The sequence below is a fragment of the Streptomyces sp. NPDC054794 genome (assembly GCF_053611585.1).
In genome coordinates this window covers 54,001-100,806 of sequence record NZ_JBSHAQ010000011.1, presented here as the reverse complement: position 1 = coordinate 100,806, position 46,806 = coordinate 54,001, and the positions used below count along the sequence as shown (strand labels likewise).

42 protein-coding genes, 1 tRNA gene and 4 pseudogenes (1 of these 47 only partly in view) are annotated in these 46,806 nt (G+C 70.0%); 16 read left to right on the top strand and 31 right to left on the bottom strand.

Annotated features, from left to right (window positions below; all coding sequences use genetic code 11):
- Both fxsT and ACWGKT_RS14275 read right to left on the bottom strand, forming a co-directional pair.
- Positions 1-2,185 (bottom strand): FxSxx-COOH system tetratricopeptide repeat protein (fxsT, locus tag ACWGKT_RS14280; protein ID WP_453273808.1); only part of this gene is annotated, 2,185 nt, incomplete at its 3' end.
- Positions 2,186-2,394: 209 nt separating this feature from the next.
- On the bottom strand, positions 2,395-2,871 hold the full coding sequence (locus tag ACWGKT_RS14275) for a hypothetical protein (RefSeq protein WP_453273807.1): 477 nt from the start codon (positions 2,869-2,871) through the stop codon (positions 2,395-2,397).
- 669 nt (positions 2,872-3,540) lie between these two features.
- Between ACWGKT_RS14275 and ACWGKT_RS14270 the strand changes: the two are divergent.
- Both ACWGKT_RS14270 and ACWGKT_RS14265 read left to right on the top strand, forming a co-directional pair.
- A pseudogene (locus ACWGKT_RS14270) lies at positions 3,541-3,861 on the top strand (transposase family protein); the annotation flags it as partial.
- Positions 3,862-4,516: 655 nt separating this feature from the next.
- A pseudogene (locus ACWGKT_RS14265) lies at positions 4,517-6,033 on the top strand (LacI family DNA-binding transcriptional regulator).
- 119 nt (positions 6,034-6,152) lie between these two features.
- Here the strand turns inward: ACWGKT_RS14265 and ACWGKT_RS14260 are convergent.
- The 3 genes from ACWGKT_RS14260 to ACWGKT_RS14250 form a co-directional block, all read right to left on the bottom strand.
- Positions 6,153-6,226 (bottom strand) — tRNA-Pro (locus ACWGKT_RS14260).
- Positions 6,227-6,259: 33 nt separating this feature from the next.
- On the bottom strand, positions 6,260-7,051 hold the full coding sequence (locus ACWGKT_RS14255; RefSeq protein WP_453273806.1) for a Pr6Pr family membrane protein: 792 nt from the start codon (positions 7,049-7,051) through the stop codon (positions 6,260-6,262).
- 107 nt (positions 7,052-7,158) lie between these two features.
- Positions 7,159-8,085, bottom strand: a complete 927-nt coding sequence (locus tag ACWGKT_RS14250) for a metallophosphoesterase (protein ID WP_453273805.1) — start codon at positions 8,083-8,085, stop codon at positions 7,159-7,161.
- A 94-nt stretch (positions 8,086-8,179) separates the two neighbouring features.
- On the opposite strand from ACWGKT_RS14250, the gene ACWGKT_RS14245 reads away from it, so the two are divergent.
- Positions 8,180-8,647, top strand: a complete 468-nt coding sequence (locus ACWGKT_RS14245; protein WP_235457873.1) for a GatB/YqeY domain-containing protein — start codon at positions 8,180-8,182, stop codon at positions 8,645-8,647.
- A gap of 166 nt (positions 8,648-8,813) precedes the next feature.
- Here the strand turns inward: ACWGKT_RS14245 and ACWGKT_RS14240 are convergent, their stop codons facing one another.
- Positions 8,814-11,096 (bottom strand): transglycosylase domain-containing protein, encoded by a 2,283-nt coding sequence (locus ACWGKT_RS14240; protein ID WP_453273804.1) that lies wholly within the window; start codon positions 11,094-11,096, stop codon positions 8,814-8,816.
- A 440-nt stretch (positions 11,097-11,536) separates the two neighbouring features.
- On the opposite strand from ACWGKT_RS14240, the gene wblA reads away from it, so the two are divergent.
- On the top strand, positions 11,537-11,875 hold the full coding sequence (gene wblA, locus ACWGKT_RS14235) for a transcriptional regulator WblA (RefSeq protein ID WP_179851885.1): 339 nt from the start codon (positions 11,537-11,539) through the stop codon (positions 11,873-11,875).
- Between the two features lie 175 nt (positions 11,876-12,050).
- On the opposite strand, the gene ACWGKT_RS14230 is transcribed toward wblA, so the two are convergent.
- Positions 12,051-13,403 carry an ArsA family ATPase gene (locus tag ACWGKT_RS14230; protein WP_453273803.1) on the bottom strand — a complete coding sequence of 451 codons (1,353 nt, stop codon included), beginning with the start codon at positions 13,401-13,403 and terminating at the stop codon, positions 12,051-12,053.
- Positions 13,400-14,377 carry an ArsA family ATPase gene (locus tag ACWGKT_RS14225; RefSeq protein WP_235457876.1) on the bottom strand — a complete coding sequence of 326 codons (978 nt, stop codon included), beginning with the start codon at positions 14,375-14,377 and terminating at the stop codon, positions 13,400-13,402. The genes ACWGKT_RS14230 and ACWGKT_RS14225 overlap by 4 nt, the downstream gene beginning before the upstream one ends.
- A 72-nt stretch (positions 14,378-14,449) precedes the next feature.
- On the opposite strand from ACWGKT_RS14225, the gene ACWGKT_RS14220 reads away from it, so the two are divergent.
- Genes ACWGKT_RS14220 through ACWGKT_RS14205 form a run of 4 tightly spaced genes read left to right on the top strand, consistent with a single transcriptional unit; the run spans position 14,450 to position 16,833 of the window.
- The gene (locus ACWGKT_RS14220) at positions 14,450-14,611 is read left to right on the top strand and encodes a DUF4177 domain-containing protein (RefSeq protein WP_003975360.1); all 162 of its coding nucleotides are present in this window, start codon (positions 14,450-14,452) and stop codon (positions 14,609-14,611) included.
- Positions 14,608-15,072, top strand: a complete 465-nt coding sequence (locus ACWGKT_RS14215; protein ID WP_235457877.1) for a RidA family protein — start codon at positions 14,608-14,610, stop codon at positions 15,070-15,072. Before ACWGKT_RS14220 ends, ACWGKT_RS14215 begins: the two co-directional genes overlap by 4 nt.
- 55 nt (positions 15,073-15,127) lie before the next feature.
- Positions 15,128-16,006: an NUDIX hydrolase gene (locus ACWGKT_RS14210; RefSeq protein ID WP_453273802.1), complete on the top strand. Its 879-nt coding sequence runs from the start codon at positions 15,128-15,130 to the stop codon at positions 16,004-16,006.
- Positions 16,003-16,833, top strand: a complete 831-nt coding sequence (locus ACWGKT_RS14205) for an MBL fold metallo-hydrolase (RefSeq protein WP_356145770.1) — start codon at positions 16,003-16,005, stop codon at positions 16,831-16,833. Before ACWGKT_RS14210 ends, ACWGKT_RS14205 begins: the two co-directional genes overlap by 4 nt.
- Here the strand turns inward: ACWGKT_RS14205 and ACWGKT_RS14200 are convergent.
- Both ACWGKT_RS14200 and ACWGKT_RS14195 read right to left on the bottom strand, forming a co-directional pair.
- Positions 16,830-17,651 (bottom strand): nucleotidyltransferase domain-containing protein, encoded by an 822-nt coding sequence (locus tag ACWGKT_RS14200; RefSeq protein ID WP_453273801.1) that lies wholly within the window; start codon positions 17,649-17,651, stop codon positions 16,830-16,832. The genes ACWGKT_RS14205 and ACWGKT_RS14200 overlap by 4 nt on opposite strands.
- Positions 17,652-17,754: 103 nt before the next feature.
- Positions 17,755-18,429, bottom strand: coding sequence for a Crp/Fnr family transcriptional regulator (locus tag ACWGKT_RS14195; RefSeq protein WP_235457881.1), 675 nt, complete (start codon positions 18,427-18,429; stop codon positions 17,755-17,757).
- A gap of 310 nt (positions 18,430-18,739) precedes the next feature.
- Here ACWGKT_RS14195 and nth point away from each other — a divergent pair, with 310 nt between their 5' ends.
- The 3 genes from nth (at position 18,740) to ACWGKT_RS14180 (ending at position 21,708) form a co-directional block, all read left to right on the top strand.
- Positions 18,740-19,642, top strand: coding sequence for an endonuclease III (gene nth, locus ACWGKT_RS14190; protein WP_356145775.1), 903 nt, complete (start codon positions 18,740-18,742; stop codon positions 19,640-19,642).
- 157 nt (positions 19,643-19,799) lie between these two features.
- Positions 19,800-20,495 (top strand): NUDIX hydrolase, encoded by a 696-nt coding sequence (locus ACWGKT_RS14185; protein ID WP_235457883.1) that lies wholly within the window; start codon positions 19,800-19,802, stop codon positions 20,493-20,495.
- A gap of 13 nt (positions 20,496-20,508) precedes the next feature.
- A complete protein-coding gene (locus ACWGKT_RS14180) occupies positions 20,509-21,708 on the top strand; it encodes a MarP family serine protease (RefSeq protein WP_453273800.1) in 1,200 nt (399 codons plus the stop codon).
- A 43-nt stretch (positions 21,709-21,751) separates the two neighbouring features.
- Here the strand turns inward: ACWGKT_RS14180 and ACWGKT_RS14175 are convergent, their stop codons facing one another.
- The 8 genes from ACWGKT_RS14175 to ACWGKT_RS14140 form a co-directional block, all read right to left on the bottom strand.
- Positions 21,752-21,931 (bottom strand): hypothetical protein, encoded by a 180-nt coding sequence (locus ACWGKT_RS14175; protein WP_235457885.1) that lies wholly within the window; start codon positions 21,929-21,931, stop codon positions 21,752-21,754.
- Positions 21,932-22,058: 127 nt separating this feature from the next.
- Positions 22,059-22,982: an alpha/beta fold hydrolase gene (locus ACWGKT_RS14170; protein WP_453273799.1), complete on the bottom strand. Its 924-nt coding sequence runs from the start codon at positions 22,980-22,982 to the stop codon at positions 22,059-22,061.
- Positions 22,979-23,473, bottom strand: coding sequence for a phage holin family protein (locus ACWGKT_RS14165; RefSeq protein ID WP_235457887.1), 495 nt, complete (start codon positions 23,471-23,473; stop codon positions 22,979-22,981). The genes ACWGKT_RS14170 and ACWGKT_RS14165 overlap by 4 nt, the downstream gene beginning before the upstream one ends.
- A gap of 91 nt (positions 23,474-23,564) precedes the next feature.
- On the bottom strand, positions 23,565-25,001 hold the full coding sequence (nhaA, locus tag ACWGKT_RS14160) for a Na+/H+ antiporter NhaA (protein ID WP_453273798.1): 1,437 nt from the start codon (positions 24,999-25,001) through the stop codon (positions 23,565-23,567).
- A gap of 233 nt (positions 25,002-25,234) precedes the next feature.
- Entirely contained in the window at positions 25,235-27,190 is a 1,956-nt protein-coding gene (acs, locus tag ACWGKT_RS14155) for an acetate--CoA ligase (RefSeq protein WP_453273797.1), read from the bottom strand.
- A 52-nt stretch (positions 27,191-27,242) separates the two neighbouring features.
- Complete coding sequence (locus ACWGKT_RS14150) at positions 27,243-28,874, bottom strand: solute symporter family protein (RefSeq protein WP_453273796.1); 1,632 nt, start codon at positions 28,872-28,874, stop codon at positions 27,243-27,245.
- Between the two features lie 3 nt (positions 28,875-28,877).
- Complete coding sequence (locus ACWGKT_RS14145) at positions 28,878-29,306, bottom strand: DUF485 domain-containing protein (RefSeq protein WP_356153533.1); 429 nt, start codon at positions 29,304-29,306, stop codon at positions 28,878-28,880.
- 21 nt (positions 29,307-29,327) lie between these two features.
- Positions 29,328-29,648 (bottom strand): hypothetical protein, encoded by a 321-nt coding sequence (locus ACWGKT_RS14140; RefSeq protein WP_453273795.1) that lies wholly within the window; start codon positions 29,646-29,648, stop codon positions 29,328-29,330.
- Positions 29,649-30,040: 392 nt separating this feature from the next.
- On the opposite strand from ACWGKT_RS14140, the gene ACWGKT_RS14135 reads away from it, so the two are divergent.
- Positions 30,041-32,830: a LuxR C-terminal-related transcriptional regulator gene (locus ACWGKT_RS14135; protein ID WP_453273794.1), complete on the top strand. Its 2,790-nt coding sequence runs from the start codon at positions 30,041-30,043 to the stop codon at positions 32,828-32,830.
- 177 nt (positions 32,831-33,007) lie between these two features.
- Here the strand turns inward: ACWGKT_RS14135 and ACWGKT_RS14130 are convergent, their stop codons facing one another.
- The 6 genes from ACWGKT_RS14130 to ACWGKT_RS14105 all read right to left on the bottom strand — a co-directional run bounded on the left by ACWGKT_RS14130 (position 33,008) and on the right by ACWGKT_RS14105 (position 38,878).
- Positions 33,008-33,841, bottom strand: a complete 834-nt coding sequence (locus ACWGKT_RS14130; RefSeq protein WP_453273793.1) for an SGNH/GDSL hydrolase family protein — start codon at positions 33,839-33,841, stop codon at positions 33,008-33,010.
- Between the two features lie 283 nt (positions 33,842-34,124).
- Complete coding sequence (locus ACWGKT_RS14125) at positions 34,125-34,397, bottom strand: hypothetical protein (RefSeq protein ID WP_453273792.1); 273 nt, start codon at positions 34,395-34,397, stop codon at positions 34,125-34,127.
- 208 nt (positions 34,398-34,605) lie between these two features.
- Complete coding sequence (locus ACWGKT_RS14120) at positions 34,606-35,265, bottom strand: response regulator transcription factor (protein WP_356153520.1); 660 nt, start codon at positions 35,263-35,265, stop codon at positions 34,606-34,608.
- 212 nt (positions 35,266-35,477) lie between these two features.
- On the bottom strand, positions 35,478-35,888 hold the full coding sequence (locus tag ACWGKT_RS14115) for a hypothetical protein (protein ID WP_453273791.1): 411 nt from the start codon (positions 35,886-35,888) through the stop codon (positions 35,478-35,480).
- Between the two features lie 247 nt (positions 35,889-36,135).
- Entirely contained in the window at positions 36,136-37,224 is a 1,089-nt protein-coding gene (locus ACWGKT_RS14110; protein WP_453273790.1) for a polyprenyl synthetase family protein, read from the bottom strand.
- A gap of 721 nt (positions 37,225-37,945) precedes the next feature.
- A complete protein-coding gene (locus tag ACWGKT_RS14105) occupies positions 37,946-38,878 on the bottom strand; it encodes an aminoglycoside phosphotransferase family protein (protein WP_453273789.1) in 933 nt (310 codons plus the stop codon).
- A 576-nt stretch (positions 38,879-39,454) separates the two neighbouring features.
- Between ACWGKT_RS14105 and ACWGKT_RS14100 the strand changes: the two genes are divergently transcribed.
- Positions 39,455-40,489, top strand: a complete 1,035-nt coding sequence (locus tag ACWGKT_RS14100; RefSeq protein WP_453273788.1) for a sulfotransferase family protein — start codon at positions 39,455-39,457, stop codon at positions 40,487-40,489.
- Between the two features lie 584 nt (positions 40,490-41,073).
- On the opposite strand, the gene ACWGKT_RS14095 is transcribed toward ACWGKT_RS14100, so the two are convergent.
- Together ACWGKT_RS14095 and ACWGKT_RS14090 are read right to left on the bottom strand one after the other, a co-directional pair.
- Positions 41,074-41,490, bottom strand: coding sequence for an NUDIX domain-containing protein (locus tag ACWGKT_RS14095; protein WP_453273787.1), 417 nt, complete (start codon positions 41,488-41,490; stop codon positions 41,074-41,076).
- A gap of 134 nt (positions 41,491-41,624) precedes the next feature.
- Positions 41,625-41,774: pseudogene (locus ACWGKT_RS14090) on the bottom strand (alpha/beta hydrolase); the annotation flags it as partial.
- A 75-nt stretch (positions 41,775-41,849) separates the two neighbouring features.
- Between ACWGKT_RS14090 and ACWGKT_RS14085 the strand changes: the two are divergent.
- Positions 41,850-42,002, top strand: a complete 153-nt coding sequence (locus ACWGKT_RS14085; protein WP_453273786.1) for a hypothetical protein — start codon at positions 41,850-41,852, stop codon at positions 42,000-42,002.
- 79 nt (positions 42,003-42,081) lie between these two features.
- Here ACWGKT_RS14085 and ACWGKT_RS14080 read toward each other — a convergent pair whose 3' ends face one another.
- The 3 genes and pseudogenes from ACWGKT_RS14080 to ACWGKT_RS14070 form a co-directional block, all read right to left on the bottom strand.
- Positions 42,082-42,447, bottom strand: coding sequence for a hypothetical protein (locus tag ACWGKT_RS14080; RefSeq protein WP_356153502.1), 366 nt, complete (start codon positions 42,445-42,447; stop codon positions 42,082-42,084).
- A 229-nt stretch (positions 42,448-42,676) separates the two neighbouring features.
- Positions 42,677-42,850, bottom strand: a pseudogene (locus tag ACWGKT_RS14075) (SDR family oxidoreductase); the annotation flags it as partial.
- Between the two features lie 74 nt (positions 42,851-42,924).
- Positions 42,925-43,512 (bottom strand): ArsR/SmtB family transcription factor, encoded by a 588-nt coding sequence (locus ACWGKT_RS14070; protein WP_453273785.1) that lies wholly within the window; start codon positions 43,510-43,512, stop codon positions 42,925-42,927.
- Positions 43,513-43,632: 120 nt separating this feature from the next.
- Between ACWGKT_RS14070 and ACWGKT_RS14065 the strand changes: the two genes are divergently transcribed.
- Complete coding sequence (locus tag ACWGKT_RS14065) at positions 43,633-44,580, top strand: DUF2218 domain-containing protein (RefSeq protein WP_453273784.1); 948 nt, start codon at positions 43,633-43,635, stop codon at positions 44,578-44,580.
- A 243-nt stretch (positions 44,581-44,823) separates the two neighbouring features.
- Here ACWGKT_RS14065 and ACWGKT_RS14060 read toward each other — a convergent pair whose 3' ends face one another.
- Together ACWGKT_RS14060 and ACWGKT_RS14055 are read right to left on the bottom strand one after the other, a co-directional pair.
- Positions 44,824-45,090 carry a DUF6959 family protein gene (locus tag ACWGKT_RS14060; RefSeq protein WP_453273783.1) on the bottom strand — a complete coding sequence of 89 codons (267 nt, stop codon included), beginning with the start codon at positions 45,088-45,090 and terminating at the stop codon, positions 44,824-44,826.
- Positions 45,091-45,165: 75 nt separating this feature from the next.
- Positions 45,166-45,837: a TetR/AcrR family transcriptional regulator gene (locus ACWGKT_RS14055; protein ID WP_453273782.1), complete on the bottom strand. Its 672-nt coding sequence runs from the start codon at positions 45,835-45,837 to the stop codon at positions 45,166-45,168.
- Between the two features lie 59 nt (positions 45,838-45,896).
- Here ACWGKT_RS14055 and ACWGKT_RS14050 point away from each other — a divergent pair, with 59 nt between their 5' ends.
- Positions 45,897-46,806 carry the 5' portion of an FAD-binding oxidoreductase gene (locus ACWGKT_RS14050; protein WP_453273781.1) on the top strand. 713 nt of this gene lie beyond the right edge of the window, so only the first 910 of its 1,623 coding nucleotides appear in the window; the start codon lies at positions 45,897-45,899; its stop codon lies off the right edge, out of view.

The following is a 46,806-nucleotide window of genomic DNA, read 5'->3' as shown; positions in this document are numbered from 1 at the left end:
TGAGGGTGTCTGGGTGGGTGTCGCCGAGGGTGTCGCGCCGGTGGGCGAGGACGGCCTCGAACTCACTGCGAGCCCGGTCCACCTCCCCCAGTTCACGCAGAACCACGGCGAGGCTCTGCCGGGTGATGAGGGTGTCTGGGTGGGTGTCGCCGAGGGTGTCGCGCCGGTGGGCGAGGACGGCCTCCAACTCACCACGAGCCCGGTCCACCTCCCCCAGTTCACGCAGAACCACGGCGAGGCCGTGCCGGGTGATGAGGGTGTCTGGGTGGGTGTCGCCGAGGGTGTCGCGCCGGTGGGCGAGGACGGCCTCGAACTCACTGCGAGCCCGGTCCACCTCCCCCAGTTCACGCAGAACCCAGGCGAGGCTCTGCCGGGTGATGAGGGTGTTCGTGTGGGTGTCGCCGAGAGTGTCCCGCCGGTGGGCCAGGATGGCCTCCAACTCACTGCGAGCCTGGTCCACCTCCCCCAGTTCACGCAGAACCACGGCGAGTTCGTGCCGGGTGGCGAGGGTGTCTGGGTGGGTGTCGCCGAGGGTGTCGCGCCGGTGGGCGAGGACGGCCTCGAACTCACTGCGAGCCCGGTCCACCTCCCCCAGTCCACGCAGAACCCAGGCGAGGGTGTGCCGGGCGGTGAGGGTGTAGGGGTGGGTGTCGCCGAGGGTGTCGCGCCGGTGGGCGAGGACGGCCTCGAACTCACTGCGAGCCCGGTCCACCTCCCCCAGTCCACGCAGAACCACGGCGAGTTCGTGCCGGGTGGTGAGGGTGTTCGTGTGCGTGTCGCCGAGGGTGTCGCGCCGGTGGGCGAGGACGGCCTCCAACTCACTGCGAGCCTGGTCCAACTCCCCCAGTTCACGCAGAACCACGGCGAGTTCGTGCCGGGTGTTGAGGGTGTTCGTGTGAGTGTCGCCGAGGGTGTCCCGCCGGTGGGCGAGGACGGCCTCCAACTCACTGCGGGCTTGGCTGTACAAACCTTTGACCCGCAAATACCGGGCTGCCAAACCGGCCGTGCCTGCGGCGTCTTTGATTGTTTGACCGGGCAGTTCAGTGGCTGTGGCGCGGTGGAAGAGGTCCAGGGCATGGGGTTGCAGGAGCCGCCAGTGATCCCAGTAGTCCGGCTCTTCAGGTATCCCTGTTTCATCCGCGAACGCTGCGTTATGTAGTGCGGTGACGGCTGTGCCGAGTGCCGCTTGGTCGAGGCTTGCATCGCGGACCAGCGGATGGACGCGCAATGTGGGCAGGGCACCGGAGCCGGCAGGTTGGAGGTCGATCAGGCCGAGGCCGGCCAGCGCCGTGAGCAGCCTCCACACGCCAGGCCCGTCGAGTTGTGCGAGTTCCCCGGCGTCGGCCAGCGTGTGGGGGGTCAGGAGCAGGGTGTACGGCAGGGGGGCGTCGGCAAAGGTGGCGATCAGCCGCAGCAGGGGCCGCGCGAGGGGCAGACGACGCCGGTCCAGCAGCTCCACGGACATGGCCCACGTCTGGGCGATGACGTTGCCTCGGTCCACGTGCTCAAGGCCACGATCCAGCGCGGCCTGATAGGAGCGGAAATCCACGGGCGTGCCCGGCTCACGGTAGGCGGCCGGCACATTGCTGGCATCAGCAAGGTAGGTGCCAGCGAGACGCAGAGCCAAAGGAAGCCCGCCCAGGCGCTGGGCCAGGCTCCAGGCATCATCCGGCGGTCCCGCCGTTTCGCCCGCATGGTCACGCAGAATCTGTGCAGCGTCCGCGACACCGTCACCGGTCAACGGGCGCACCGGATGCAGCGTGAAGGCGCTACCCCATGTTTGCGGGGTGCTGTCGCGGGTGGTGATCAGGACGCTGCCACGGCTCTCGGCGGGCAGTCGGATCCAGCCGGTGCCCTCTCTCAGTCTTCCGGGACCGTCCAGCAGTGCCGGCTCGTCCGCGTTGTCCACCACCAGCAGCCATGGCCGCTCGTACTGCGCCAGATACGACCACAGCACGTCCGCCGTGTCTCCCGCCCGCAACTGATCCTCTGGGACGCCGACCTGCCGGGCCACCGCCCGCAGGCCAGCCTCGAGAGTGGCCTCGTGCCGCGCATCGACCCACCACACCTGCTGGGCGCGAGCGAGCCGGCGGGAAACCAGCTCCAGGGCGATCGCGGTCTTTCCCGAGCCGCCCAATCCGCACAGCACGTGCACCAGCGAGCTTCCCGAAACGGACAGCGCCATCTCCACCTGTGCGAGGAGCTCATCGCGGCCCCGCACAGGACGCTGTGGATCACGCAGCCCCAACGGCGGCGCCACCGTGACCGCGACAGGCCCAGGCTCAGGCGGGGAAGCGCCGAAGTAGACGTTGTCTGCTCGAAATTCGCGCGCAGCGAGTGATCCGTTGTTCGCCTGGACGCCCGGCTGACGGGCGTCTGGTTCACCGGGTCCGGTCAGGTCTGGTCCGTACCCGGCTGCTGAGGGTTTCCCAGCCGGACCCCGTCGCGAATGTTGGCCACACCCGCCGCGAAGGAACCTCCCTCCGCCTTCACCGACAGATCACCGCCCGCAGCCAGCCCATAGGCCCCGGCCACCACGCTGCCAGCCGCCCGCGCAGCCTCCTGCACCGCAGCCACCGCCTCATCCAGTTCCCGCGCAAAGCCGGCGTCCTCTTCCGCGGCCCGGGAGACAGCAGCCTCGACACGCTGCCGGGTCAGAGCACTCGGCTCGTCTTGGCCAGCCGCCGCCTCCGCCTCCAGCCGCTCCAGCTCCGCATCATTGCCCAGCCGCCGCGCTACCACGCCATGCACACGGTCCATAGCCCCGTCGAGAGCCAGATCCACCTCGGCATCTGCCCGCCCCGCCACCCGGCGGGCCTTACGCACCGCCCACGCGAACACATAGCCGATCGCGATCTCAACACCCGTCATACCGTCCCCCTTTGCACACACCGAGTGTAGTGAGACGGTGACCAACACGACCGGCAAACTCATCACTTGGGAAGGCAGCCAGGGATCTCCTGGGCCTGCACCCTTTCTCCAAGAGCAGCCAGGACGAACAAGACGGCTAGGGGCAAGAGCCCCGCGCACAGCGAGACCCGTCCTCCAGCACAGCCCGTCCGCGAGCAAGAAGCAAAGCAACGAGCGCCCAACACGACCTCGGGCCCCAGACCTCACGCGTCTGACGCCCAGGGCGTGTTCGTCTCGGCGCTCTTGCGGGCGCGTCCATCCGATCTACGCATTACGAGTTGTCCGATCTGGGTCCGGGGATGTCCGTGGGCATCCAGGAAACTGGCGCCATGCCTGCTCAGAGCGACCTCTCGGACTCCATCGGACGCCTGCGGACGCATCTGGATCGAGGGTGGATTGAGACCACGATTGAGACCGACCTTGTCGCGCCACGGGACGCCAACGAAACGGGCCACGCCTCCCCGGCATCGCGGCCTCAGCCGTAGCGGTCGCCACTTGTCCGTTCATACGGCCCTGAGACTGAGCTTTTTCCAACCTGCCGTTGTGGTCCAGCAGTTGGCGTGACAGATGAGCGAAGCCCCTGGTAGACGGGTTCACGACCAAGATCACCCGTTCCGCCAGAGGCTTCACGTGCTTGTCTACCCGTCCGGACTGGACCTGTCCAGCTCGCACCTCCGTTTCCTCACTGCCCGCATCCGCGAACGACGTCGTGCGATCGGCAGCCGGTGGCGTCGGCTGAGCGCGGGCCGACAGGCCCTGCTCGCCCTCGCCCATCTGCGCAATGCGCACCCCTACGCCCAGCTCGCCGCCGGGTTCGGCATCGGCACGACCACGGCTTACCGCTACGTCGCCGCAGCCGTCGACCTCCTCGCAGCCCTGGCACCTACGCTCGAACAAGCCGTCCGCGAAGCGTCCAGAAAGGCGTTCGTCCTGCTCGACGGCACCCTGCTGCTCCGCAACACCGCAGGTCAACGAGGGCGAATCTGTGGCGGAAGGCCCCACCGAGAGCCGCCACATGCACGTGGAAACCGGCACACGCCCGCTGCGCATCGCAGGCTGACAGCCCCCACCCTCACGATGCCGCCGCGCCACCGCGCGGCGGCACCTATCCGCAACACAACCGCCATCCGCCACAAATTCAAGCCGCTGACCAGCAATGTTGCGGCGTGGCGGATGTTGCGGATTCCCCAGAAGGCCAGAGACGACGTGCGGTGAGGAGTCGTGAAGGTGCAGAAGGAGATCGGACTCCCAAGAGCTACTCGGCTGCCGACGTAGCGGCATCCCTCGGGTGCTCTGAGTGGTGGGTCAAAGAGCAGGCCCGACGCCGGCGCATCCCCTTCATGCGAAGCGGTGGTGGCTACCGCTTCACGAACGATCACGTAAGGGAGATCTTCCACATTCTTGAGGAACGCCCAAGCGCGGACAGTCTTTCCGAGGGCAACGCGCCTACATCCCGCCGTCGCGCTAAGACACAAGCAGGCGGACCTGTGGTGCAGCTCCGAGCGCGCCGCCCGCGGCGCACACGAAACACCACCTGACAGACCGAATGATCGCGATGGGTGGGAGTCGACAGACTCCCACCCATCGCTTTGTCGTGTGAGGAAGCATGGGGTTCGCAGAGGATCGCGGCACGTACTGGCGTGGCCGCTACAAGATCTCAACAGGCAAGTACGGCACCGTTGCTGACGAGAGTGGTGAGACCGTCCGCTTCCGCACGAAGCGCGAAGCCAAGCAAGCCGCTGATGCCGAAGAAGTGAAGGTTCGTTCGGGCGGCTGGAAGGATCCAGCGGTCGGACAAATCACCTTCGGCGAGTACGCCTCGCGTTGGTACGCGGCGCAAGATCTAGCTGCGTCCACGATGCAGAACTACCGCCGCCATCTGGAAGAGCACCTGCTCCCAGAGTTCGAGGAGCGCCCGCTCGCCTCAATCCAGCGCGTGGACGTCGATGCGTGGGAGAAGAAGGAGAAGGCGCTCTACGCCGTATCGAGCGTGAAGACATGGCGCGGCACGCTCCACCTGGTCCTCGAAGACGCGATGGACGACGAACTCATCAGCGCCAACCCCGCTACCAAACGCCGCGGTAGGGGAAAACGTGCTGGACGCTCGCGCGACCGAGAACCCGAAAAGGTCGTCACTGAACCTCTTGGCATCCTGCTGTGTGCTGAGCGCGCCTCTCTGCTCTCCGGGCGCGATGACGAGTTCGTTGCCGTCGTGACCAAGGGCTACACAGGCATGCGGTGGGGCGAAATTGTGGGACTGGAGACTGAGTTTGCTCGCAGAGGGGCCGTGCGTGTGGAGTGGCAGCTCTACGAACTCGACTCGGGGGAGTTCGAGCGCTGCCCTCCCAAAGACGACAGCTACCGCACCATCGACGCCCCGGCATGGCTCACTCGCCTGTGGGCCAGCCACGTAGCCCGTACGCAGCCGAAGCCCTGCGCCTGTCACGGCAACACGTACATGTTCCGCGGGCAGGGAGTTTCCCGCACGGGGGAGACTGGCGCGAAGGTGGTCGACGTGGCGAGACGAGCCGGCGTCTCCACCGGCACCGTCTCCAATGTTCTCAACCGGCCCGATGCCGTGGCCGAAGCCACCAGGGAGCGGGTACGGGAGGCCATCGGCGCGCTCGGTTTTACTCGCGGCGGCGGCGCCATCGACCAGGCCGAGCACTGGCGACGGAACGGGTTCGCTACGTGGCTGTTTACGCCGGCCGTCTCGGGCTGGTACCCCAAGAAGGCGCCACAGGAGGCACGGCCCGTGCCGGTCATGGCCGATCCCTGGCCCGGTGTGCCGGCGCGGGGAAGAGGCGCCCAAGCGCGAGCGGACACCTGCTGGGTGCCGATCGCGAAGGGGGGCTTACTCCACACGGGCTGCGCCACACCCACAAGACGCGCATGGAAGGATTCCGCACCCCGCCGAAGCTGATGGATGAGCGCATGGGGCACATCGACGGTTCTGTGCAGGCGCGCTACTCGCACATCACGCGCGAGATGCGGCAGGAGCTCTTGGTGAATCTCACCGTCGAGTGGGACGCCTCCCTCGATGCTCGGATCGCGATGTGTCCGACGTCGCCGGTTGCTGTGCTCAACGACCTCTTGCGGGAGCGCCTGAGAGCGCGCCGATAGGTGCTGTCTGGGGAGCGGGATTCCAAGATCTTCTCCCAGATTTCTCCCAACAGGCCCTGGAAACCACTCAGGGGCCTGACCCGCTATGCGGATCAGGCCCCTGACCTGGTGTTTCACTGTCGGGGTGGCGGGATTTGAACCCACGACCTCTTCGTCCCGAACGAAGCGCGCTGCCAAGCTGCGCTACACCCCGATGTCACTGCTTGTCGCGGCGACGACGTTTACTTTAGCCCACTGGTGCCCGGAGACGAAATCCGGTTTTGGAGCGGCGGCGGACGGGGTTCGGGCGGGCGTGGTCCAGGGCGATCAGGAGGACGGACAGGGCGTAGACGGCGAGGCCGAGGAGGAGGGCGTTGGCCAGGGTGCTGCGGTAGCCGTGCTGGTCGACGTCCAGGAAGGGATAGAGGTAGCGGCCGGGCGTGCCGGTGATGAGGAGTTCGCCCCGGATGAGCGTGAAGGCCAGGTAGGCCATGGGGTAGAGGAGCCACGCGCTGGCCTGGCGCAGGTGCAGTCGGCCGGGGGCGGTCAGCAGGAGCCAGTCGAGGACCGCCGCGGCCGGTGCCGCCTTGTGGAGGAGTTGCGCGGCGATCCACTCGCCGTGCCACCGCTCCGGCGGCGTGGTCGCTCCCGTCATGGAGAACGGGGGCGTCGTGTGGGCCAGGAGCAGGTGGTAGGCCAGGGCCGCGGTCACGGCGTAGAGGAGGATCGCCCCCGTCAGGGCCGGTGCGACCGGGCGGCGCGCCGCCCAGGCCCGGTGGGCCGAGACGAGCATGACCAGGGCCAGCAGGATGTTGGCCTGGACGCTGAAGTGGCTCAGGGCGCGGGTCGGGCCGCCGAGGAGGAACTCCAGGGTGACGCCCGCGGCCGCCGTCAGGGCCGTCAGGAGGCGGAACGTCGCTGCCAGGGGTCGGCTGAAGGGGGGTACCACCGCCGCGGCCGGCACGGGCGAGGGCACCAACGCGGGCGTGCTGGGGACCGCGGGGAGGTCCGGGATGTCCCTGGGTATCGGGGCGGTCATGCCCTCACGCTAAGCAAGCGCGACAAAAGGGGCGATTCGGGCGGGCTGGGTGAGTTACCCGCCGCCCCCGTTTCCTCCGCTTCCCCAGCCGCCCGATCGAAGGGGGCTTACTCCTTGCCCACCAGCGTCAGCAGCGTCGCCTCCGGCGGGCACGCGAACCGTACCGGCGTGTAGCGGCTCGTGCCGCAGCCCGCCGACACGTGCAGGTACGAGGTCCGGCCCTGCGCCGTGTGCGTGGACAGGCCCTTCACGCGGTCCGTGTCCAGGTCGCAGTTGGTGACCAGGGCGCCGTAGAAGGGGATGCACAGCTGGCCGCCGTGGGTGTGGCCGGCCAGGACCAAGGGGTAGCCGTCCGCCGCGTAGGAGTCCAGGACGCGCAGGTACGGGGCGTGCACCACACCCATCGAGAAGTCGTACGTGCTCGACGGGCCGCCGGCCACCTCCGCGTAGCGGTCGCGCTTGATGTGCGGGTCGTCCAGGCCGGTCAGCTCCACCGAGACTCCCTCGACCTTCAGCACACCGCGGGTGTTCGTGAGGTTCAGCCAGCCCGCCGCGTCGAAGCTGTCGCGGAGGTCTTCCCAGGGGTTGTGGACCGCGCCGACGACCGGCGGGTTGCCGTTCAGACCGTGGCGGCCGCTGGTCTTCTCCAGCAAGTAGCGGGCGGGGTTGCGGGGTGTGGGGCCGTAGTAGTCGTTGGAGCCGAAGACGTACGCGCCCGGGAACTCCATCAGGGGGCCGAGCGCGTCCAGGACCTCCGGCACGCCCTCCGGGTCGGAGAGGTTGTCGCCCGTGTTGATCACGAAGTCGGGGCGCAGACCCGCCAGCGAGCGCAGCCAGCGCTGCTTCTTGCGCTGCCCGCTCACCATGTGGATGTCGGAGACCTGCAGGATGCGCAGCGGGCGCATGCCCGCGGGGAGGACCGGAATCGTCACCCGGCGGAGGCGGAAGGAGCGGGCCTCGAACCCCGCCGCGTACACCAGACCGGCGGCGCCGGCGGCCATGATCCCAAGAGGTACTCCGTATCGTGCGCGCATACGACCATCGTGTCAGACCCCGTCGGTACGCCGTGCTCGGGCAGCCCATAAATCAGCGGGCGTCCGGGCTCCCACACCTGCGACAATCGTGCGCATGACCACCACGCTCAAGTCGAAGCTGCACGACGACCTCAACGCCGCGATCAAGGAGCGCGACGAGCTCCGCTCCTCGACGCTCCGGCTGACGCTTGCCGCGATCACCAAGGAGGAGGTCGCGGGCAAGGAGAAGCGGGAGCTCTCCGACGACGAGGTCCTCAAGGTGATCACCAAGGAGGCCAAGAAGCGCCGCGAGGCGGCCGACGCCTTCGCCCAGGGTGGTCGTCCGCAGCAGGCCGAGCGGGAGACCGCGGAGGGCGAGATCCTCGCCGCGTACCTGCCCAAGCAGCTGTCCGACGAGGAGCTGGAGCGGATCGTCGGCCAGGCTGTCGAGGAGGCGAAGGCCGCGGGGGCCGAGGGGCCGCGGGCCATGGGCGCCGTCATGAAGATCGTGAACCCGAAGGTGGCCGGTCAGGCCGAGGGCGGCCGCGTCGCCGCCGCGGTGAAGAAGCTGCTCCAGGGCTGACCGACTCGGCCCGGCGTGAGGCCGACGGCTACTGGCGGGTGAACACTCACCGGCTGGTCGACGCCCACTGAAACTCCGACGGCCCCCTTCCCCTCGTACGGCTCGTGCCGTGCACGCGAGGAGAAAGGGGCCGTCGCTTGTCCGTCAACCCTGGTGGCGGTCGGGCTCAGCCCCTGCCGCCGCGCCCGTGGCCGTTGGTGCCGCCGTTGGTCTGGCCCTGGACGAAGCCGCCGGGGAAGGACGGCGTCGGGAAGGTGCCGCCGTTCTGGCCGCCGTCCAGTCCACCGATGATCCCGCCGATGGCTCCGCGGTTGTCCCCGTTGCCACCGTTGCCGTTGCCGTTGTGGCCGCCGTCGCCCTGGTCGTCGTGACCCTTGTCGCCGTCGGGGATGTCGACGAGGTTGAAGGAGCCGGCCGGCTTGCCCTGGAGCGCGCCGCTCATGGCGTCCTTCCAGATCGGGCCCGGAACCTGACCACCGTAGACGAGGGGGTGGTAGACGCCGCCGATGGAGATGTTGACCATCTTCACGTTCTGCCGGGCGCTGCCGACCCAGACCGCACCGGCCATGTTGGGCGTGTAGCCGACGAACCAGGCGTTCTTGCGCTCGTCCGTCGTACCCGTCTTACCGGCGCTCTCGCGGTCGGTGAGACCGGCCTGCTGACCCGTACCGGAGTCGACCACACCGCGCAGCAGCGTGTTGACCGTGTCGGCGGTCTGCTCGGTCATCGCGCGCGAGCAGGTCGACTTCGGGACCTGCATCGACTTCCGCTCGTTGCCGATCTTCTGGGTGATCGACTCTATGGCGATCGGCGTGCAGTACATGCCCCGGGAGGCGAAGGTGGCGTACGCGTTGGCCATGGTCAGCGGGGAGATGCCCTTGGAGCCGAGCGCGATGGCCGGCACCTGGGGGAGCTTCTCGCCGTCGCCCTGCACCACGTGCATCGCGTCGGTCATCTTGACCACCGGGCACAGGCCGATGGAGGAGATGAGCTGCACGAAGTAGGTGTTGACCGACTTGGCCATCGCCTCCTTCATGGCGTACGGGCCCTTCTCGGACTCGCTCTCGTTCTCGACCTTCGCGTTCTCGTTGTTGACCCACTGCTTGCCGTCGCAGGCCTGCACCGGGCTCGGGTACAGCATCTGGTACGGCGAGGAGAACTCCTGTGTCGCCGGGCGGCCGTTCTCGATGGCGGCCGCGGCCACGAACGGCTTGAACGTCGAACCGGTCGGGAAGCCGAAGTTGGAGCCGCCCATGTCCCGGTCGACCGAGTAGTTGTACTCGGTCTCGTTCTTGCCGTAGCCGTACGGCTTCGACTGGCCCATCGCCAGGATCTTGCCGGTGCCGGGCTCGACCAGGGTGGCGGCCGCGGCGACCTTGTCGGACTTGTTGACGTGCTCCTTGAGCGACGCCTGGACCGAGTCCTGGGCCTGCGGGTCGAGGGTCGTACGGATCGTGAGGCCGCCGCGGTTCCAGACCTTGGCGCGGTCCTCGCGGGTCTTGCCGAAGACCGGGTCGCTGAGGAAGACGTGCTCGACGTACTTGCAGTAGAAACTGGCGCCTTTACTGGCCGTGATGCAGCCGTTCTTCGGCTGGCGGACGTGCAGCCGGATCGGCTCCTCCTTGGCCTTGTCGGCCTCCGCCTGGGAGATGTCGCCGACCTCGGCCATGCGCTGGAGCACGATGTTGCGGCGCTTGGTGGCCTCGGCCTCGTCGTTCACCGGGTCGTAGCGGCTCGGGGACTGGACGATGCCGGCCAGGAGCGCGGCCTCGGGGAGGCTGAGGTCCTTGGCGTGCTTGGAGAAGTAGCGCTGGGCGGCCGCCTCGACGCCGTAGGCCTGCTCGCCGAAGAAGGTGATGTTGAGGTAGTTCTCCAGGATCTTCTTCTTGCCGAGCTTGTCCTCGATCTGGATCGCGTACTTCAGCTCGCGGATCTTGCGGCCAAGCGTCTGCTGGGTGGCCTGCGCGACCTTGGTCGGGTCGTCGCCGGCCTCCTCGATGAAGTAGTTCTTCACCAGCTGCTGGGTGAGCGTGGAGGCGCCCTGGGAGACCCCGCCGCTCTGTGCGTTCTTGTTCACGGCGCGCAGGACGCCCTTCAGGTCGATCGCGCCGTGCTGGTAGAAGCGGGAGTCCTCGATCGCGACGATCGCCTTCTGCATGTACGGCGAGATGTCCTTGAGGTCCACCACCGTGCGGTCACGGGAGTACACGGAGGCGATCTTGTTGCCCGCGCCGTCCAGGATCGTGGTGCGCTGACTGAGCTGAGGGCTCTTGAGGTTGGCCGGGATCTCGTCGAATCCCTGGACCGACCCCTTGGCCGCGAGCCCGAGCGCACCGGCAGCGGGCAGCGCGATGCCGGCCATCACGGCTCCCGCGAGGACACTGACACCGAGGAACTTGGCGGCCTGCTGCGTTGGCGACAGACCACCACCCGAGCGCTTCTTTGGCATAGGGGCAGCCTACGTTCTCATTCGCCGGACACGCGTGAAGGCCTTGGCCTAAGCTGCTCTCAACTGTCACAGCAGTGTGGCCACGTATCAATACGTCCGGCGACCCCGAATCGTTCCGGAACCACTCGACTTTTTTCGGCGGGCTCCCCCGCCGGGCATGTCGGGGTGTGTTGGAAGCGTGTCCGACTCCGCCTCGTGTGTCACCCGGCGTCCGTTGTGGCGCATCACAGGTGTCCCGGTTTGCCGGGATGATCACGCATGTCGCCAGCTCACTCCCGCGGGTGATCTGCCGCTTACCCATAGTCCGTTCGGGCCATTCAAGATTGGGCCCGAAGGGGGTGTTGCGCTGTGCCCACCTTCCGTAACGTCCTCAACTGGCGGCGGTGAATATGCCGCTGCCGCCGTGGGGGAGCCTCGATTCGGGAGAGGACGGCGCCGGTATGGGCTGGGTTACCGACTGGAGTGCGCAGGCCGCCTGCCGCACTACCGATCCGGATGAACTGTTCGTGCAGGGAGCAGCGCAGAACAGGGCCAAGGCGGTGTGCACCGGATGTCCGGTACGCACCGAATGTCTGGCTGATGCGCTGGACAATCGCGTCGAATTCGGCGTATGGGGAGGCATGACGGAGCGCGAGCGCCGCGCACTGCTGCGCAGGCGGCCCACCGTGACGTCCTGGCGCAGGCTGCTGGAGACCGCGCGCCTGGAGTACGAGCGGGGGGTCGGGATCGTGCCCCTGGACAGCGACGAGGTGTACGAGAACTACGCAGCGGTGAGCTGAGGGCGCTGCCCTCGGGCACACCTGGGCATTCAAGGACCTTTCGGGTACATCTTCCGGACACGTCGTCCGGGCATACATTTCCGGCATACGCCGACAGCAGCCCCGTTGTCAGGGCCCGCTGTATACGGGCCCACGGCGACGCCCGGCCACTCAGGCGGCCCGGCCGTGCAGACGGCTAGGGCAGCTCCGGTCGGCCGGCCGCGAGCCGTTCCCCGATGTCCCGCAGTCCAACGAGGTCGTGCACATCGCCGGGCAGCGCGGCCACTTCCACCACCGCCACCTCGGGGTGGCGCGCGGTGAAGCGGTCACGCGTGCGCTGCTCTCGGGAGAGCAGTTGCATACGCTCGGCGTGCAACCTCAGCAGGCCTGCGGTGAGCTGATCGACGGGTCGCTCCTCGTCGGCGCGCGCGGTGTCGCCCGTGCGCTCCTTCTCCGTGGCGGCGGGGGAGCCTTCGTCAGGAGTTGGTGTTTCGGAAGCGCGAGATTCTGAACTGCCGTACGTGTCGGGAGAGTTACGAAGACCAGCTTTCCCGCCCCCCTGATCCACAATGCGGGGCTCTTCAAGATTTTCCGCGGCGGCGAGCGCCCGCTCGGCCGACAGTCGGCCGGCGCCGCTGCCGTGGACCCGGTTGAGCACCAGACCCACGAGCGGCATGTCCTCGTCGGCCAGCCGCTCCACGAAGTACGCGGCCTCGCGCAGCGCGTCCCGCTCCGGGGCCGCCACCACCAGGAACGCGGTGCCGGGCGCCTGCAGCAGTTTGTACGTCGCGTCCGCGCGCGTACGGAACCCGCCGAAGGTGGTGTCCATCGCGGCCACGAACGTCTGGACGTCCTTCAGCAGCTGACCGCCCAGCAGCTTGCCGAGCGTGCCGGTCATCATCGCCATGCCGACGTTGAGGAAGGCCATCCCGGCGCGGCCGCCCAGCTTCGCCGGGGCCGTCAGCAGCCGGATCAGACGGCCGTCCAGGAAGGAGCCGAGCCGCTTGGGCGCGTCCAGGAAGTCCAGGGCCGAGCGGGACGGCGGCGTGTCGACGACGATCAGGTCCCACTCGTCCTTCGCCCGCAGCTGGCCCAGCTTCTCCATCGCCATGTACTCCTGCGTGCCCGCGAAGCCCGCCGAGAGTGACTGGTAGAAGGGGTTGGCCAGGATCACGGCGGCCCGCTCGGGGTCCGCGTGCGCCTCGACGACCTCGTCGAAGGTGCGCTTCATGTCGAGCATCATGGCGTGCAGCTCGCCGCCGCCGTCGGTGCCCTTCACCCGGCGCGGCACGTTGTCCAGCGAGTCGATGCCCATCGACTGGGCGAGCCGCCGGGCCGGGTCGATGGTGAGGACGACCACCTTGCGGCCGCGCTCGGCGGCCCGCAGCCCCAGCGCCGCCGCGGTCGTGGTCTTCCCGACCCCGCCCGAGCCGCAGCACACCACGATCCGGGTCTTCGGGTCGTCGATCAGCGCGTCGACGTCGAGCACGCGCGCGGGGGAGAGGCGGTGACGGGCGGGCTCCTGCGCCTTGGCCGGTTCCGGACTCATGACATCCCCTGCTTCCGCAGCTCGGTGGCGAGTTCGTACAGGCCCGCGAGGTCCATGCCCTCGGCGAACAGCGGCAGTTCGTGCAGCGGCAGGTCCAGCTCGCCCAGCACGGCCCGCTGCTCGTGCTCCAGCGCGTACCGCTCGGCGTATTCGCCGGCCTGCGCCAGCAGCGGGTCCACCAGCTGTTCGGCCTTCCCGCCGCGCCGCGCCCCGCCCAGTCCGGCGGCCGACAGCGACTGCGCCACGGCGGTGCGCGGCACCGTCCGTACGAGTTCCAGATCGGCCGCGTCCAACACCTCCGGGCGCACCATGTTCACGACGACCCGGCCCACCGGCAGCCGCGCCGCGCGCAGTTCGGCGATCCCGTCCGCGGTCTCCTGGACCGGCATCTCCTCCAGCAGCGTCACCAGGTGAACGGCGGTCTCGGGGGACTTCAGCACCCGCATCACGGCCTGCGCCTGATTGTGTATCGGGCCGATCTTCGCCAGCCCGGCCACCTCGTCGTTGACGTTGAGGAAGCGGGTGATGCGCCCGGTGGGCGGCGCGTCCATGACGACGTAGTCGTAGGCGAACCGCCCGCTTCTGTCCTTGCGCCGCACCGCCTCGCACGCCTTGCCCGTCAGGAGCACGTCCCTGAGGCCCGGCGCGATGGTGGTGGCGAAGTCGATGGCGCCGAGCTTCTTCAGCGCCCGGCCCGCGCCGCCCAGCTTGTAGAACATCTGGAGATAGTCCAGAAGGGCCAGTTCGGGATCGATGGCGAGCGCGTACACCTCGCCGCCGCCGGGGGCGACGGCGATTTTGCGCTCCTCGTAGGGCAACGCCTCCGTTTCGAAGAGCTGTGCGATGCCCTGCCGACCCTCGACCTCCACGAGAAGCGTCCGCTTCCCCTCGGTCGCGAGAGCCAGCGCGAGGGCTGCGGCGACCGTCGTCTTTCCGGTCCCGCCCTTGCCGCTGACGACCTGGAGCCTGCTCACGTCTTCGAGACTAACCAGTCCGTCGGCGGCCTACGCAGGAGGCTGTGGATAACAGCGGCTACAGTCGGCCACATGACCAAGTGGGAATACGCAACCGTGCCGCTGCTCGTCCATGCCACGAAGCAGATTCTGGACACCTGGGGCGAGGACGGCTGGGAGCTCGTCCAGGTCGTGCCCGGACCGAACAACCCCGAGCAGCTCGTGGCCTACCTGAAGCGGGAGAAGCAGGCGTGAGCGCCGTCGAGGCCAAGCTGGCCGAACTCGGTCTCTCCCTGCCGGCGGTCGTCCCGCCGCTCGCCGCGTACCAGCCGGCCGTGCAGTCCGGCGTGTACGTGTACACCAGCGGCCAGCTGCCGATGGTGGACGGCAAGCTCCCGGTCACCGGCAAGGTGGGCGCGGAGGTCACCGCGGAGGAGGCCAAGGACCTGGCCCGCACCTGCGCGCTGAACGCGCTGGCCGCCGTCAAGTCCGTCGCCGGCGACCTGGACCGCATCGCGCGCGTGGTGAAGGTGGTCGGCTTCGTCGCCTCCGCCGCCGACTTCACCGGTCAGCCCGGTGTCATCAACGGCGCCAGCGAACTGCTCGGCGAGGTCCTCGGCGACAAGGGCGTGCACGCCCGCAGCGCGGTGGGTGTCGCGGTGCTCCCGCTGGACGCGCCGGTCGAGGTCGAGGTCCAGGTGGAGCTGCTGCCGTAGGCCCTGGCCCCGGCCTGCTCTCGAACATTCGCTCACATCGGGATAGCCTCCGCCCATGGCGAATGGGCAGTGGTATCCCCCGGAGTGGCCGGAACGCATCCGCGCGCTCGCGGAAGGCGGCCTCACCCCGGTGCCCGCCAAGCGCGCGGCCACGGTGCTGCTCCTGAAGGACACCCCGGACGGCCCGGCCGTCCACATGCTGCGCAGACGCGCCTCCATGGCCTTCGCCGGAGGCGCGTACGCGTACCCCGGCGGCGGCGTCGACCCGCGCGACGACGACCACCAGATCCGCTGGGCCGGCCCCACGCGCGCGTGGTGGGCCGAGCGGCTCGGCGTCGACGAGTCCGGCGCCCAGGCGATCGTCTGCGCGGCCGTGCGCGAGACGTACGAGGAGGCGGGCGTCCTGCTCGCCGGACCCGACCCCGACTCGGTCGTCGGCGACACCACCGGCGAGGACTGGGAGGCCGACCGCGCCGCCCTGGTCGCCCGGGACCTGTCCTTCGCCGAGTTCCTGGACCGCCGCGGCCTGGTGCTGCGCTCGGACCTGCTGGGCGCCTGGACCCGCTGGATCACCCCCGAGTTCGAGTCCCGCCGCTACGACACCTGGTTCTTCGCCGCCGTCCTCCCGCAGGGGCAGCGCACCCGCAACGCCTCCACGGAGGCCGACCGCACGGTGTGGATCCGGCCCGCGGAAGCGGCGGCCTCGTACGACAAGGGCGAGCTGCTGATGATGCCGCCCACCATCGCGACCCTGCGCCAGCTGACCCCGTACGCCACCGCGGCCGAGGCGCTCGCCGCCGCGCCCGCGCGCGACATGACGCCGGTCCTCGCCCGTGCCCGCCTGGTGGCGGGTGAGATCGTCCTGTCCTGGCCGGGCCACGACGAGTTCACCAAGCACATCCCGACCGCCCCGACCGGTGGAGGTCCCGCATGACGGACGCAGCAGCCCTGCCCGGCCAGCCCCGGGGCGGAGTCCTCTCGGGCCCGGCCACCGAGCGCGCCGTCAACGTGCTGGCGCCCAACGCCTCCGCGATGACCCTGGACGGCACGAACACCTGGATCGTCTCGGAGCCCGACTCCCAGCTGGCCGCGGTCATCGACCCGGGCCCGCTGGACGACGGCCACCTGCAAAACGTCGTCGACGCGGCGGAGAAGGCCGGCAAGCGCGTCGCGCTCACCCTGCTCACCCACGGCCACCCCGACCATGCGGAGGGCGCCGCCCGCTTCGCCGAGCTGACCGGCACGAAGGTGCGGGCCCTGGACCCGGCGCTGCGGCTCGGCGACGAGGGGCTGGCCGCCGGGGACGTGGTCACTCTCGGCGGCCTGGAGCTGCGGGTCGTCCCCACGCCCGGCCACACCGCCGACTCCCTGTGCTTCCACCTCCCGGCCGACCGGGCGGTGCTGACCGGCGACACGATCCTCGGCCGCGGTACGACGGTCGTGGCCCACCCCGACGGCCGGCTGGGTGACTACCTGGACTCCCTGCGGCGCCTGAGATCGCTCACCGTGGACGACGGCGTCCACACGGTCCTCCCGGGCCACGGACCGGTCCTGGAGGACGCCCAGGGCGCCGTGGAGTTCTATCTCGCCCACCGCGCCCACCGACTCGCCCAGGTCGAGACCGCCGTCGAGGACGGCTACCGCACGCCCGCCGAGGTCGTCGCCCACGTGTACGCCGACGTGGACCGCTCACTGTGGCCGGCGGCGGAGCTGTCGGTACGGGCGCAGCTGGACTACCTACGGGATCACGGGCTCATCTAGTCGGGCCTGGGCGCCTTCACGCCGTGCACGCGCGCGTACTCCCGCGCGAGCCAGGGCCCGAGGTCGTCGACGTACGACCGCAGTACGGCGGCGTCGCCGACGGGCTCGTACCCGTACTCGGCCGCGGCCCGCAGCTGCTCGGACCGCTCCGGGTAGTAGCCGCCGCACACCCGCGCCATCTCCCGCAGGTCACTGGTCCAGCCCCGCCAGCGCGGCATGACGAGGGTGAAGCCGGTGCGGACCAGGTGCCGGGACATGAACCGGACGAGGGGCCGCCGGGCCTCCTCGCTGTCCGCCGCGCCGGCGATACGGTCCCGCCACCGGGGGAGCAGGAGAGCGAGGTCCCCATTGGTCTCGCGGGCCAGCAGGGAGTCGGGCCGGTAGCGGGGGAGCTGCTCGGCGAGGTCCGCGCCCAGGAGCGGAGTGCACAGGCAGGCGACGAACCACCCCAGGTCGTACCGCTCCAGCTCGCTCAGCAGCCGCGCCCGGCCGTACAGCAGCGTCCCGACCCCGTCGATCTGCGGGAACTCCCTGTCGACGGCCTCGCCGAGCGCACGGACGTCCGCCCGGTCGGCCTCCGTCGGCTTCTCCTCAAGGGCGACCAGCAGATCCAGGTCGCTGCGCCCCACGCGCGCGGTGCCCCGCGGAATCGACCCGTAGAGGTAGGCGCTGTGCATCCGCGATCCGAACACGTCCAGCAGCCGGTCGCGGGCGGCGGCGACGACCGGACGGAAGTCGTCCGGGACGCGCGCGAGGGAGCCCTCGCGCTGGAGGAAGCCGTCCTCGTCGAGCCCGCGGGAGGGGGCGTTCTGGATCATGGGCCCACTGTGCCCGGCCGGGCGCGCACGGGCAGCTGATTTACGGTCGGCCCAGACGAAGGGCCCCACCGCGCGGCAGGGCCCTTTCCGTGTGCGTGGGCGATCAGCGCGACCGCTTGGCCAGGCGCTCGACGTCCAGCAGGATCACGGCCCGCGCCTCCAGGCGGAGCCAGCCGCGTCCGGCGAAGTCGGCGAGGGCCTTGTTCACGGTCTCGCGGGACGCGCCGACCAGCTGGGCCAGCTCCTCCTGCGTGAGGTCGTGGACGACATGGATGCCCTCCTCGGACTGCACGCCGAAGCGGCGGGACAGGTCCAGCAGGGCGCGCGCGACACGGCCGGGCACGTCGGAGAAGACGAGGTCGGACATGGCGTCGTTGGTCTTGCGCAGTCGGCGGGCGACGGCGCGCAGCAGTGCGCCGGCCACCTCGGGACGCGCGTTCAGCCAGGGCTGCAGGTCACCGTGGCCGAGACCGAGCAGCTTGACCTCGGTCAGCGCGGTCGCGGTCGCGGTGCGCGGGCCCGGGTCGAAGAGCGACAGCTCGCCGATGAGCTCACCGGGGCCCACGACGGCGAGCATGTTCTCGCGGCCGTCGGGGGAGGTGCGGTGCAGCTTGACCTTGCCCTCGGTGACGACATAGAGCCGGTCACCGGGGTCGCCCTCGTGGAACAGCGAGTCGCCGCGTGCGAGGGTCACCTCACTCATGGAGGCGCGAAGCTCCGCGGCCTGCTCGTCGTCGAGAGCCGCGAAGAGCGGGTTGCGCCGCAGAACGTCGTCCACGAGTTCTCTCCTTGTCGACCTGCTCAGGGGATCTTGCTCCCCGTGGTACCAGGGGACCGTGCTCCCCGTTTTGCCGGACTGTCCAAACAGTGTGATCTGTCACAAGGATGCCGCACAGGTGTCCCGAGGTAAGCGGCAGGGGTCCAATTGGGGGCTGATCTTCTGGGTCCGGGGCGGATGTCGGTGCCGGGCTTTAGGCTGGCCGGGTGTCCAAATCGCCGGTAGAGCACAGGCCAAGGGGGCTGCGCGGGTGGTTGTACGTCGCGATTCCGCTGTGGGCGAACAGGACCCCGGCAGTGGTAAGAAAACGGTGAAAACGGCGAAAAAGGTTCCGGCGAAGAAGGCGGCGCCCGCGAAGAAGGCGACTCCGGCGACAAAGGGGGCCGCCGCGAAAAAGGTGGCTGTCGCGCCGGCCGCGGTGGCCAAGAAGCCGCCGTCGGGCGAGTCGCGCACCGCCCTCGTCCGTCGTGCCCGCCGCATCGACCGCGAACTCGCCGAGGTGTACCCGTACGCCCATCCCGAGCTCGACTTCGAGAACCCCTTCCAGCTCCTCGTCGCCACGGTCCTGTCGGCCCAGACCACCGACCTCAGGGTCAACCAGACCACCCCGGCGCTCTTCGCCAAGTACCCCACCCCCGAGGACCTGTCCGCCGCCAACCCGGAGGAGGTCGAGGAGATCCTGCGGCCGTGCGGCTTCTTCCGGGCCAAGACCAGGTCGGTGATAGGGCTGTCCCAGGGCCTCGTGGAGCGGTTCGGCGGTGAGGTTCCGGGCCGGCTGGAGGACCTCGTCAAGCTGCCCGGCGTCGGCCGCAAGACAGCCTTCGTCGTCCTCGGCAACGCCTTCGGGCGGCCCGGCATCACCGTGGACACGCACTTCCAGCGGCTGGTGCGGCGCTGGCAGTGGACCGAGGAGACCGACCCCGACAAGATCGAGGCCGCCGTCGGAGCGCTCTTCCCGAAGAGCGACTGGACGGACCTCTCGCACCACGTGATCTGGCACGGCCGCCGCATCTGCCACGCCCGCAAGCCCGCCTGCGGCGCCTGCCCCATCGCCCCGCTCTGCCCGGCGTACGGCGAGGGCGAGACCGACCCGGAGAAGGCCAAGAAGCTCCTGAAGTACGAGAAGGGCGGCTTCCCGGGCCAGCGTCTCAAGCCCCCGCAGGCCTACCTCGACGCGGGCGGCACGGCGGCACCGCCACTGGGGGCCGCGTGACGCGCCGGCCCGGCGGGGTGTCATCGGCGGGCCGGGGCGCGCTGTGTACGAACGGAGGCGCGGCGCGGTCCGTGCCGGTGGGTCGGTCAAGGCAGGTTGACCCGCTGGAACGAACTCGCAGGCGTCCGGCGTTGGAGACGGCAGAACGGGGGTGGGCATGACGCACACGAGCAATACCCAGGACGGCCCGGTGACACTCAGCAAGGAGGGCCTGCCGGGCTGGCTGGACCCGGTGGTGCACGCGGTGGAGACGGTCGAGCCGCTCCAGCTCAGCCGCTTCCTCCCGCCGAAGAACGGCGCGGGGCGGCAGTCCGCCGTGCTGATCCTGTTCGGCGAGGGCGAGCACGGCCCCGAGCTGCTGCTGATGGAGCGTGCCGGTTCGCTGCGCTCGCACGCCGGCCAGCCCTCCTTCCCCGGCGGTGCCCTCGACCCCGAGGACGGCGACCCGAAGGCCGACGGGCCGTTGCGGGCCGCTCTGCGCGAGGCCGAGGAGGAGACCGGGCTCGATCCGTCCGGCGTCCAGCTCTTCGGCGTGCTGCCCAAGCTCTACATCCCGGTCAGCGGCTTCGTCGTCACGCCGGTGCTGGGCTGGTGGCGCGAGCCGAGCCCGGTGGGCGTCGTCGACCCGAACGAGACCGCACGCGTCTTCACGGTCCCCGTGGCGGATCTCACGGACCCCGTGAACCGCGCCATCGCCGTCCACCCGAGCGGCCACAAAGGTCCGGCATTCCTGGTCGAATCGGCTCTGGTCTGGGGTTTTACGGCCGGGATCATCGATCGGCTGATGCATTACGCGGGCTGGGAGCGTCCCTGGGACCGTGAGAAGCAGGTCCCGCTCGACTGGCGCGCATGACAGGGTGTCACTCGTGAATGTGCTGGACATCCTGCTGCTGGTCGCCGCCGTGTGGTTCGCGGTCGTGGGCTATCGCCAGGGGTTCGTCGTCGGCATCCTGTCGGTGATCGGGTTCCTGGGGGGCGGCCTCGTAGCCGTCTACGTACTGCCCGTCATCTGGGACGCCCTGACCGACAACGCCGAGGTCAGCACCACCGCCGCGGTCGTCGCGGTGGTCGTGGTCATCGTCTGCGCCTCCATCGGCCAGGCCCTGACCACCCACCTGGGCAACAAACTGCGCCGGTACATCACCTGGTCCCCGGCCCGCGCCCTGGACGCGACGGGCGGCGCCCTGGTCAACGTCGTGGCGATGCTGCTGGTCGCCTGGCTGATCGGATCGGCCCTGGCGGGGACGACGCTGCCGACGCTCGGCAAGGAGGTCCGCAACTCCAAGGTGCTGCTCGGCGTCTCCCGGGCCCTGCCCGCGCAGGCCGACACCTGGTTCGCCGACTTCTCCTCGGTCCTCGCGCAGAACGGCTTCCCGCAGGTCTTCAGCCCCTTCGCCAACGAGCCGATCACCGACGTCCGGCCGCCCGACCCGGCGCTGGCCGGCAGCGCCGTCGCCACCCGCTCCCAGCGCTCCATCGTCAAGGTCACGGGCACCGCGCACAGCTGCGGCAAGGTCCTGGAGGGCAGCGGCTTCGTCTTCGCCGACCGCCGCGTCATGACCAACGCGCACGTCGTCGGCGGCGTCGACGAACCCACCGTCCAGATAGGCGGCGAGGGCCGCAGGTACGACGCGAAGGTCGTCCTCTACGACTGGCGGCGCGACATCGCCGTACTCGACGTACCGGACCTGAAGGCGCGTGCCCTGCAGTTCTCGGCCCAGGACGCGGCGAGCGGCGACGGCGCGATCGTCGCGGGCTTCCCGGAGAACGGGTCGTACGACGTCCGTGCCGCGCGCGTGCGCGGCCGCATCACGGCCAACGGCCCGGACATCTACCACCGCGGCACGGTCCGCCGCGACGTCTACTCCCTGTACGCGACCGTCCGCCAGGGCAACTCCGGCGGCCCGCTGCTCACGCCCGACGGCAAGGTGTACGGCGTGGTCTTCGCGAAGTCCCTCGACGACGCCGACACCGGTTACGCGCTCACGGCGGACGAGATCCGGCAGGACATCGCCCAGGGCCGCACGGCGAACCAGCAGGTCGGCACCGACAGCTGCGCCCTGTAGCGCCCTGAGGGCGGCCCGGGAGCAGGAGCCGGCGGGCCAGGAGCTAGCCGCGAGGGTGGCGCAGACGGACCGAGACCCAGCGGGCCCGGCGGCGCAGGATGCGGGGGATCCCCACCCGGAGGTCCGTCCCCGGCAGCTGCGGGGTGCCGCGCTCATGGGCGCTCAGTCCATTGGCCGAGCGACGGTTGCGGGGTGCGTCACTGTAGTCGTGCGTCCAGCCCATACCCCGACGTCTGCCCCTGCCCCATGGTCGATAACCGCCCCGCAGCCCTTCAATTGGCGTATGCGCCAGGCATGTGGCTGTTCGTAGGGCAAATGTTCAGAACCGGATACCGGGCGCATCGGCTTGGTCACCGGTCGGGTTCGGGATCTTTCAGCCAGTTGATCAGTTCGGTGGAGAAAGCGACCGGATCCTCTTCGTGCGGGAAGTGCCCGAGGCCGTCGAACAGCCGCCAGCGGTACGGCGCTTCGACGTACTCGCCCGAGCCGGCCGCGCTCCGCGTGCGCATCACCGGGTCCAGGGAGCCGTGCAGATGCAGCGTCGGCACACGCACCGGCCGTTTCATGCGCCGGTTGAACTGGATGCCGTCCGGGCGGGCCAGGGACCGCACCATCCAGCGGTACGGCTCGATCGAACAGTGCGCGGTCGACGGGATGCACATGGCCCGCTGGTACGTCTCCACCGCCTTGTCGTCCGGCAGCCGGGGCCCGGACCAGTCGCGGATCAGCTTGCCCACCAGGGCGCCGTCGTCGGCGGTGAGCTGCCGCTCCGGGATCCACGGCCGCTGGAAGCCCCAGATGTAGGAGCCGGCGGCGGTCTGCCGGGCGTCGCGCAGCATGGCGGCGCGCCAGTGCCTCGGATGCGGCATGGAGACGACCGCGAGTCGCCGTACGAGCTTGGGGCGCATCGCGGCGGCCGTCCACGCCAGATAGCCGCCCAGGTCGTGGCCCACCAGCGCGGCGTCCGGCTCGCCGAGCGAGCGGATCACACCGGTGATGTCGAGGGCGAGGTTGGCCGGGTCGTACCCGCGCGGCGTGCGGTCGCTGCCGCCCACGCCCCGCACGTCCATCGCCACGGCGCGGAAGCCCGCCTCGGCGAGCGAGACCAGCTGGTGCCGCCAGGTCCACCAGAACTGCGGGAAGCCGTGCAGCAGCAGGACGAGCGGGCCGTCGCCCAGCTCCGCGATGTGGAAGCGGGCGCCGTTGGCGGCGACGTCGCGATGGGTCCAGGGTCCGTCGATGCGTACGGCCGAAGGCGCGGAGGGGTCCGTCATGAGGACGAGCGTGCCACAGCTTCGATGGCCTCGGGCGCACGCTCCTCCAGCGCCGGGCGCTCGGGGCGGGGGTGCGGCTTGGCGTTCTGCAGGACGCCCGCCGTCTCCTTCATCGACGCGGCGACCTTCTGCGGGCCCTGGCTCTTCTTGGCCTTCTTCGCGAAGACCACGCCGATCAGCGCGAGGAGACCTGCCACCAGGACGTTCGCCGCGAAGGACAGCAGGAAGCAGACCGCGAGGTTCCAGCCGCTCCAGGTCCGGATGCCGTACGCCAGCGCGAAGTTGAGCATCGGCAGGGAGAACAGCAGGACCATGGCGGCCACCGAGAACGCGCCGCCGCTCGTCGCGCCGCGCTTGACGTCCTGCTTGAGCTGGGCCTTGGCCAGCGCGATCTCGTCGTGCACCAGCGCCGACAAATCGGTCGTCGCCGACGCGAACAGCTGGCCGATGCTGCGTTCGGCGCCGACCGGGCTGCCGTCGGGTGCGCTCATCGCGGTCTCCCTCTCCTGCGCACGCGGTGCGCGCGCTTCCGTCTTCTGCCTGACTGGGTACGGTCCCACTCTTTTGTACCGTCTCGTCAGATCATGCCGGACGGTCGTTCTTCTCGCCTGCCCCGCCCGGTACTTCGGCAAGCCCGTGGCGCGCGCCGACCGCCTCCCGGGCGATGCGGCGGTGCTCGGCGGCCTTCCGCTCGTAGATCTCCGCCATGCGCAGGTGGTACGCCGGGTCGTCCTGCTCGTAGACGTCCGGGATGCCGTCGAGGTCCTCGTCCCGCTCCTCCTCCGCGCACAGCCTGCGGTACCGGGCGTTGCGCATCTTCAGCAGGACGGTCGCGGCGACGGCCGCGATCAGCGATCCGCTCAGTACGGCCGCCTTGACCTCGTCGGTGAGCACCGCGTCGCCCGCGAAGGCGAGCTCGCCGATGAGCAGGGAGACGGTGAAACCGATACCGGCGAGGGAGGCGACCGCGAAGACGTCGGCCCAGGCCAGCTCGTCGCTGAGCGAGGCCCGGGTGAAGCGGGCGGTCAGCCAGGTGCCGCCGAAGATGCCGACCGTCTTGCCGACGACCAGTCCAAGGACGACCCCCAGCGTCTCCGGCTCGGTGAACACGTCCAACAGTGCCCCGCCGGTGATGCTCACCCCCGCGCTGAACAGCGCGAACAGGGGGACAGCGAGGCCCGCGGACAGGGGGCGCACGAGGTGCTCGATGTGCTCGCCCGGCGAGTGCTGCTCGTCCTCGTGAGGGGTGCAGCGCAGCATCAGGCCCATCGCCACCCCGGCGATGGTGGCGTGGACTCCGCTGTTGTACATCAGCCCCCAGATGACGAGGGCGAGCGGGACGTACACGTACCAGCCGCGCACGCCCTTGCGCAGCAGCAGCCAGAAGACGACCAGGCCGACCACGGCCCCGCCGAGCGCGGCGAAGTCGATGCGCTCGGTGAAGAAGATCGCGATGACCAGGATCGCGAACAGGTCGTCCACGACGGCGAGGGTCAGCAGGAAGGCGCGCAGGGCGCTGGGCAGCGAGGTGCCGATGACGGCGAGCACGGCGAGCGCGAAGGCGATGTCGGTGGCGGTGGGCACCGCCCAGCCCTCCAAGGAGCCGCCACCGGTGAGGTTGGTGAGGGTGTAGACGAGGGCGGGTACGGCCATTCCGCACAGCGCTGCGATGACCGGCAGGACGGCCGCCTTCGGGTCCCGCAGGTCACCGGCGACCAATTCCCGCTTGAGCTCGATGCCGGCGACGAAGAAGAAGATGGCCAGCAGTCCGTCGGCGGCCCAGTGGGCGACGGAGAGGTCCAGGCCGAGTGCCCCGGGGCCGAAGTGGAGGTGGGCGACCGCTTCGTAGCTGTGGTGCAGAGCCGGGATGTTCGCCCAGATCAGGGCGGTGACGGCGGCGACCAGCAGCAGCACGCCACCGACGGTCTCGGTGCGCAGCGCGTCCGCGACGAAGGTCCGCTCGGGCAGGGACAGACGTCCGAAGACCTTGCGGGGAGCGGTGTTGCGGGGCGCGGCCACGGGGGAGACCTCCGGTTGGTGGGCAGGGCTGAGCACATGCCGACCAGACTTCCCGGCGCACCTTTTGGATCTTGTCGCTGCGTTGATACTTTGCTTAGTTTACCTAAGATTGCCGATCGGTGCATCCGGGTGATTCCCACGGTAGGCGCGAAAGGGGCGCCCCGCTTGTGTGCGGGGCGCCCCTGAGCTCGCGTTCCCTGGGTGCCTCGGCTTCCCAGGTGCCTCGGTTTGCCTCAGTCCTCGCTGGGTGCCGCGGGGAGCTTGGCCTGGATGAGGTCCATGACCGCGGAGTCGGTCAGCGTGGTCACGTCGCCGAGCTGGCGGTTCTCCGCGACGTCGCGCAGCAGGCGGCGCATGATCTTGCCGGAGCGGGTCTTGGGCAGCTCCGCGACCGGCAGGATCCGCTTCGGCTTGGCGATCGGGCCGAGGGTGGCACCGACGTGGTTGCGCAGGTCGTTGACCAGGCCCTCGTCCTCGGAGGCGGTGCCGCGCAGGATCACGAAGGCGACGATGGCCTGCCCCGTCGTCTCGTCGGCGGCGCCGACGACGGCGGCTTCGGCGACGGACGGGTGGGAGACGAGGGCGGATTCGACCTCGGTGGTGGAGATGTTGTGGCCGGAGACGAGCATGACGTCGTCGACGCGGCCCAGGAGCCAGATGTCGCCGTCGTCGTCCTTCTTGGCGCCGTCGCCGGCGAAGTACTTGCCCTCGAAACGCGACCAGTAGGTGTCGAGGAAGCGCTGGTCGTCGCCCCAGATGGTGCGCAGCATGGACGGCCACGGCTCGGTCAGGACCAGGTAACCGCCGCCGCCGTTGGCAACCTCGTTCGCCTCGTCGTCGACCACGGTCGCCGCGATGCCGGGCAGCGGGGTCTGCGCGGAACCGGGCTTGGTCTCGGTCACGCCGGGCAGCGGCGAGATCATCATGGCGCCGGTCTCGGTCTGCCACCAGGTGTCCACGATCGGCGTCCTGTCGGCGCCGATGTGCTTGCGGTACCAGATCCAGGCCTCGGGGTTGATCGGCTCGCCCACCGACCCCAGCACGCGCAGGCTGCTGAGGTCGAACTTGGCGGGGATGTCGTCGCCCCACTTCATGAACGTACGGATCGCGGTCGGCGCCGTGTACAGGATCGTGACGCCGTACTTCTGGACGATCTCCCAGAACCGGCCCTGGTGCGGGGTGTCCGGGGTGCCCTCGTACATCACCTGCGTCGCGCCGTTCGCCAGCGGCCCGTACACGATGTACGAGTGCCCGGTGACCCAGCCGACATCGGCGGTGCACCAGTACACGTCCGTCTCGGGCTTGAGGTCGAAGACGGCGTGGTGGGTGTAGGCGGCCTGGGTGAGGTAACCGCCGGAGGTGTGCAGGATGCCCTTCGGCTTCCCCGTCGTACCCGAGGTGTAGAGGATGAACAGCGGGTGCTCGGCCTCGAACGCCTCCGGAGTGTGCTGCGTCGACTGCCACTCGACCGCCTCGTGCCACCAGACGTCGCGCTCGTCGTCCCAGGCGACCTCCTGGCCGGTGCGGCGCACGACGAGCACATGCTCGACATTCCCCGCCTTGACCACAGCGTCGTCGACGGCGGGCTTGAGGGCGAAGGGCTTGCCGCGGCGGTAGCCGCCGTCGGCGGTGATGACGACCTTGGCGTCGGCGTCCTGGATACGGGTGGCCAGCGCGTCCGCGGAGAAGCCGCCGAAGACGACCGAGTGGGCGGCGCCGATCCGGGCGCAGGCCAGCATCGCGATGGCGGCCTCGGGAATCATCGGCAGGTAGACGGCGACCCGGTCGCCCTTGCGCACGCCCAGCTCCAGCAGGGCGTACGCGGCCTTCGAGACCGCGTCCTTGAGTTCGGCGTAGGTGATCGCGCGGCTGTCGCCGGGCTCGCCCTCGAAGTGGATCGCGACCCGGTCGCCGTTGCCCGCCTCGACATGCCGGTCGACGCAGTTGTAGGCGACGTTGAGCTCGCCGTCCTTGAACCACTTCGCGAACGGCGGGTTCGACCAGTCCAGCGTCTCGGTCGGCTCGGTGGCCCAGGTCAGCCGGCGGGCCTGCTCGGCCCAGAAGCCGAGCCTGTCAGCCTTGGCCTGTTCGTACGCCGCCGCCGTGACGTTGGCGTGCGCGGCCAGCTCGGCGGGCGGCGCGAACCTGCGCTCTTCCTTGAGCAGGTTGGCCAGGCTTTCGTTGCTCACGACATCTCCTTGGAACGAGCGTGTGTATGGGTCGGGGCGGTCATGGGAGGCCTCACCGCGCCCCGATACCGGTGAGGGAGCGGACCTGGAGGTCCTTGAACCGGTCCTCGTCGCGCTCTTCGGCGGGCGAGAGCACGGTGCCCAGCCAGCCGAGGACGAAGCCGGCCGGTATGGAGACCAGACCTGGGTTCTCCAGCGGGAACCAGGCGAAGTCGAGGTCCGGCAGCATGGCCGTGGGCCCGCCGGACACCACGGGTGAGAAGATCACCAGGCCGAGCGAGGTGGCCAGGCCGCCGTACACGGCGAACAGCGCTCCCCGGGTGGTGAACTTCCGCCAGAACAGGCTGTACAGCAGCGTCGGCACGTTGGCGGAGGCCGCCACCGCGAAGGCGAGCGCGACGAGTGCCGCCGTGTTCAGCTTGTCCGCGTACAGGCTCAGGACGATGGCGATCGCTCCGATCACCACCGCGGCCCAGCGGGCCACGGCCACTTCGCTGCGCTCGTCGGCCTCCCCCTTGCGCAGGACGTGGGCGTACAGGTCGTGGGCGAAGGACGCCGACGAAGCCAGGGTGAGTCCCGCGACCACGGCGAGGATGGTGGCGAACGCGACCGCCGAGACGACGGCGAGCAGCACGGCTCCCGTGGTGGAACCCCAGCCGTCGCCCAGGTACTTGGCGAGCATCGGAGCCGCAGTGGTCCCGGCGGGGTTGGATGCGGCGATCGTCTTGGGACCGATCAGCGCGGCGGCGCCGAAGCCGAGGGCGATGGTCATCAGGTAGAAGGCACCGATGATGACGATGGCCCAGTTGACCGAGGTACGGGCGGCTCGCGCCGTCGGGACCGTGTAGAAGCGCACGAGGATGTGCGGCAGGCCGGCGGTGCCCAGTACGAGTGCCAGGGCCAGGCTGATGAAGTCGAGCCGGGTGGACAGGTTGGCGCCGTACTTCAGTCCGGGTTCGAGGAAGGCGTGACCGTGTCCGCTGGCGTCCGCCGCCCCGCCCAGCAGAGCCGACAGGCTCCAGCCGAATCGGTGCATCACCAGGACGGACAGCAGAGCGGCACAGGCGATCAGCATGACGGCCTTGATGATCTGCACCCAGGTGGTACCGCGCATGCCTCCGACACAGACGTAGAGAACCATCAGGGCGCCGACGCCAAGGATGATCCATCTCTTCGTACCCTCGCCCGAGGCGCCGAGCAGCAGCGCGACCAGGGACCCGGCGCCGACCATCTGGGCCACCAGATAGACCACGGAGACCACGATGGTCGACACTCCCGCCGCGGTGCGCACGGGACGCCGGCGCATGCGGAAGGCGAGGACGTCCGCCATGGTGAACCGTCCCACGTTGCGCAGGGGTTCGGCCACGAGCAGCAGGGCGACGAGCCAGGCGACGAGAAAGCCGATGGAGTAGAGGAAGCCGTCGTAGCCGAAGAGCGCGATGGAACCGGTGATACCGAGGAACGAGGCGGCGGACATGTAGTCGCCGGAGATGGCCAGTCCGTTCTGGAATCCGGTGAAGGAGCTGCCACCCGCGTAGAACTCGGCTGCGCCCCCGCTCCGGCGACCGGCCCATACCGTCACGGCCAGGGTGGCGGCGACGAAGACCAGGAACAGAACGAGGATCAGGGTTCTGTTCGGCTCGGTACTGGATGCCGCGAGGGCCGGAAACTCGACGTGGGCCATGGTTCAGGTGCTCCTGGGTCGGGCGGGCAGGGCGGGGTCCGGCTCGATGGCACCGCAGCGGTCCACGAGCAGCCGGGCGAGAGGGGACATCCGCCGGTCGGCCGCGCGGTTGTAGAGCCAGGCGATCAGGAACGTCGACCCGAACTGCGCGAGCCCGAGAACGAGCGCGAAGTTCACGTTTCCGACCACCTTGAACGCGATCACGTCTGGGGCGAACGTGCACAGCAGCACGTACGCGAGGTAGAAGGAGAGGAACGCTGCCGTCATCGTGCCCACGAGCCGACGGTGGCGGTGCCGCAGGTCGGTGAATTCACCGAGGTCGTAGAGCGCGCCCGGGGTCGCGTCGAGGGGCGTCTGCCCCGGGTCCGCCTCCGCGGTCGCAGCGGGTGCCTCTTGGTGACCGCGGGCTGGGAATCGTTCGTTGCTCGTCATGTCTTTCCTTGTACGAATCGGTCAGTGCGCGCGGTCGTGCGGCGGCTGCCAGGCGACGTCGACGTTCGGCGGCGCGCCGCCCGGCAGCACCGGCGTGTCGGCCGGCTGCGGATTGGTGGAGGCGCACACGACCCGGCCGTACGGCTCGCATCCGGAGTCGGCCGACTTGACGACCAACACGTACAGCAGGCACAGGCTGAGCAGGAGCGCGCACGACAGCAACACGATGATCACCGTGCTCGGCGCGACCGGCCGGCGCGGTGCGAACGGCGGCGGGGGCGGCACGGCCGACGTGGCCGGGGGCTGGAGGACCTCGGCGTGCAGGGGCCCATCGGTAGGCATTTCTCTCCAAACAGGGAACGGCAAAGGCTCACTGCGCCCGCCCTGAGCGGCGGCGCGGCGGCACCGCTCGGCGCTCGACGTGATGCCGCCCGCCCGGGGATTCCCCAGGCACGGGCACACGTCTGCCGGGGCTTTGGCCGCCGCGGGGATGTGCCGCGCGGCTCTCGACGAGCGAAGTGCGCATCCTCATCCGAACACCGGCATACGCGCGCGGGACACCCCACCCCCACCGAAAGATCCACATCTTTCGGTGGGGTGCCGACAGTCCTCGACATCCCAGGTGAGTACGGTGAATGGGCCACAGGGCCGGCATCCGTGCGGGGCGACCCCCCGACCGGATGGTCGGTCACCGTCCGTCCGGCCCTGCAGCGGCAGACCGGAAAAGGAGCGGCGTGGTACCCACACTTCTCGGCCGTGCACGCGAGCGGGACACACTGTACGAACTGCTGGAGCGTCCCGGCGGGGCGAGCGTCCTGCTGCGCGGCGGGTTCGGCAGCGGCAAGTCGGGGCTCCTCACGGACCTCGGCGAACGGGCTCGCACCGCCGGATTCGCCGTGCTCAGCGCGTGTTACGAGCCGGATGCGAGCCAGCTCCCCGAGACCGCCCCGTCGCCCGCGATGTGCTCACTGGTACCGGAGGGTGGCGGGGAACGGGCCGTGGCGTTGGTGCGCTGGCTGGCCTCGGGGGACGCGACGCCGCCCACGGACGGCATCCTCGCCGATGCCCGGTCCGCGCCGACGCAACGGGCGCTGGTGCTGGTCGACGACCTGCAGTGGGCCGATGCGGTGTCCCTGCGCGGGCTGCGGAACATCGCGCGGGCCGTGGGTGCGCATCCGGTGTCGGTCGTCTGCGCGATGGGGCCGGGTGAGTCGGTCGACGAGCCGGCTCTCGGTGCCGTGCTGCGGCTCCTGGACCGCCACGTCCGGCTCTCGCCGCTCGACGAATCCGCGGTCGCCGACCGGCTGGCCGGGATCCTCGACGCGTCCGAGGACGGAAAGACCGCCGGCGAAGTCCTGTCCCCGCTGCTGACGGCAGCGGCCGGAAACCAGTACCTGATCCGGACACTGCTGGCCGCCGTGGACGCCCAACGGCACGGTGTGAGCGACCGGCCGGAACGTCCCTCGCTCCACACCACACTGGCCGGTGCGCTCAAGCCGCTGCTCGCGGACGTCGGCGTGGCGGCCCGGGCGGCGTTGCGCAGGATCGGCCCCGACGCCGAACGGGTGGCCGCCGTTCTCGCCTCACTGGGGGGCGCCCAGCTGCCGGAGGTGATAGCCCATGCCGGTGCGATGGACCGGCACACGGTCGAGGACACCCTGCACGCGCTGGCTCAGGCCGATCTCGTCCAGCACGCCGGACCACGGGCTCAGCTGCATCCGCCCCTGCTCGCGGCCGGCCTGGCACAGGGCGTCTCGCCCACCGGCCGCAAACAGCACCATGCCCGCGCCGCCGAGCTGTTGCTCAGCTGGGGGGCGCCCGCCCGGCAGGTGGCGCCGCACCTGGTCCACGGGCCGACGGGCATGGCGCAGGCCACGGCGATCCTGCGGCGCGCCGCCCAGGCCGCGCTCGACCGCGGAGCACCCGACGAGGCGGTGGTCTACCTGCGGCGCACCCTGAGCGAGGATCTCGACGCGCAGGAGCGCAGTGAGATTCTGACCCTGATCGGCGCCGCCCGACTCGACTCCGACGTACCGGCCGCTGTACCGGAACTGCGCAGCAGCCTGCGGCTCAGCGCCACACCGCAGGCGCTGGCCCGTTCCGCGCGCAGTCTGACCGGTGCGCTGTTCGCCATGGACCGCTACGGCGAAGCCCTGACGATGCTGGAGGGAACGATCCAGCGGCTTCGTACCGAGGACGCCGCGGCCGCCCTTCGGCTGGAGCTGGACTACCTGCTCGTCAGTCTCGGTGAGGCGTCCTCGGCGGTGCGGGCGTGGCCGCGGCTGATGGAGTTGCGCCTCCAGGACGCCGAGGACGACGCGGGGCGAAGGGCGCTGGCGGCGCTGCTCAGCTTCCGTGGAGCCGCGCTCGGGGAAGGTGCAGAGGACGTCATCGAGTTGGCCCGTGTCGGGCTGAGCAGGGGCATGGCGCCGGTGGCCGACGAGTCCATCGTCTACCCCTGCGCGGTGTTGGCGCTGGGCGCCGCGGGCAGGCCGGACCTGACGTTCGAGTACGCCGACGCGGCCGTGGCGGAGACACACGCGAGGGCCTCCGCGCTGAACTACGCGCAGGCCCTCAGCATGCGGGCCAACGCCCATTGCCGACGTGGGGCGTTCACAGACGCCCAGACTGATGCGAGGCGCGCACTCGCCGCGTTCCGGGACATCGGTGTCGACCATCGGGAGAGCCACAGTGTCTTCACGGTCGCCACCCTGGCGGAGGCCTTCGTCCGCCAGGGACAGGCGCAGAAGGCCGAGGACCTCTTCGACGACTGCGACCTGGGCGGTCCGCTCGGTTTTCACACCATCTACGACTACCCACTGCTCGTCAGAGGATGGGTGCACGCGGCGGACAACCGCTTCGAGCGGGCGCTGGCGGACTTCCTGCACCTCGGTGAGCGCCTCAACGCGCGCGGCATGACGGGTCCTGGGTTCTACCCGTGGCGGTCGGAGGCCGCACTGGTGCACCTGCTCCTCGGCGATCGGCAGTCCGCTCTCACGCTGGCCGACGAGGAACTGCGGCTGGCGCGGGCGTGGGGGGTCGCGGAGATGACGGCGGTGGCGCTGCGTGGCCGAGCGCTGGTGGTGGGCCAGGAGGAGGGCCTGGAACTGCTCGACGAGGCGGCGCGGCTGCTGGGGGGCAACTTCGCGCGGTTCCGGTACGCGCAGATCCAGGCGGACCGGGGGACGTTGGCCGTACGGTACGGGCGGCCGGAGGACGCGCGCGCGGCGCTCCAGGAGGCCGTCAGTGTCGCCCACGAGTGCGGGGCCGAGCCGATCGCGCAGCAGGCGCGGGCCGGACTGCGGGAGCTCGGCGACCGTCCCCGCACTCCGACGTTCCGGGGACGGGAGGCGCTGACGCCCGCGCAGCGCCAGGTGGCGGAGCTCGCCGCGCAGGGCATGACCAACACCGAGATCGCCTCCCACCTGTTCGTGGGCCTGCGCACGGTGGAGATGCACCTGTCGAAGGTCTACGCGAAGCTGGCCGTGAGTGGACGCCACGCTCTGGAGCAGGCTCTGCGCTGACTCCGCGGAACGAGGTCCGTGCGGATGTGACCGGGAGCGCCGAGGAGGTGGCGCCCCCGGTCACACGCCTTTACGGCAGGTGAGGGTCAGCCCCGTCGTGCGGCCGGACGTACGGCCTCGTCGCGTGCCCCGTGGCAGGACTTGAGCGCCCGCTCCACGGCCTCTGCCATGGCCTGCTCACCCCGCGCGGTCGGGTGCCCCGCGTTGGCCGGGACCGCCGGGGCCAGATTCTCGATCCACCGCTCGCCGACCGGACGGCACATGTCGTGGCCGACCGTCGAGGTGTAGGTGTCCACGTACACGGGCCCCACCCAGTTCGGCGCGGCGGGCGAGCATCGTGTTGAGCGCCTTGGTCGTGTCCCCGAGGTACCCGAAGTCCCCGGCGGCGAAGGGAGCGGCGGGACTGGTGCAGCCCGTCCCGTCGTCGGGGAAGATCGAGGGGTATCCGACGAGGAGCACCTTGGCGTGCGGGGCTCGCCGGTGGACGGTGGCGAGGACCGCGTCGACCTTCGGAGCCGTCGTGGCTATGCCCTCCAGCAGGCGGTCTCCCCCGCCTTCGGTGTAGTGACCGCGGCACGGCGCGCCCGTCGGATCGGTACGGCTCAGCGTCGCGCAAGTCGTCAGCACCGCGGAGAAGCCGACTCCGTCGTTGCCGCCGATGCCGACGGTCACCAGGTCGGTGTCCCGGTTCAACGCGTCGTACTGCGCGGGTCTTCCGTCCTTTGCGAGGGCCAGCGAGGCCGTGGTGGCGCCGGCGCAGGTGACATCCGTCAGACGGGCGTACCGCTGCCGGGCCACGAGGGAAGGGTAGTTCTGGCTGGAACGCCCGCATCCGGGGTCGGTCTGTTCGGGGACGCCGGGCGCGGACGCGTGCGAGTCACCGAGGGCGACGTAGTTGCGGCCACCGGCCGATGCGGGGGTGGCCGACGCGACGGAGGCCGGTGCGACGGCGGCGAGGCAGGCCAGTGCCACGGCGCCGAGGTGGCGCGCGGAGCTGGCGGGCCGTTTCACCGCGCCCGGGAAGCCGGCAGGCTCAGGGCGAGTGTCCGAGCACTGTCGCGGCGCTCGGTCACGGCTTCCGGCGGCGCGACGGCCGGCACGGGGGTCGCAAAACACTTGGTGTGAACCTCGCACAGGTGTGATGGAACGTGGTCAGCGGCCTGGACCAGTTCGGACACCGTCAGCAGGGCGATCAGCCCCAGAAACATCAGGGCCGAGCGGTCGGCGAGCGAACTCGATCGCTCGCCGTGCCGGCGCGTGGGAACGGGACACCGCGACAGCACGGCGGCAGGACTCAACGCGAGCCCAACCGTTGGGGCGGCTTTGCCTGTTCGCGCGGCCTTGCCTGTTCGCGCGGCTGTGCGGTCTCCGTCGCCGGTGCCGACGGTTGTGCCGAGCCCGAGTTGAGCGAGCCGTCGCGCGCCCAGGACATGACCACCGTCGCCGACGCCACGACACAGGGTTCGGAGCACAGCTCCCAGTCGCAGTCGCAGGCAGTGGCGTCCCAGGGCGGCACCGGGGCTTCCAGTTCGGGGAAGGGCCAGGTGAACGGTCGCTTTCGGGTCACGGGAATCTCCAGGTGTGAACCAGGCCCACGAGACCGGGACAACCGCGGGAACCGCGACTGTCGGTGACTCGGGCCGTCCGCGTTCGCGGACGGCCCGAGTCAAGCCGCAACGAAAGTGATCAGAATCCGTCTGGAGAACCAGCTTTAGCGCAACGATTGGCACAGGGGTGTCTGTGGCCGACGGAGGCGTCGAGCGGGGGGGGTGTGATCAGGAAGGAACGGCCGGCGGGGTGAGCCCCGCGGTGTGGGCGAGGATCGCGGCCTGGACGCGGTTGGCGCAGCCCAGGAGGCGCAGCATCCGACTGACGTGCACCTTGATCTGGGACTCGGAGAGTTGCATGCGGGCGCCGATCTCGGCGTTCGACAGCCCCTGGGCCAGCAGGGCCAGGATCGTGCGCTGTTCCTGCGGCAGGGGCTTCAGGCGCTCCCGGGCGTGGACGGCCTCGTGCGGGACGGTGAACTGTTCCATCAGTGTCCGCGTCATGGAGGGGGAGATGATCGCCTCCCCGCGGGCGACGACCTTGATGGCGTCGATGAGTTCGTGGGGACGGACGTCCTTGAGGAGAAAGCCGTCGACTCCGGCCTTGAGCGCGGCGTACAGGTACTCGTCCCGGGAGAACGACGTGAGGACGACGACGCGGGGCGGCTGGGGCAGACGCCGCAGGGCCAGGGCGGCCGTGAGCCCGTCCATGGCCGGCATCTGCACATCGGTGAGGACCACGTCGGGCTGGTGGGAGAGTACGGCGGCGACGGCCTGCTCGCCGTCCGAGACGGCCGCCACCACGGTGATGGCGTCGTCCGTCTCCAGGATGAGCCGCACGCTCTCCCGGATCAGCTCCTCGTCGTCCGCGATGACTACCGTGATCATTGGAGTTCTACCCTCACCGGCATGCAGGAGTACCACCCACGGGCTCTGGTGCCGTCCGGCGCCGGCAAGGTCGAGGGGTGGCGACTGAGCACCCTGGGGCCGACGAGAGTCAGCGCTCGCACCCTTGCCGAGAACGTGACTGGTTGTCAATGCGGAGACCGGTGCGGGGCTGGGCTCCACGCCGGGGTCATCCGCCCCCGGCGTCCGCGGCGTCAGCCTTCGCGTGCGCGGCGTCGCCCGCCGAGCAGTGCGAAAGCGGCAGCGATCAGCACCGCGGCGAGGGAGATCCAGCCGCCGATGTCCTGCGCGACGCCCTTGCCGTGATGATCCCACTCCGGCTCGCCGGGGCCGGGGGCGGTCACGGCTCGGTCCCCCGCACCAGGATCACCGTGCCCGGGACTCCCCATGCTCAAGGTGATGTGGTCCAGGGCTCCGGCCCTGCCCGCGACCGGGACCTGGCCGTCGAAGGCAACAAGGCCCAGGTCGGCGTCGGCGTCGGCCCGCCCCGGGGCGACGGCGTACGAGAGGGTGGCGTCGTGCGCCGATGGCCGCCACTCACCACCGGCCCCCAGCACCACGCCCGCCAGTACCGTCATGGCTGCCGCTGCCAGTCTTCTGCGCATGAGTGGTGTACTCCTCAGCGCGGTGCCGGGGCGGGTACGGAGGTGCCCGGCTCGGTGCGCGTCAGCGCCCTCGCCCGGGGATGTCGTGGAGTCTCTCGTGTGCTCATCTCGTGGCAGCCCCTTCGGCGTCGGCTTGCGCAGGCATCACACCAGCACGTGTGCGGGCGGGTGGTGCCGAGTCAAAGGCGAACGCCGGTTGCGGGCATCGGCCTCAGGGAGGAGCGGAGAAGTACTTTCGTTGCCGCTGTCAGGCGACACGGGCGAGCGAGGAGCCCGCGATGTCCCGAAGGCGGTCGGCCACCCCCCGGGGCATCCGTGTGGCGTCCAGCGCGGTCAGCGCTTCGCCCTTCAGGACGCCGATGCGTTCCTCGACCGCTGCCCGCGCCCCGGTGGCCTCCATGAGACGGCGTGCTTCATCCTGGTCCTCCGTGTCCGTGATGCCCGCCCGCAGCAACTCCAGCAGGCGAGCGGCCTGTGTGGCATTGCCGAGGGACACGGCGAGCGCGGCGAGGACGGTGCATTTCCCGTCACGCAGGTCGTCGCTGTGCGACTTGCCCGTCTGTGCCGGATCCCCGAAGACGCCGAGGAGATCGTCCCGGAGCTGGAAAGCGATCCCCAGGGGGACGGCGAACTCGCTCAGCCCGCACAGCAGTTCGTCATCGGCGTCCCCCAGGGCCGCGCCGAGCCGCAGCGGCGCCTCGACGGTGTAACGGGCCGTCTTGAAATGGGCGATGTAGAGCGCCTCCTCGGCGCGGAAGGAGCCCTGATGCGCGGCGAGCAGGTCCTGGTACTGGCCGTAGACCGTGGCAGTGCGCATCGCGTCCAGCTCCGTGTAGCCGCGCCGCAGCTGACCGGGGGTCATGCCGGCGCCGCGGAAGAGCTCGTCGGACCAGGTGAAAGCGAGGTTGCCCAGGAGGATCGCGGCGTTGACGCCCAGCCGCTCGTCGAACCGCCCCGCTCCGCCTCTCGCTCCGTTCCGCGCCAAGGCGCGATGAGCGGTCGGCACACCACGGCGCAGCTCGCTGTCGTCCATGACGTCGTCGATCAACAGCGCGCAGGCGTGGAAGAGCTCCAACGACGACGCCGCCCGGATCACATAGGCGGGCACATTACGGCGGCCCGCGGCATGCCAGCCCATGACGCACAGCAGGGAACGCAGGCGCTTTCCGCCGCGCAGGGCATACGTCGCGAGAACCGGCCACAGTTCCTCCGGCAAGGCCGGTTCACTGTCCCGGCCAAGAGCCCGTTCGGCCAGGAAGGTATGCAGAATGCGCTCCACCTCGGAGTGCACCAGCTGCTCGGGAGCGGGGACGACGGTTTCCACCGGGGTCGGCACGATAGGGATCCTTCATGAATCGATCAGCACGGCGCGCCCCGCACCGCACCGGGGCAGGGACAGCGTTGCGCAGGGGGGAACCCTTGTATGCCACCACAGACGGACAGCCGCGCGGCGAGATGGCGGCCCCAGTCCCCAAACCGTTCGGTGCCGAAAGATCCAGCGGATCGGGCGGGTCGGTTCCGGATCGGCCAGGCTGTCCGGGCTGGCCGGGTCGGGCCGGGCCGACGCTGAGCTCGGCACGAGCCGCCCGCCTCAACTCCCCCGTGGCGGGCGGCTCGTGCCTTCGGTGTGCAGAGTTCGAAGTCGGCGGCAGCGCACTATAGGCGTCCTGGGCCGCTGGACGACACCGGCACCACACCGGCGGCGGGATTCGAACCCGCGTTACCCGCTTGAGAGGCGAAGTAGCCACAACCTGCGCACCTGCACAGCCAGGACAGTAGCCGGGACCGGGAGAGCGACGCACGCGAGTTTTCCGGGGCTGGTTTCGCCCCGGCCCACCGGCCGCCACCACCCCGGCCTGCGCCATCAAGCAGGACTGGCCCGCCGCTACGGGGGAAAGCGGCGGGCCAGCTCCATCCAAGGTGCCACACATCGGCATGACACGCACCGCCTTCCGTCTCGCAGTCCGAAAGCGGTCGGCGCGGAGCCGTCTCGGGGGCGGTGAGGTGAGCCGACGAACAGCACCGGGCCGCCATCAACGGCACCGCAGGATCGTCACCTAGGCGCGTTCCGTGAGCAGCTCTGCCAGCCGGTCCGCGAACGCGATGAGCCAGTCCAGCCCCGGCCCACCGCGGGCCCTCCGGAAGCCGTGCCGACGGCCCCAGAACGCGGCCTGGACGGCGTGGAGCTGGGCCCAACGCTCGACGCGTACGCGATCGATTTCCGCGGCCTCGGCGAAGATGTCCAGGACGCGGTGGACAGCCTTGGGCAGATCGTCCGCTTCCAGAAGTGTCAGCGCGCGTGACTTGAGCAGTGTGCCGCCGTCGTAGGCGGGATCTCCCACGTACCCCTTGGGGTCGACGGCCAACCACGGCTCACGGTCGGCGCGCAGGATGTTCCCGGCGTGGAGATCGCCGTGGATGAGGATGTCTGGCTGGACGCGACCCAGTTCGCGGACGGTCGCCACGGCCGCGTCCACCACACGCCCCGGCACAGCGTGAGGAAGCTCTACGGCATCCTTGCGCAGTTCCTCCTCCCAGGCATCGGCCCGCTCCCGCAGCCGGGGCAGATCAGGCGGGGCGGGAATGGCCAGTCGGCGACCGACTCGCCCAGCGACCGCCGCCACCTCATCACCGTCCTCGACCTCCGCCAGCGTCGAGGTCCGCACCCGCTCCAGCAACATCGCGAACCGTTCGTCGACCCGCTCGTGCAGCAGCACGGCTCCGCGCCCGCCCCAGGCCGCGAAAGCATCCGGTTCATGAACGTTGCCCGGGTGGGGAAACGACACCTTCACCACAGCGGTCGCCCCGTCCCGCCGGCGCACCGGGACGATGACCCCGACTCCCCCGTGCATGATCGCGCCGTCGAGCTCACATCCCCAACGCTCCAGCAACTCGTCGACGATCCGGGGCAGTTCGGAGATCCACTCCGCCCCGGACTCCCCCTCACGCTCGACGGTGCTCCGCGCCAACGCCTCTGGTACCTCCATCATCCAGGCACCCTATGCGCCGACCCCAACACAGCTGCCGCGCGCGCCCCAACGAGTCCATGATTGCCCTCAGCCCCCCGAGCCCTTCCACTCGAAGATCGCCGCCCAACAGGAAAGGCATCGCCGCCATGGCACTCCTGGCCGAGTACAGCTGCAGGGCCACCCCAGGCCGCCGCGTCGTGGAGGTCTACGACGCGGATGCGTTGCTCGGCGACGGGGATGCCCTGGAGACCACAGCCTCCAGCAATCAGCTCGCTCTTGGCCTCGCAGGCGAAATGACGCTGCCGCGCCCTGGTGTTTATGAAGGCCCCGCGTGGTGGGTCAACCGTCAGGCAGTCGCTGATTACTACGACACGACCCTTGCGCGGCTCGCCGAGGATGCGTCCGACGGCTGGCTGACTGAAGCCTGGGACAGTGCCCGGTCACTCGAGCCCATCGAGGATGAAGACATCAGACGGCACCCTTGTCACACGCCCTGCGGTACTTGCGCCAGACCCCGTTTGGGGCCGGCGCGGTCATGGATAGTGCTCCGGTAGCTGGAGTTCGGTCCTGGGTGTCACGAAGTTGCGGAGGCTGTCTGTGCGTTCCTTGACCTTCGTCATCGGTACGGGGCGTAGCGGCTCGACCGCGCTGTCACGCATCCTCAACGCCCACCCGGACGTACTGAGCCTCAACGAGTTCATGGCCTCCGTGGGCGATGCCGCCTTCCCTGAAGGGAAGGTGACAGGTGAGGAGTTCTGGCAGACGCTCTTCCGGCCCGCCCCGCACTTCGAGCGGATGATCCGTAGCGGACTGCCGCTGCCGGAATTCCTCTACACACGCCGCCCCGGAAGATACGCGACGGAGACCACCGGCATTCCCGCGCTCTCCCTGATGGTGTTGCCGCACCTCACCGACGACCCGGACGGGCTCCTCGACGAGCTCCAAGCAGTGGTGGTCCAGTGGCCCGAGGGCACCGCCGCCGAACACCACCAGGCGCTCTATGGCCTGCTCTGCGCGCGGTTCGATCGGACGGCCGTCGTGGAACGCTCCGGCTACTCGACAGGCTGGGCGCCAAAACTACGAGCGACGTTCCCAGACGCGCGGTTCGTGCACATGTTCCGAGACGGACCGGACTGCGCCCTGTCCATGAGCCGTCATCCCGGATACCGCACGATCTCTCTGCTGCGCGAGATCAAGGCACGAGCAGGCATCACCAGCTTCGCCGACCTGACCGAAGAGCACGTACGCTCACTGCCCGCGGATCTGTCCCCACTGCTCGAAGACCGCTTCGATCCTGCGCTCGTACGAGACCGAGACCTCCCCCTGCGGACGTTCGGCACCCTGTGGTCCGAACTGGTCACCGACGGCACGGAGTTCCTCAGCCGGCTGCCCACCGACCAGCGCACCACGCTCGCCTACGAGGACCTCCTCGACCATCCCGCCGCGGAACTGACCCGCCTGGCCGAGTTCATCGGCGTCGCCCCCCTCCCCCAGTGGCTCCTGACCGCATCCGCACAACTCGACCACAGCCGACGCGGCTCCGCCCGGAGGCTGTCACCCCCTGAACTCGACGAACTGACAAAGACCTGCGCCCCGGGTACCCGCGTATTGGAGGCAGGACCCAGCCGGTAGCAATCGCAGGGGACCCGGACTCACCGCGGACCGCTCGAATCGGCTGGTCTGCCTGAAGGGTGGCTCGGTACGGTGATCCGATGTGCATCTACGCCGTGGCCCAGTACAAGCTGCACTACGCGTGCGTCTCGTGCCGTGTCAGCTTCAAGCAGCATGCAGACCCACGGCGGGAGCACCTGTGCCCGAACTGCGCTCGGCCCCTCATCTGCGCCGGCCATGACTTCGCTCCGCCGCCCAGGCGTGATGTCCGCGGGTGGTCCGTGGTGGCTGCGGTGTTGGGAGAAGGGCTGCGCTACGAAGGGCGATCGGCCTGCGGGTGTGACAAGGAGCCCAACTACCGTCCGAGGACGAGAGCCGAACTGCGGGCGCGTCGGACAGCTGCCGCAAGGGACGGTCTGCCGCTCTCCGAGACGTTGTCCCGACCGGACCCTCTGACCCTGCCGACCGACTGACCTGGCAACTCACCGTGTCAGGCGCCGACAGCCGACGAGGGCCTTGTCGAAACCGGCGGTGACCCGTTCAGCGATGGACAGCGCTGCGTCCGGCGCGCAAATCTGCCAGGGCGTCCGCGTGCTGCTGGTTGGTCAGGGCCTGCGGCGGGTCATCAAGAGGGAAGTAGCGCACTTCGAGTGTCTCGGCATCGACCGATGTCCCGGCAAGGCGGCACCAGGCACGGCCCCGCCGATCGGCGTACCGCGGAAGAAGACCGTGATGGGCTGGGCTCTGTCTCCGTTCGGATAGGTGTGCCAGTACTTGGTGTACACACCGAGCAGCCCGGTGACCCGTACGTCGAGCCCGGTTTCCTCCCGGACCTCGCGGACCGCGGCCTCCTCGGCCGACTCCCCGAGTTCGACGGCGCCGCCGGGGAAGCCCCACGCGCCGTCGTCCCTCCGGCGCTGCAGGAGCACCCGGCCCTCGTCAACGACGCAGACCGCGGCGAAGGCGAGCTGGATCGGGGCGGAGCCGACGCATGCACGAAGCCAACCTATGTAATCGGACACGGCGTTGATCCTCCCAGACCGTCCGTCAGGGTGTTGGTCGTGGTCGGTCGCCATGCCCCGGCGACGCCAACGCGTGCGCCCAGGCCCGCGCTGCCCCGCCCTGCCCGGCCCTGCCCGGCCCTGCCCTCATGCGGTCAGAACCTATCGACGTCTACGACAGCCCCTGCGAAGGCCTGCGGAGCCTCCTGCGGAACGTTGTGTCCCACGTCCAGGGTCCGGTGCGCGTATTTCCCCGTGAACTTCTTGCGGTAGGCCGAACCGTTCCCCGGAGGCGTGAACGGATCATGCTGATGGAGTTCCCTTCGGACCTCCCATCGAGATCCTGACGGGCGACCGACCTACCCGGGATCCTGAATACCGTGCAGGACGAACCGCACGGCTCCCTCTCCCGCACCAGGCAGTGGGCCGCCCGCCACGTTCCGACTCTCGCCATGGACCTGGCAGCCAAGCTCGACGAAGACCTGGCCAGCAGCTCACCGCTGCCGGGCCCCTGCGGCCAACACGTGCCGTGACCGACCACAGGGGCTGAGGCAGATCCCCTCGGCAACGCGGTCTGCAGGGGCCACGGCGTGGGAGAACTCGCCCGGTGTGTCAGGAGGGCGGGCAGCCGAACCAGTGCACCGTGCCCTTGTTGGAGGTGTAACCCAGGCACCTGACGCTTCTGTCGTGCACGGTCACGGTCCGGGCGACCCCGCCGTCCACGTATTCATTCTTGTAGTGGGTCTGCACCAGCGTGTCGATCTCGATCCTGTACCAGCGGCGCTTAGTGTCGGGCATGCTGCAGTTGTGGCCGATCACGTCGGTGCCGGGCCCGCTGTTCCACATGCTGCGTTCAGCGCGGTCGCAGTGCGCCCGGCTGACGGCGTTGGCAGTGCCGGCCCCGGTGCCGAGCAAGACCGTCGCGCCCGTGGCCACCGCCACGGTAGCGCCGAGCAGGCGTTTCAGAGTGAGGTTCATCGATTGGTCCTCCTGCAAGCCGTGGTGATTGGCGTGAGTCGCCATGCCACCCTGGAGTGATCGTCACATCAATCCCGGAAGCCCGGCCCGTCGGCCGACGGCGCATTCCCCCAACACGGTGACGTCGGTGATGCCAATGCAGCATGCCGCGGTCACACCCTGCGGCCGGCACCGAGCGAGCGATCCCCTCGCACTCGATTCGTGCCCCTCGGCCCGTGCCGGGGAATCGTCAGCGCGTGACCACCGCTGCCGTGGTGCGTCCGCCGTCGACGTCGAGAACGATGCCGTGGACGAAGGCGGCTTCATCGCCGGCCAGGTACACCGCGGCGTGCGCGATCTCCTCAGGCCTGCCCATCCGCCCTGCCGGAGTCCCGTTCATCATCACCTCGCCCGGGTGCGTCTCGCTTGTGATGAGGCCGAGCTACGCCGTCCGGGCAAGTGCGGGTCCGGCTGACGTCGCCCCCCGCCGGCCGACCGTCAGCTCTGCTCGTCCGGCGGCAGGCTGGGCACGTCGGCGCGGAAGAAACTCACCAGCAGACCGTACGGCTGACCGTGCGCGGGGTCCGTAGGCTGCGGCTCGGCGGCCATCGCACGCAGCCGGGCTTCCAGTGCGTGCGCCTCGGCGTCGGTGAGCCACAGGTGGCGCAGTGCGGCGTGGGAGGCCTCGCCGGGCCCGCTCGGCAGCATCTCGCCCAGCGCGGCGTTGATCAGGAACTCCGGACCGACCACCGCGTCCTCGTGGAGCCGGAAGCTTTGACTGACCAGCGCGAAGTACTGCTCGGTGCCGCCGCGCACCTGGCGGGTCTCGGCCAGCCGGACCAGGCCGGCCTCGCGCAGCACGCGCACGTGGTAGCCGATGGTGCCCTTGCTCATCCCCAGCGCGTCGGAGAGTTGGCGCAGCGTCGCGGGGCGCTGACGCAGCACGTTGACCATACGGTGACGCAGCGGGTGGCCGAGGGCCTTGAACTGCTCGGGCGAGCGCAGCACAAGGTGGCCCTGCTCGTCGCGGAGTTGCTGGTCCTGGTCGGTGTCGCTGTCGAGTGCGGGTGGCTGTTCCTCTGCCATGGAGAGAAGTGTCCAGGAATCTAAACGCTTTTGACAACTCGGCCGCCCCGACCGCACAATCCTCACGTCAAGAAAGTGGCGAGGATTTTCGCCGCTTACCCGGGAGACCCAAGGAGTCCCATGCCCCTCGCCACGGCCCATGTCGTCACCGACCGCCCCGCGCGTTACCTCAAGCAGCTCGTCTCGCACATGGGCCACAAGGCCGGCACCACCCTCACCCCCGACGGCCGCGGCACGATCACGGTTGCCGCCGGAACCTGCAACCTCACGGCCTCTCCGGATCGCCTGGAACTGACCGCCACCGCGGTCGACGCCGAGTCGTTGGCCCGCGTCCAGGACGTGATCACCCGTCACCTGGTGCGCTTCGCCACCCAGGAGGAACTCGTCGTCGAGTGGACCGACCCGATCGACGGCGCCGAGCTGGAGCCCGTCGCCCCCGTCGTCGGCGACTACCTGCTCAGCCACCACACCCCGGCCGACGACATCCTCACGGAGCTGGCCGTCGCCACCCGCACGGCCACCGGCGAAGCCGCCCAGATGCAGGTGTCCGCCGACGAGGGCACGCTGCTCACCATGCTGACGCGGCTGACCGGCGCCCGCTTCGCGGTCGAGGTCGGCGTCTTCACCGGTTTCTCGACCCTCTGCATCGCCCGTGGCCTGGCCGACGACGGCCGGCTGCTCGCCTGCGACGTCAGCGAGGAGTGGGCCGCGATCGGCCGACCCTACTGGGAGCGTGCGGGCGTGGCCGACCGCATCGACCTGCGCATAGCCCCCGCGCTGGAGACGCTGCGCGCGCTCGACACCGAGCCGGTCATCGACATCGCGTTCATCGACGCCGACAAGGTCAACTACCCCGCGTACTACGAGGAGATCGTGCCCCGGTTGCGCCCCGGTGGGCTGGTGGTACTGGACAACGTCTTCCTCGGCGGCCGCGTTTTCGACCCCGCGTACCAGCAGGACCGCTACCTGGCCATGCGGCGCCTGAACGACCTGATCACCGCCGACGAACGGGTGGACTCGGTGATGCTGCCGGTGCGCGACGGGGTGACCATCGCCCGGCGCCGCTGACCCGCCGCCCGCAGGCGACCATCCGGACCCCACGGAGCCAACTCGTCGGCGGCCTGCCCCGGCAGCGCGCCAGGCCCTGCCTCTCCGAGAGGCAGCGGCACGGCCTGGCCACACGCCGCGAGAAGCTCCGGCAGGAGCGGCTCGATGTGTATGCGGCGGCTCGATGCGTATGCGGCCTACGCCGGTGCCCTCGTCAACCGCCGGCGAGCGTCTCCGACCCGCTCGGCAAGTGGGGCGAGACGCTCAGTACGGCCGCCGAATGTTGTGCTCGTCCAACACGGTTGCGTACCGCACCAGGAGCGCATCCAGGCTCGCGAGGACAGAGCCGGCGGACTCCCGGGCCTCGTCCAGGTCACCTCGTTCGCAGGCGTCCAGCACGTCGGCCACGTCGCCGCGAAGGATGTGCAGGGAGTCCCCCTGCAGCAGAACCCCGGGGAACCGTCGGCCGGGCAGCCGAACCACCGCGTCATTGCCACCGTCAGTGAACAGTTCGGCTTCTGTGCGCTCCACCGGGCCATCCAACGCGATCTCACCACCTGACCTCAACTCCGGTGGACGCGGTCGCCCTTGCCGTAACCCTCCCCTTCAGGCAACGACACGGGCAGCCGACAGGAGGCGGGCGCAGCGTGCGCTCATGTCCTGGGCCGAGAGTTCGGGATGGGAGATCCACCAGCCGACCAGTGCGCTGACCGTGCCCGTCCAGAGGTGCTTGAGCGCGTCCGCGTCCAGGTCATCGTCGTTGCCCTGGACGCGCAGCAGGGTGGCGGTGCCGGTGGCGGCCAGTTCGTCGATCGCCTCGCGATGGCGCTTGGCCGTGTGCCAGGGCTCGGAATCAGGTGGCAGGGTGCGGTCGTACAGCACGAACCAGGCGTGCCGCCGACCTTCCAGCGCCTGGAAGAGGGCGGTGAGCACGGCGAGGGGCAGCCCGCCCTCCGGTGAGTCCTTCGCCATGGCCTGCTCGATCGCCTCGAGCAGGTGCGGGCCGATGTGGTCGACGCACGCCGCGTAGAGGCCGTCCTTGGAACCGAAGTACGTGTAGAGCAGCGGTTTCGTCACGCCCACGCGGCGGGCTATCTCGGCCATGGACGCCTTGGCGTGGCCGTGCCTGCCGAACTCCTCCAGGGCGGCGGCGAGGATCTGCTGTTCCCGGTGGGCCCGCGGAACGCCCTTGGTGCCCGCGGTGCGGGCCCGGGGCTGGTCGCGTTCCCGTTCGCCGCCCGCCGGATCCGCCGGGGTCGAGGCTCTTGCGGTCGTCATGGCGGAACTATACGTTGCGGTAAATTACCAAGAGGTAAATTACCGGAGGGTCAATTAGCGTGGCAGAGAGCAGCACGGCCAGGGCGTCATCGACCGATACCTCCCCGCGCCGCTCCTGGTGGGGCTGGGGTGCCGAGGACAAGGCACTGTCCGACGCCGAATGCGCCGCGCTCGGGCAGCTGCTGCCCGGGGCGGCGGACACCCCCCTGCCCGTACCGGACGTGTCCGCGCTCGCCCTGCCGAAGGTCCGCGTGGAACCGCCCCCGGCACTCGCGCCTCTGATGTCGGACGCACCCAGGGACCGCGCCTCACACACCTACGGCAAGGCCTACCGCGACGTGATGCGCTCACTCACCGGAGACCTCGCGGCAGCGCCCGACCAGGTCGCCCGCCCCCGCACCGAGCAGGACGTCACGGACCTCCTCGACTGGGCGGCGAGCGCCGAGGTGGCTGTCGTACCGTATGGCGCGGGCAGTTCGGTCGTCGGTGGCGTCGAGTGCCGGGCCGACCAGCACCGCGGTGCCGTGTCTCTGGACCTGTCGGCGATGGAGCAGGTGCTGGAGATCGACAGGGTCAGCCGGGCCGCGCGGATCCAGGCCGGCGTCCTCGGCCCCGCCCTGGAGGACCAGCTGCGGCCGCACGGACTCACCCTGCGCCACTTCCCGCAGAGCTTCGAGTTCTCGACGCTGGGCGGGTGGCTCGCCACGCGGGCGGGAGGCCACTACGCCACGCTGTACACCCACATCGACGACCTCGTGGAATCGCTGCGTGTGGTGACGCCGGCCGGCGTCAGCCAGTCGTTGCGGGTGCCGGGTTCCGGTGCGGGCCCCTCCCCCGACCGGCTGTTCCTGGGCTCCGAGGGCACGCTCGGCGTGATCACCGAGGCCTGGATGCGGCTCCAGGAGCGCCCGCGCCACAAGGCGTCGGCGACGGTGCTGTTCGATGACGTCCACGCCGCCATGGACGCGG

What these genes read in the sequence shown, in the direction of transcription:
- ACWGKT_RS14275 (WP_453273807.1), bottom strand. Translation starts at nt 2,871, where the DNA reads ATGACGGGTGTTGAGATCGCGATCGGCTATGTGTTCGCGTGGGCGGTG.
- ACWGKT_RS14255 (WP_453273806.1), bottom strand. Translation starts at nt 7,051, where the DNA reads ATGACCGCCCCGATACCCAGGGACATCCCGGACCTCCCCGCGGTCCCC.
- ACWGKT_RS14250 (WP_453273805.1), bottom strand. Translation starts at nt 8,085, where the DNA reads ATGCGCGCACGATACGGAGTACCTCTTGGGATCATGGCCGCCGGCGCC.
- ACWGKT_RS14245 (WP_235457873.1), top strand. Translation starts at nt 8,180, where the DNA reads ATGACCACCACGCTCAAGTCGAAGCTGCACGACGACCTCAACGCCGCG.
- ACWGKT_RS14240 (WP_453273804.1), bottom strand. Translation starts at nt 11,096, where the DNA reads ATGCCAAAGAAGCGCTCGGGTGGTGGTCTGTCGCCAACGCAGCAGGCC.
- wblA (WP_179851885.1), top strand. Translation starts at nt 11,537, where the DNA reads ATGGGCTGGGTTACCGACTGGAGTGCGCAGGCCGCCTGCCGCACTACC.
- ACWGKT_RS14230 (WP_453273803.1), bottom strand. Translation starts at nt 13,403, where the DNA reads ATGAGTCCGGAACCGGCCAAGGCGCAGGAGCCCGCCCGTCACCGCCTC.
- ACWGKT_RS14220 (WP_003975360.1), top strand. Translation starts at nt 14,450, where the DNA reads ATGACCAAGTGGGAATACGCAACCGTGCCGCTGCTCGTCCATGCCACG.
- ACWGKT_RS14210 (WP_453273802.1), top strand. Translation starts at nt 15,128, where the DNA reads ATGGCGAATGGGCAGTGGTATCCCCCGGAGTGGCCGGAACGCATCCGC.
- ACWGKT_RS14205 (WP_356145770.1), top strand. Translation starts at nt 16,003, where the DNA reads ATGACGGACGCAGCAGCCCTGCCCGGCCAGCCCCGGGGCGGAGTCCTC.
- ACWGKT_RS14200 (WP_453273801.1), bottom strand. Translation starts at nt 17,651, where the DNA reads ATGATCCAGAACGCCCCCTCCCGCGGGCTCGACGAGGACGGCTTCCTC.
- ACWGKT_RS14185 (WP_235457883.1), top strand. Translation starts at nt 19,800, where the DNA reads ATGACGCACACGAGCAATACCCAGGACGGCCCGGTGACACTCAGCAAG.
- ACWGKT_RS14175 (WP_235457885.1), bottom strand. Translation starts at nt 21,931, where the DNA reads ATGGGCTGGACGCACGACTACAGTGACGCACCCCGCAACCGTCGCTCG.
- ACWGKT_RS14170 (WP_453273799.1), bottom strand. Translation starts at nt 22,982, where the DNA reads ATGACGGACCCCTCCGCGCCTTCGGCCGTACGCATCGACGGACCCTGG.
- ACWGKT_RS14165 (WP_235457887.1), bottom strand. Translation starts at nt 23,473, where the DNA reads ATGAGCGCACCCGACGGCAGCCCGGTCGGCGCCGAACGCAGCATCGGC.
- ACWGKT_RS14150 (WP_453273796.1), bottom strand. Translation starts at nt 28,874, where the DNA reads ATGGCCCACGTCGAGTTTCCGGCCCTCGCGGCATCCAGTACCGAGCCG.
- ACWGKT_RS14145 (WP_356153533.1), bottom strand. Translation starts at nt 29,306, where the DNA reads ATGACGAGCAACGAACGATTCCCAGCCCGCGGTCACCAAGAGGCACCC.
- ACWGKT_RS14140 (WP_453273795.1), bottom strand. Translation starts at nt 29,648, where the DNA reads ATGCCTACCGATGGGCCCCTGCACGCCGAGGTCCTCCAGCCCCCGGCC.
- ACWGKT_RS14120 (WP_356153520.1), bottom strand. Translation starts at nt 35,265, where the DNA reads ATGATCACGGTAGTCATCGCGGACGACGAGGAGCTGATCCGGGAGAGC.
- ACWGKT_RS14115 (WP_453273791.1), bottom strand. Translation starts at nt 35,888, where the DNA reads ATGCGCAGAAGACTGGCAGCGGCAGCCATGACGGTACTGGCGGGCGTG.
- ACWGKT_RS14105 (WP_453273789.1), bottom strand. Translation starts at nt 38,878, where the DNA reads ATGATGGAGGTACCAGAGGCGTTGGCGCGGAGCACCGTCGAGCGTGAG.
- ACWGKT_RS14080 (WP_356153502.1), bottom strand. Translation starts at nt 42,447, where the DNA reads ATGAACCTCACTCTGAAACGCCTGCTCGGCGCTACCGTGGCGGTGGCC.
- ACWGKT_RS14070 (WP_453273785.1), bottom strand. Translation starts at nt 43,512, where the DNA reads ATGGCAGAGGAACAGCCACCCGCACTCGACAGCGACACCGACCAGGAC.
- ACWGKT_RS14065 (WP_453273784.1), top strand. Translation starts at nt 43,633, where the DNA reads ATGCCCCTCGCCACGGCCCATGTCGTCACCGACCGCCCCGCGCGTTAC.
- ACWGKT_RS14055 (WP_453273782.1), bottom strand. Translation starts at nt 45,837, where the DNA reads ATGACGACCGCAAGAGCCTCGACCCCGGCGGATCCGGCGGGCGGCGAA.